This is a genomic window from Candidatus Methylacidiphilales bacterium (assembly GCA_033875315.1).
In the GTDB taxonomy this organism is placed as follows: domain Bacteria; phylum Verrucomicrobiota; class Verrucomicrobiia; order Methylacidiphilales; family CAZTYG01; genus JANRJG01.
Genome location: JANRJG010000003.1, coordinates 1 through 57,671, shown reverse-complemented (window position 1 = coordinate 57,671; position 57,671 = coordinate 1). Strand labels below are relative to the sequence as shown.

General features: G+C 60.7%; 23 protein-coding genes (1 of these 23 running past the window's edge). 20 read left to right on the top strand and 3 right to left on the bottom strand.

Going from position 1 to position 57,671, the window contains the following annotated elements:
• From SFU85_00360 to SFU85_00350, 3 genes are all read right to left on the bottom strand, one after another.
• A protein-coding gene (locus tag SFU85_00360; GenBank protein MDX6765221.1) for an MFS transporter crosses the window boundary here: on the bottom strand, positions 1–122 show its start. 1,375 nt of this gene lie to the left of the window's left edge; the window shows 122 of its 1,497 coding nt (coding positions 1–122); the start codon lies at positions 120–122; its stop codon lies beyond the left edge, outside the window.
• Positions 123–506: 384 nt separating this feature from the next.
• Positions 507–2,114: a helix-turn-helix transcriptional regulator gene (locus SFU85_00355; GenBank protein MDX6765220.1), complete on the bottom strand. Its 1,608-nt coding sequence runs from the start codon at positions 2,112–2,114 to the stop codon at positions 507–509.
• A gap of 32 nt (positions 2,115–2,146) precedes the next feature.
• Positions 2,147–3,211: a LacI family DNA-binding transcriptional regulator gene (locus SFU85_00350; GenBank protein ID MDX6765219.1), complete on the bottom strand. Its 1,065-nt coding sequence runs from the start codon at positions 3,209–3,211 to the stop codon at positions 2,147–2,149.
• A 103-nt stretch (positions 3,212–3,314) separates the two neighbouring features.
• Here SFU85_00350 and SFU85_00345 point away from each other — a divergent pair, with 103 nt between their 5' ends.
• The 20 genes from SFU85_00345 to SFU85_00250 form a co-directional block, all read left to right on the top strand.
• Positions 3,315–5,144, top strand: coding sequence for a PEP-CTERM sorting domain-containing protein (locus SFU85_00345; protein MDX6765218.1), 1,830 nt, complete (start codon positions 3,315–3,317; stop codon positions 5,142–5,144).
• A 497-nt stretch (positions 5,145–5,641) separates the two neighbouring features.
• Positions 5,642–10,072, top strand: coding sequence for an autotransporter-associated beta strand repeat-containing protein (locus tag SFU85_00340; GenBank protein ID MDX6765217.1), 4,431 nt, complete (start codon positions 5,642–5,644; stop codon positions 10,070–10,072).
• A 236-nt stretch (positions 10,073–10,308) separates the two neighbouring features.
• The gene (locus tag SFU85_00335) at positions 10,309–13,986 is read left to right on the top strand and encodes an autotransporter-associated beta strand repeat-containing protein (protein ID MDX6765216.1); all 3,678 of its coding nucleotides are present in this window, start codon (positions 10,309–10,311) and stop codon (positions 13,984–13,986) included.
• Positions 13,987–14,285: 299 nt separating this feature from the next.
• Positions 14,286–16,547 carry a hypothetical protein gene (locus SFU85_00330; protein MDX6765215.1) on the top strand — a complete coding sequence of 754 codons (2,262 nt, stop codon included), beginning with the start codon at positions 14,286–14,288 and terminating at the stop codon, positions 16,545–16,547.
• A 14-nt stretch (positions 16,548–16,561) separates the two neighbouring features.
• Positions 16,562–23,218, top strand: a complete 6,657-nt coding sequence (locus SFU85_00325; protein MDX6765214.1) for a discoidin domain-containing protein — start codon at positions 16,562–16,564, stop codon at positions 23,216–23,218.
• Positions 23,215–27,111 carry an MBG domain-containing protein gene (locus tag SFU85_00320; GenBank protein MDX6765213.1) on the top strand — a complete coding sequence of 1,299 codons (3,897 nt, stop codon included), beginning with the start codon at positions 23,215–23,217 and terminating at the stop codon, positions 27,109–27,111. The genes SFU85_00325 and SFU85_00320 overlap by 4 nt, the downstream gene beginning before the upstream one ends.
• A 22-nt stretch (positions 27,112–27,133) precedes the next feature.
• Positions 27,134–30,400: a hypothetical protein gene (locus tag SFU85_00315; protein MDX6765212.1), complete on the top strand. Its 3,267-nt coding sequence runs from the start codon at positions 27,134–27,136 to the stop codon at positions 30,398–30,400.
• A gap of 130 nt (positions 30,401–30,530) precedes the next feature.
• Positions 30,531–33,317: a hypothetical protein gene (locus tag SFU85_00310; protein MDX6765211.1), complete on the top strand. Its 2,787-nt coding sequence runs from the start codon at positions 30,531–30,533 to the stop codon at positions 33,315–33,317.
• A gap of 55 nt (positions 33,318–33,372) precedes the next feature.
• Positions 33,373–34,917, top strand: a complete 1,545-nt coding sequence (locus tag SFU85_00305) for a glycoside hydrolase family 43 protein (protein ID MDX6765210.1) — start codon at positions 33,373–33,375, stop codon at positions 34,915–34,917.
• Between the two features lie 155 nt (positions 34,918–35,072).
• A complete protein-coding gene (locus SFU85_00300; GenBank protein ID MDX6765209.1) occupies positions 35,073–38,255 on the top strand; it encodes a LamG-like jellyroll fold domain-containing protein in 3,183 nt (1,060 codons plus the stop codon).
• A gap of 20 nt (positions 38,256–38,275) precedes the next feature.
• A complete protein-coding gene (locus SFU85_00295; GenBank protein MDX6765208.1) occupies positions 38,276–40,609 on the top strand; it encodes a hypothetical protein in 2,334 nt (777 codons plus the stop codon).
• Positions 40,610–40,658: 49 nt separating this feature from the next.
• Positions 40,659–43,172 (top strand): hypothetical protein, encoded by a 2,514-nt coding sequence (locus SFU85_00290; GenBank protein MDX6765207.1) that lies wholly within the window; start codon positions 40,659–40,661, stop codon positions 43,170–43,172.
• A 56-nt stretch (positions 43,173–43,228) separates the two neighbouring features.
• Entirely contained in the window at positions 43,229–45,496 is a 2,268-nt protein-coding gene (locus tag SFU85_00285; protein ID MDX6765206.1) for a DUF5703 domain-containing protein, read from the top strand.
• Between the two features lie 34 nt (positions 45,497–45,530).
• On the top strand, positions 45,531–47,696 hold the full coding sequence (locus tag SFU85_00280; protein ID MDX6765205.1) for a right-handed parallel beta-helix repeat-containing protein: 2,166 nt from the start codon (positions 45,531–45,533) through the stop codon (positions 47,694–47,696).
• A gap of 41 nt (positions 47,697–47,737) precedes the next feature.
• Positions 47,738–48,781, top strand: coding sequence for an SGNH/GDSL hydrolase family protein (locus SFU85_00275; GenBank protein ID MDX6765204.1), 1,044 nt, complete (start codon positions 47,738–47,740; stop codon positions 48,779–48,781).
• Positions 48,778–51,603: a beta-galactosidase GalA gene (gene galA / locus SFU85_00270; GenBank protein ID MDX6765203.1), complete on the top strand. Its 2,826-nt coding sequence runs from the start codon at positions 48,778–48,780 to the stop codon at positions 51,601–51,603. Before SFU85_00275 ends, galA begins: the two co-directional genes overlap by 4 nt.
• 95 nt (positions 51,604–51,698) lie before the next feature.
• Positions 51,699–53,153 (top strand): SGNH/GDSL hydrolase family protein, encoded by a 1,455-nt coding sequence (locus SFU85_00265; GenBank protein MDX6765202.1) that lies wholly within the window; start codon positions 51,699–51,701, stop codon positions 53,151–53,153.
• Between the two features lie 18 nt (positions 53,154–53,171).
• On the top strand, positions 53,172–55,706 hold the full coding sequence (locus SFU85_00260) for a hypothetical protein (protein ID MDX6765201.1): 2,535 nt from the start codon (positions 53,172–53,174) through the stop codon (positions 55,704–55,706).
• Positions 55,707–55,751: 45 nt separating this feature from the next.
• Positions 55,752–57,383, top strand: coding sequence for a hypothetical protein (locus SFU85_00255; GenBank protein ID MDX6765200.1), 1,632 nt, complete (start codon positions 55,752–55,754; stop codon positions 57,381–57,383).
• Positions 57,384–57,403: 20 nt separating this feature from the next.
• Positions 57,404–57,671, top strand: a 268-nt coding sequence (locus SFU85_00250) for an alpha-L-fucosidase (GenBank protein ID MDX6765199.1), incomplete at its 3' end; no start/stop codon positions are given.

Sequence of the window (57,671 nt, the reverse complement as noted above, 5' to 3'; positions counted from 1 at the left end):
GTGAGGGGTTTGGAAACGGAGGAATGTTCAGGAGTTTTCAGGACCGGGCCTGCAGCAGGGGACTCCGGGGTAATGGCGGGGGAACTCGAAACGAGAGGCGTAACCCGGACGGGATCTTTCATGTTCAGAGGGTGTGGAGGCGGGTTGGGAGATCGTTCACGAAGCCATTATTGAACTGCTATGCCAATTTATCTTTGCGAGGCCTGCCGGAATAAGAAAGGGATAAAACGGACGAATATGCAGACAAAACGGCCATGGCGCCAGTGCAACAGGCTTTTTCCGGATAAGCTTTAGCCGTAAAAATGCAGATCAACGACAGCCCCGCTATTCAGCGGGGTGCAGGACACAGAGAACTCAGAGGAAAAATGCGTGGGCATAGCAGAAGAGGCCGATCACCGTTCGGTGTATCCCTTTTCGTCACCTATCCGTTTCTTTTCTTCTCGGCGATACTGCGCGAAATCAACTGCCGCGTTCCGGCTTAGATTCTATTTGGATAGGCCCTTATTTCACACAGTGGCGACTTGTCCGGAAAGGGCCAACAGGACGTAACAGGCTCCAGAGATCCCGCAGGGGCGCAGGGTCATTTTCTTGAGGGGCACATTCGGCTGTGGATTTTGCCATTCCCAAAGAAAGGCCCGGCGGATGTTGAAAAGGGGAGAATCCGGATTCACGATCAAGACAGGTTTGGAGGAGGCATTGGCCTGCCCAAGATACAGGGGCCACCAATCGGAGAGAAGGGGATCCTCGGGCCGGCTTCTGGTGGGGGATGCCTGGGTTCCTTCGGAAGCCAGATGAATCGCGAACGAGACCCTGCCGCCGTTGGCTGGGTGTAGTCCGATCCGTGCCACGGGGCCGCTGCCCAGGCCGGCATAGGCGCAGGCATGGAGCAGGGCCAGGCGGGTGTATTTTTTTCCTTTGAGGTCGATGTCGACCCCGTCCACGGAGACTTCATCCGGAGCGGAATTGCTGGGAAACACCACGGCAGAGGGACGCTCGGGAGTCTCTTCCGGGAGCCAGAACGGGACGCCGAAAAAATCTAGGCGGCCGCTGCGCAAGTTTTCCCACAGCAGGCCGCTCTTCAACCAGCATCGGTTGGGCGTGCGCAGACAGGCGCGGCGGGCGCGGCCCGGCTCCAGCGGAGTCCACTGGCCTGTGACGCGCGGACCCTGTTGCTTTTTAAGCAGTTGCATGAGGCCCTTTTCCATCTCCGCCGCCGTTGTGCTGCCGGACAGGTCAACATCCCGGATGCCAAATTGTACAAATGTGTTGGGCTCTAAAGCGGTCAGGCCGGGGATGGGCATGCGGTCGATGGCAATGGCGGGGTTGGCACGGAAGGCGGCAGGGGACATGCCGTAGGCGCTGCGGAAATGTCGGGCCAAATGCCCCTGGTCGGAAAATCCCGTGGTGGCAGCGATATCTGCCAGGCTGCGGGCGGAATCGCGGATCATCTGGGCTGCCTGCCGCACCCGGATTCGGCCTAGGCAATCCCGGGGTCTCAGGCCAAGTGTTTGCAGGAAGATTCGCCTCAGGGTCCGGGGACTGACCCCGGCGCGCTGGGCCAGATGTTGCAGATTGTTTGACCTTCCCCCCGTTCGGTCCACGTGCGCATGCATCAACATCAGTGCCCGCGTGATGACTGGTGGCAGCGGTGGAGGGGACGGACGGCCCAGGAGACCGGCCGAGGCCTCCCCGCAAAGGAGAAAGTCCAGCAACAGTCCCGCCACACGCCGGGCCATTTTGGCGTCCGTGGGGTTGCGGATTCGCATCAGGTCCAGTATCCACTCCATGAGAGCCTGAACCCGCTGGCGCCCGGGCGCATCGAGTTCAAGCATTCCCCCGCCGGCCAGCGATGTGGCGGCCCTGGGTGGTTGACACCGGACGCTCACAGTGAGAAAGCGGGGGAAGGGTGGCCCTACCGGTTCGCACACCACCTTCACCCCATGGTCGCGCACCATGAATAAGCCTTCGCGTGCTGCGCGCAGAGTTTGGCCGGCGTGGGAAAACTTCAATCCCGCCCCTGTGTCGATCAGGAGGCTGAAATGCAGATCCTCTGGAACACCGTCGGTTTCCCAGACTTCGCGCGACGAAACCACCCCCCGTCTGGCTGAGAGCACTTGGGTTACTTGAATAATGGGAAGCAGGGGTTTCACGCTTTTTTGGAGGTCGTCCGTGTCGTCTGCCCCAAGTGAAGGGCGGCGGGGAGGAGGATGGAACGCGTCGGTTCGTTGCCATGCATGATGCGGTTGGTCAGTCGGCGGATGGCCGTGGCCCCCAGGTCGATATCCGATACTTCCGTGGTGGTGATATCCGGTAGGTCCGGCCAGATGTTGAACTTCCCACGGTGGTATCCGGCAACGGCCACATCCGCAGGGAGGTGGAATCCCTTTTCGAGCAGAAAGCGACAGAGCGTGTTGGCCGTGCCACTGCTGCTGCAGACCCAGGCATTGGTTCCTTTGCGGACCCGCTCCAGGACTTTTTTTTCCCATTCGCCTACCCGGAATTCGTTCATGGCCAGGGCCAGGTCGATCTCCACTGGGATCACATCGCGGGGTTCGTAGGGCAGGTCGCACAGGACCAGGGCTTCAAACCAAGCGGAGAGGCGACTGCAGGCCCAGCTCATCTCACGGCAGAAGCCAAAAAAACCGATCTGACGATGCCCTCCGGCGTGCAGGTGTTCGACCAGGGCCAGCATGCCTTGGCGGTCGTCGATGCCCACATGTTCCATTGGAACGCCGGGGTAGTGATGCACGATGGATACGGCGGGCCATTTTTCCGCGAGGTGCCGGGCCACTTCGGCAGGCCAGCGGTGGATCAACACCAAACCGTCCACCAGACCCGAGCGCATGGCTTTGGGTTGGAAGGACGGATCAAGCAATTGGCTGCACGCGCCCGCCTCCACTTGGTGGGTGAGGATGTTGAGGTTGTAGCTCAAGGAGGCCCGGTTCATCCCGGTGATAAAATCCTGTGCCGGGTTGGAGGACATCAAATGGGTCAGGGCCAGAACCAAGTGGTCCCGGCTTTTCAATGCCACCCCGTCGGCCCGGGCGGGACTTTCGTAGCCCAGTTCCGCCGCGAGTTGAAGGGCCCGGGCACGTGTTTCGGGGTGAATGCCTGGAGCGTTGCGCATGGCCCGCCAGACTGTGGGCACGGAGACCCCCAGCCTGCGGGCCATCATGGAAAGGTTGGGACGTGGGGAGGCGGTGCGGGGCATGGAATGTCCTGTAGAGATCGAGCATATATTAAATTACGAAATATTACAATACATTACGTAAAAAATAATTGCCCCCATTGGGCATGTCGCATAAATTTCTAACATGAAGACCGCCATTCTTTTCTCAGCCCGTCTTGTGATGCCGTGCTTGTTGCTTTTTTTCGCCTACGCGATGCTGGAGACGGTCTCTGCGCAAACTGTCACAAAGGGAAACAACACCACTTCTCTGAATTTTGGTGCAAGTTATGTGGGTGGCGTGGCACCTACGGCCAGTGACACGATCATCATTGACAATACCCTGACCGCAACCAGCATCACCGCGGGAGTAGCTGCGGACATATCCGTCTTGGGAATCACCATGAATGCTGCTCCCGTAAGCGGGGCAGCCCGGGCGTTCAACATCTCCGGAGGCAATGGGGTGATCACGATTGGTGCCGGTGGCGTGACCAAGGCGGCCAACACCTCCGCATTGACGTTCAGCAATACGTTTGCTCTGGGAGCCAACCAAACTTGGACGATTAATGCCTCAAGCGGAACTGGGACGGGCAACCTCGTTTTGAACGCCCCGTCCATCACGGACAATGGATTCTTCCTGAACATCACCGGCGCCGGTCGGCTTGATATCACCCGGGCCGGTACGGTGGATCTGACCAACAACGTCAATCTGAATACGGCCCAAGTGGTCATCAACTCGGCTACCACTGTCGTGAACCTCGGCAACGCCAGTCAGACGGACAACTTCCAAATCATCAAGGGTCGCGCCATCGGTTCGTCCCTGGGCAATTTCGGAGACGCCAGCAGTTTCGGCGACGGCGGCACCAACACGGCCATCACCATGGGTGGGGGGACCGTGGGTGACAACGGATTTTTCGAATACTCAGGTGGAAATGCCACCTCCAATCGCACATTCAATTTCGACCGGCGCACCACCGGCTCGGAAATCCGCAACACGAACGCGGATTCCACACTCACGCTCACAGGCAACATTCTGAACAACCAAGGCACCGGAACTGCAGACTCGGCCTACAGCTTTGGAGGTTCCGGGAACATCACCCTTTCCGGCAACGAGCAACTCAAAGACAATACGAATGCTGGACAGCGCACGACGCTGAACAAGAACGGTATCGGTACGCTGATCATTTCCGGTAGCAACAGCAACACCTCGGACACGACGGGCACCTACGGGGGCATGACCAACGTCAACGGTGGGACCCTCTTGGTCAGTGGCACCGGTTCCATCAACAGCACCTCCAACATCACCGTCAACACGAGCGGGACCTTCCGTTACGACAGCTCGACCGCGCTTTCACGCAATGTCACCGTCTCGGGCGGCCGTTTTGCCTACAACTCGGCATCCAACTTCACCGGCACCCTGACTTTCAACTCCGGTACCGTCGCCGGATCCAACCTGGCCGGTGTCGCCCTCTCCATCGGTGCCAACCAATCCCTCGCCCCCGGCAACAGCACGGGCAACATGACCACGGGGGCCGTCACCTGGGCCAATGCGGGTACTTTCCAGTTTGAAGTCAATGATGCCACCGGTGCCGCCGGCTCGACCACCGCGGGTTGGGACTTGCTCAACGCCGCCAGCCTCAACATCACTGCGGGCACCGGCCAGTTCACCATCGAAATCGTCAGTTTGGATGCGCTCCAGGCCGCTGGTTTGGCCCAGAACTTTGTCGATACAAACTCCTACCAATGGCTCTTTGTCGATGCGGCGGCGGATATCACCGGCTTCAGTGCGGACAAGTTTGTCTTTTCCGACAGTTTCTTGAACTCCACCACCGGAACCTTTTCGGTCACCCAGGGTGGTATCGGGAATCTGGACAAGCTTTACATCAATTACACCGCCATCCCCGAACCCTCCACCTTCGCCCTTCTGGGCCTTGGTCTGGCAGGCCTGATCGCCTTGCGCCGCAAGCATCGCTCCTAGGGTTTCCCCGCTCCACCAAAGGCATCCAAGGCGGAACGCGATCTTCCGCCGTCTCCGGGCCTAGGCGAGACAAGCCGAGCGCCTTTGTCATCTATATCGCTTAATCCATTCAACTTGGACTAAGCGATAACTTCGTTCACCAATCGGAGTTGGGTTATCACTTAAAGCCCTCAATGCCAAGAGTTTCTGCTTCAATCTCTTCGCGCATTTGCTAGTTAACTGCGTTGATGTGGTTGACACGCACTCCCTGCGCTTCATTCAAGTGGCTCGTGGATAAAGCATGGATGCAGTGCCAAGTGGGTTTTTGTGCGGATTCCGTATCGCGCTCAAACTTTCAGCAATCCTCCAACAATGCTGCGAATGATTCTGGCGTGCCAAAATATTGCATTTTAATACTAAAAATAGATTGCTAAAGAAATGGATACAGAACTAAGCTATCTCCTAGGCAGTAAATGCGTTGATTGTACTTACTGCGATTACAAAACTGGGGTCTAATCATGAAAAACACCATCAAGTTATTCGCCGCCTTTGCTTCTTTTTCGTGGATCTGTGCGATGGGGCATGCGGCCAACATCACCTTTTCGTCAGGCAATTACACCAACAACGCTTTCACCACCGGTTCCAACTGGGTCGGTGGGGTGGCTCCCGGAGGGGCTGATGTGGCGGTGTTCAACACGACGGGTGACCAGTTCGTTTCGGTGACCACGGGCACGCCATCCGGTGGATTCCTTTTCAGCAGCACCACAAATGTGACTAATAGCTATGCCATTCAACCCGGCGCGTTGGGGGTTATCTTGAACAACGGGTCTTCCATCGAACTGGATTCCACCTACCGGGGGATTGCCAGCTTTGGCATCGGCACCGGCGGCGGGGACCAGGCGCTATCCCTCAACGGTACCGTCACACTTAATTCCAGCGGGGTCTTCGGTTCTGGAATCATCGTCAACCGTCTCAACACCCGCGATAACACCGGGGCGGTCACGCTCAACTTGGACGGGACCAACAGTGGCTTCCGCGCCCAGTATGGGAATATTCTGACCGGTGTCATATCTCAAAACGCCACGGTCTCCACCCTTTCAGTGGTCAAGAATGGTTCGGGCACATGGGTTTTGAACAATGCCAACACCTACACGGGAGGCACCACCCTCAATGCCGGTACGCTCGTGGTCAACAACGCCACCGCTCTTGGCACCGCGGGAGTCATCACCATCGGTGGTAACGCCACGCTCGTGACGGCTGCGGGTTTGTCCGATCCGTCCTCCCGCATCACCATCAATGATGGGGCCACGTTCACAGTGGACACGGCGGGCAACAGCCAAACCTGGAGCACTGTTCTTGGTAACTCTGGGGGCAGCAATACCGCGGGTCTGACCAAAACCGGTCTGGGCCAACTCACCATGGCATTTGCCGCAGGTCAAAAGCAAACCTACAAAGGCGACACCACGATCAACGCCGGCCTGCTCTTTGTCGATGGTAGCCTGCATACTGGGAACTTCACCAACCTCATCGATTCTTCCTCCGATCTCATACTCGGCGGCGGTTCGCTTTATTTCCGTGGCAACTCCAGCCTCACGAGTTCCCAAACCTTTGCCAGCACCACGCTCAAACCGGGGGTTTCCGAATTCCGGGCCGCTGCAGGATCGGGAACAAACACCATCGACTTCGCCTCCATCACACGTGACCCCGGAGCACTTCTTTCCATCACCACGGTGGGTGGCTTTTCCTACAAGGCCACCGGCACCGCCAACGATGCGGGTGGATTGGTCAAGGGTGTGGTCATCGGCAACGATTTCGCCACCAACAACGGCTCCAATTTGGTTGCCACCACTTACACCACGCAAAACAATTCAACCCTCTGGACCAGTCCCACGGCCAACTACACCACCGGCGCTGCGGTCACCGGCACGGTTGGCAATGCCACCATCAATTCGCTCCGTTTTGCCAATGCCTCGAACCAGAATGTCACCATCACCGGCACGTTGGCCGTCAATGACGGGATTCTCTTCACGTCGACTGTCGGCGCCAACAACTCCCAGATCAGCGGCGGCAATCTGACCGGCCCCTCCGGCGGGGGCGATCTCATCATCGTCAACAACAACAACCGCAATCAACTTGGACACAGCACGATCGCCTCGAACATTGTCGACAATGGGGGAGTCACCGGCTTGGTCCTGCTCAACAGCGGAACCAACAGCAATACCCTTTACCTCACCGGTGCCAACAGCTACACGGGCAACACCACCATCGGTGGCGGCACCAATGCCAGCACGGGCACGCACGTTGTTCTCGTCGGCGGTGCCTCGGGAGCCAGCATCGGAAGCTCCGGCGCCACGGTCCTCGTCAATGGCGGCTCCGGTGGTCTCAGCAACGTCCTCCGCGTTGGTAACAACGATGCCACGGGCAACGTCCTCGGAACCCTCAATCTGCAGAACGGCCGTCTTTCTCTCAATCGCAACGACACGTTCACCCTCGGTGCCACGGTGGGTAGCGCCAGCGGGATGGGATCCATCACCCTTGACAGCACGGGCAACGCCACCGTCAACCTGGCCTCCGGGGTCAACAACTTCGCCACCCTCAGTGCCTCAGCCGGCGGTACGCTCAACCTCTCGGGCGCTGGTATCTACAACTTCAACTCGGCTTGGACGGGTTTCAATGGCACCTCGACCGTCAACTACAACAGCGGGAAGTTCTTTTTCAATGCCACCAGCAACGCCGCCAATGTCGTCGGCAATCAAATCATCAACGGTGCCGATGTTACGCTGGCCGGTGGTCGTTACTTCGGCAGCGGGGGCGGCAATCTGACCCTCAATTCCGGCAGCTTCAAGATCAACGGCACCTCCATGAACATGGAAAACAACGGGGTCAACAACTTCGTCATCAATGTCAATGGGGGCACCTTCATCGCCACCCCCAACACCAACAGCGGCAGTTTGTCGGCACTCGCGCTGGGGGGAGGCACCGCCTCATCAACTGGTAACGCCACGTTCAACCAGACAGGCGGGCAGGTGAACATCGGAGCACCCGATAACAATCTGGTGGCCGCGAACAACATCAACTCCGGATTGGCCATCGGGGCCGGGAACAGCACCGTGATCCAGGGTCATACTTCCTCCTACAACCTCTCAGGTGGCACGCTGCGCGTCTTCGGGGCCGTCTCCGGAGCGGGCAACAACACCACCACCAACGGCACTTCCAATTTCAATTGGACCGGTGGCACGCTCACGGCCGGCTCCTACTTGGGGGGGAATCTCCTCAGCAGCGGCAGCAACAATACGCTGGTGCAGGACGGAGCGACCACGGTCATGGCCCCCGGGGATACTTACCAGGGCACCCTCTACTCCGGACGCACCGCCATCACCGGTGGCTACCAGATCAACAGCGGCACCCTGGCCTTGGGCATCGGTGGAACCACCGCCGCCAGTTCCTACCATGAAACCTCCACCAATAGATATGACAACGTCTCGGTCTCCGGAGCCACCACTCTGGGTGGACGTCTGGCCCTGACCTTGAACAATGGTTACACTCCTCCCTCCGATACGACCACGCTTTACAACATCGTGACCGGCAGTGCCAGTGGCGTCACGGGCTCATTCACCAATGGCCAGGTGGCTTCTGGTGGAAATACCCGCGTGGTCTTGGCCGATGGTCTATCTTCGATGCTGGTCGCCGTCAACAACACCGGGTCCACCGCCAACGTGGGTGGATTGACGAATGTCGGTTCCTACCGCGCCTCTGTGGGCGGTTACGAATCCACCAACACCTACAACGCAGCCAGTGACAGCAGTTGGGATGCGGCCTCTGCGGGATCTTGGACGGTCTTCGATGCGGGTTCCACCGCCAGCCCCTCCACACAGGCCTCTGGGGCCATCGCGCAATTTGCCGATGGGGCGGGCACGGGCGTCGGGGCCAACACCGTCAACTTGAGTGCCACGCGCAACATCCAGGGCGTCCAGTTTGCCAGCGCCGTGGCCGGTCACAACTACACCATTGCCAACGGCGGCAGTGGGGCCCTGATTTTGGACAACACCGGCAACAACGCCGCGGCCACCCTCAGCGACACCAGTGCCTCGGGCAACACCAACACCATCGCCGTGCCCCTGACCCTCAACAGCAACCTCAACGTGAATGTGGCCAATGCCGCCAACACCCTGGCGGTCAACGGGGGCATCAGCGGCACGGGACGTGCGCTCAGCAAAACGGGCAACGGAACCCTCTCTCTGTCGGGAAACATCAACCACACCGGCGCCACCACGGTCAACGGTGGCACGCTCCTCTTGGCCTCCACCGGCAACCTGAGTGGCACCTCGGGAGTGGTCATCAATGCCGGTGGCACCTTCCGCAACAACTCGTCCATCGCGGTCACGGCCCCCGTCACGCTCAATGGGGGCACCATCGCCGGCACGGGCACGATCAACAGCGATCTGGCCCTCAACAGCCTCAGCGACGTGCTTTCCCCTGGCAACAGCCCGGGAACATTGAATTTGGGAGCCGGCCAGAACTGGTCCTCCTACACCTACGATTGGGAAACCAACAACTTCATTGGCACGACTGCCGGAACGGACTACGACCGGGTCGCCATCAACGGCAGCCTGACCCTGACCGGGGCCTCGACGGGTGTTTATGAACTCAATGTGCTTTCGCTGACCGCGGGCAACCTGGCCGGATTGGCCCCGAACTTCTCGGAAGTCAACCAGAGCTGGACCATCCTGAGCACCACCGGCGGTATCACCGGTTTCAACAGTTCCTTCTGGACCATCGACACCGCTGGCTTCACCAATCTGGAAAGCGGCACATGGGCCGTGGCACAAAGCGGAAATGATCTCGTGCTGAGCTACACCGCCATTCCCGAGCCCTCCACCTACGCCCTTCTCGGTATCGGTCTTGCGGCACTCATGGTCCTACGCCGCCGCTCGGCGCGTCCTCTTTGAGGTCGGATTTCGAAATGGCCAACAGGTTCGATGGCGGCAATGCCACCGCACCAACTTCAGCACTTCACGTCAAAGATTGGGGGAGGAGGTGGAACTCACCTCAATGACCTCGCGATGGCGAAGAGACATGCCATTAATACCATTAAATTGCACGTAATTTGTTGCAAACTAAGGACTGGTATTGCATTCGATTGTTACTCAGGCTACAAATTTACGACCACCTACCGGATAAAACTATGTTAAAGCGTTCCATCGCCCGCCTCAATTCTTACCTCCAGCCTTCGGCCCTCCTTTTGGCCGGTCTCGCCACACTCTGGAGCAACCAATCGCACGCGGCCAATGCCACGTGGAGCGGTGGTTCGGGTCTCTGGACCGACACGGTGAACTGGAGTGCCACTCCGGTCCCTGGCTCCGGCGATAGCGCCACCTTCACCAACGCCAACGACGCCAGCGTCTTCCTCGGGGGCAACCGTTCTCTCCTTGGCTTCACCTTCAGCGGCACCGGGGCGACCACCCTCCTCGGGGGAAACAGCACCAGCCCGGCCGATCAGGTCATTTCGCTCGCCGGCTCTGGTTCCAACATCACCATCACTGCGGGTGCCGGGATCGTGACCTTCGGCGCTGTCGGCTCCGGCGCGAAGGTGGAATTCAGTGCCAACCCCACCACCATCACCAACAACGGCAACCTCGTCTTCAACAGCGCGGTCTCGGCCAACTCCGGCAACGCCTCCAAGTCCCTCACCCTCGCAGGTTCGGGCAACACCTATTTCAACGGCGGGTTGAACAACAACACCGGCCCTGCCATCACCGGTCTCAACCTCAACAACACCGGCCTGACCTATTTCAATGCTGCCAACACCTTGAGCGGCAACATCAGCTATGGTGGCAGCAGCAGCACCGCTGTCAGCCTCATCCTCGGCAACGCCGCCGCCCTCCAGAGTGTTTCAACCATCAACTTCAGCAACTTCAGCTTTATGGGACGGCTGCGGTATGCCGCCGGCGGTTCGATGACCTACTCTGGCATCGCTCCAGTGCTCAGTCTGAATGGTAACTCCGCCAGTCCGACTCTCGACCTGAGCCTCGACGGTTTCGACCAGCAGTTTTCTTCTGCTCTTCTCAACCAGAAGGCTCAGCTCGTGGTCTCGACCACGGGCGGTCCCGCCAAGGTCTCGGTGACCGGCGCCACCACCTTCGGGGTCAACAACGGCGCTCAGAGCGCGGTCCTCAACCCCCTCGGCTCCGCCAGCCTTTCGATGAATGGCGTTTCCACCCTCGCCGGGGATGCCACCTTCCGCACCCAGACGCTCGTGCTCGGCGGTTCCTCCACCGGCAGCGAGATCACCGGAACGATGGCGGGGGGCACCAACAGCACCATGAGCCTCAACAAGGCTGGGTCCGGCACATGGACCCTGCGCGGCGCCAACACCTTCAGCGGCTCCACTGCCACCACCAGCGTCTCAGGAGGCCGCCTCGTCCTCGACTACGGCACCAGCAACAACAACAGCAAGCTGGCTGACGACGCCACTCTCTCCCTGCTTGGCGGTACCCTCGACCTCAGTGGGGGCAACCATACCGAGGCGGTCCTCAACACCACCGTCAACACCGGAGGCAGCCAAGTCACGCGTTCCAGCGGCAACTCCACCATCGCCCTCGGGACCATCACCTTCACCGGTGGTTCGCTCAACGTTGGCGCCGACAACATCGCCACCACCAACACGGGCAACACCAATGGACGCCTCGGCACCGGCGCCGCCCGCGCCACCGTCGGCGGCACCACTTGGGCGAAAAATGACGGCTCCACCAACATCGTCGGCTTGGCCGATGGCGATTACACGGCCACTGTGACTTCGGGCGGGGGCAACAGCACCATGTACAGCCACACCGGCAACCTGACCACATCTTCCACCACCCTCGGCTCCCTGCGTATCCGTACGAACGGCGTTGGCCAGACCATGATCATCAATGGCGGTACGGGTATGATACTGGGCAACGGAACCGTCTCAGGTTCCGGCGGTCTCCTCTTCACGGGTGCCGACGACTACACCATTCAGGTCAATGCCAGCAACATCCGCTCGGCCAGCGGCCCGCTGATCTTCCAAACCTGGGGCAGCGGCACGCTCACCATCAACGGCACGGCCACCAACCTTCTCGGCAGCAACATTGAGAAATACGGCACCGGCCGCCTCGTGTTGCGGGGCACCAACGGCAGCACCTCCGGCACCGCCACCCTCATCGCCGGGGGCACCCTCTCGATCAACAGCAACGGCTCGCTTGGTAGCAACTCGACCACCGGCGTCGCCGTCACCCTCAACGGCGGCACCCTCGAAGCAGACACCACCGGCGGTTCCTTTGCCCTCAACAGCGCCGGGGCCAACCACCGCAACATCACCATCGGCCTCGCCGGGGGCGCGCTCGATGTCATCGGCGGCAACAACTTCACCGTCTCTGGTAACATCAGTTCGACCACGACCGGCACCGGCAACACCTACTCGGCCCCGCTCACGCTCGGCAGCGCCTCCACCAACGGCACCTTCACCCTCAACGGCACCAACACCTACACCGGCGGCACCATCCTCCGGGGCGGTACCGTCGAGGTCCAGAGCGCGGCCGCCTTCGGCAATACCACCGCCGCTTCCAACAACTTCGTCCAGTTCACCGGGGGTTCCCTCCGCTTCGGCAGTGGCGTCACCACCGACTACTCCCAGCGCATCCGCTACAGCAACTCGACCGTCAGCCTCGACACCAACGGCAACAACGTGACCTTCGCCAACGGAATTGATTACACGAACACCGCCGGCCTGTCCAAATCCGGAGGCGGCACGCTGACCATCAATGGCACCAGCACCTACGGCGGGGCCACTTCCATCACCGGTGGCACCCTGGCTCTCGGCTCAGCCGGCTCGCTGACCAGCACCACCGCCCTGACCAACAACGCCGCCTTCGACGTCTCCGCCATCAATGGTCCCTCCACGACCATCGGCTCACTGGCTGGTAATGGTACGACGAACCTCGGGGCCAAGAACCTGATTGTCGGTGGCAACAATGGCTCCACTACCTTTTCCGGAGCGATCAATGGCACCGGTGGTTCACTGACCAAGAATGGCACGGGCACCATGACCCTGAGTGGAACCAATGGCTACACCGGATCGACTTCTGTCAATGGCGGCACGCTCTTGATCAGCAGCACGGGATCCATCAACAGCACCAGCGGCATCACGGTGAATGCCGGCGGAACCTTCCGTTACAACAGCAGCACGGCACTGGCAGCCGGGCTGACCAACAATGGCGGTTCCATCGCCGGCTCGGGTAACTTGGGCAGCCTCGTATTGGCCGGCAACGGCTCGATCGACCCGGGCAACAGCCCCGGTATCATGACGGCGGCTGGTACAAATCCCACCGGTGGATTGGATTACAACTTTGAATTCACCGCCGCCGGGGCTCCTGACTGGAGCAACGCCTCGGCCAGCGTCAACGACGTCCTTCGCCTGACTGGTGCTACACCGTTCACCGCCGATCTGGGTGCCGCCAATGCCGTCAACGTCTATCTGGCTGTGTCCTCGCTCAGCCCGGGTTTGACCTTCCAAGGGGGCTTCTTCACCGACAACGACCTGACCTTCCTGGCCAACATCCAAAACGGCTCCTACAACTTCTTCGTGCTCGGCGATGGGTCGGGCGCCAACAGCTATAACGGGACGTCCTACTACACCTTGGCCCAATACAATGCCTTGGTCAGTGGCAGCTACACGGTCAACCTGAGCACCGTAGCGGTTTCAACGGCCAACTTCGCGGGCGGCACGGTCGACGGCTTCGTCAGCCAGTTCAACGTGGTCCCGGAACCCTCCACCGGTCTCCTCCTGGGCATCGGATTGGCTGGACTCATTGCCTTGCGTCGCAAAGCTCGCATCCAAGGCTGAAGCACCCCCGCCCCGCGCGAATACCGCCAGTTCAGTCCGGCTCTTCGAAGAGCTGATCACATACACCCCGGTTGCAAAACCGGGGTGTATTTTTTTCTGCCAGACGGACAAAAATTGCATGCGTTGCATTTACAATCTGCAAAGAAAATGCAAAAGTATGGTTGCCCTCCAATAAGTAAACTTGGATCGAATCACCTGATGTCTATTCGATTTTCCATTCTTTCGTTGAGGATCCATCTCCTGTGCTCAGGCCTGTACATTTCATGAAAGCCGTCTCTTACCCGTTTCTTTTGCCAATCTTGTCACTCGTTTGGATCAACGGGGCAATCACCTCTCCCGTCAGCGATCTTTCGCAGAAAATCCAATCCCTCCCAGAGCAAACACCGGCGGAGAAGCTCAAAAAAGTCGTGCTCATGGTCGCTTGCGAACGGTTGGGTTCCTGTCCGGCGAATGACAATCGTGCGTCCGTCATGGCCACGGAAATCGATGCCGCACTTGCGATGCCCGCTGAACCATTCGGCACGCCTGCTTCATCGGCCCGCAACCTCAGCGTCCTGCGTCCTCCATTGACACCCGTCAACAACCCCTACCTGGATCGTCTGATGGCCGGAGCCCGGTCCTCCCTGGCCCAACCGGATGTCGCCTGGCCGGTGGCGGACACGGAACCCCTCTTTGGATCGGCCACCTCCCAGGGCGAATACAACCCGCGCGATACCGCCGCAAAAATGGAAGCGTTTTTCTGGCTCTTCGCCAATCCCGCCAGCCCGATGAAAGGTGACCCGGAAATCCTGGACCGCCTGCTTCAGCGACTTCTGGCCTATGCCGATGCGCTGGCCAACTTTTCAGAAATCAAAGGGGGCCAGTCGGTCTACGACGATTTTGCCATCAGCCAGGCGGCCATCACCCTGCGTGAATTCACCCGGCTTTATCCCGGGCTGCTGCTCCCTTCCCAGAAGGCCCTCATCGACCAGGCCATGCGCACGGCGGGAGACAAAGTGATGGTTTACAGCGCCGGGCACCGCGAATTCCACACCAAGGGCTATGCCAATATCCATCTGGCCATGTCCTTGGAACTGCTCAACTTCGGCCTCTACCTCGAGGACGCAGCCATGCTGGAGGCCTCCCGCCAGCTGCTGTATGCCCAGGAAAAGGCCATCCTGCCCGACGGTGGTACCCATTACATTTGGAGCCAGAACGAATCCTGTGGTTACCACGATGTCATCGCCCAGTTTTTCGCGCAAATCCATGAAATCAGTGGCGACCCGCAGCCACTCGCTTGGCTCAAACGCCTGGAGTGGTACGGCCCGGTCAGCATCGGACGCATGGCCGAATATTGGACTGCCCCATCATGGAAACACACTTGGAACAGTGCGCTCAAAGGGATTGCCGGCGGGGAGCACGTGGCCGGGGCCACCGGGAATCCCTACGTACGCGGCATTTTGGGCGAGCCCGATCCGAAACCAAAGGATCTCCGCCGCTGGGAACAGGCCCGTATTCCGGTTGCTTGGTACCGGAGAGATGTCAAACCACTTCCCTTGCCGGATGCGGTCACTTATCCCGACCGCAACATCGACGGGCCCCGCGCTTGGTATGGCCGCTTCAGTTACGCCGCCACCCTGCGTGATATTCCGGAAGACGAGCCCGGCCACGCCACTCTTTTGGGAGCCCTCATCGCCCAGCCGGATTTTTCCCTGCAAACCTTCCTCATGGGCGTCGGCCCGCGGGTGCGCGTCGGTGCCAAAGCCGACGACCCGCGTTCCTGGGCCGGCCTGACATCCGGCATGCGCTCCAGTCGGATCATCGGCAGGTCGTTCAGTGCCTTCACCGCCACGTATGAAATGGCCACATTCGGCAGTTCGCAAAAGGGCAAACTTTCGGGTTGGAACGGAAGGCAGTTATGGCTCACCCTGCCTGACCGCCTGATCGGCTGGATGGCCGTCGATCCGATCAAAGCCGATGCCCCGCCTGCGGATCTCCAGGCCGTCATCCGTCTTGGCACCGGTGGAACCGTCAACGGACCGAAACAAACCATCAAATCACTCGGCCCCAATGAGTGGAGCTACGGCGATTTTGTGGTGCGGGTCCTCGAGCAAAACTTTGCCAAAGTTGAACCGAAATTGGTGCCCTTCCGCCTGCCTGCATTCCCCACAACCGAAGTCACCTGCGAAGTGGCATCAGCCAAATATGCCTGGTGTCTGGTCGAAGTGAAACCCGCCTGGGCGCAGGAGCGGGCCGAGGTGCGCCACCTCCTCCAGCCTCAGGAAGCTGCGGGATTCAGCGTCTCTCTGGCTGGCAAACGCTACTGGGTTGCGGGGAATCCCGGAGCCTCTGAAGTCACGGTCCAGCCGCCCCGGACTGCGGGCAAAGCTGCGTTGTTTCTCTCCAGCCAATCCGCCCCCGCGGTTCCCGGTCCGAACGGCGAGCCCCTCAAGCTCGCTGCCCACGCCACCGCGGTCTTGGTGGAAAATCCCTCCCCCGATGAGCAACTTCCCGGTTGGGAGAATTTCCAGCAGATACTTGCGCAAAAAAAACCAGCCTCCTCCGGCACTTCCAAACCCTGACTCCCCAATCTTGCATGATCCGGCGTCCCCATTGGATGATCGTTATTGCGCTGCTCGCGCTGACCCCTTTTACGGCGCGGGCCCAGACGACCTACACCAAGGCCGACAACACCGCCCCGCTTGACCAGGCAGCCAGTTGGAATCCCGCCTCCCTGCCCACGTCGGCGGATAACATCACTTGGAACGGGACCTATGCCAATGGGACCGTGTCCACGGGCAACGGGACCGGACTGGCCATCCGCCAAGTACAGATCCTCAATCCTTCCCAACCCATCACCATCAGCACCGGGGGCAATCTGACGGTCGGCTCCGGCGGGGTCGACCTCTCCCAGGCGCAACAAAATCTCACCATCGAGGCCCCGGTGGTGCTTTCGGCCGCCCAGCTTTGGGCAGTGGGCCCCGGACGCACTCTTCTTGTCACTGGCAACTTGACTGGAAACAACAGCAATACAATCACCGTCAATGGGGGCAATGCCACCGGCCATGTGGTTCTGAGCCCTGCGACGGGTCAAAGTGTCAACCTCTCCGGAAACAGCACAAGTGCCTTTCTCGTTGTCGCCCGCAGCGGTGGTTTGTTGGTCCTCGGCGGCGACGGTTCCAATGCCCCGGCCACGACCAGCAACAATACGCTCATCACCAGCTCCGGCTATGGGGCCCTGACCGTGACTGGGAACGGGACGGTGCGGGTGAATTCCGGCACGTGGAATTTTGGCGACCTCGCCCGCAATGGCTCCGCCGACTTCTTTTCCGGAAGACTCGACGTCCGCGGCGGCACCCTCGCATTCAACGGGGCGCGCTTCCTGGGCGCCGGCAACATCACGGTCAGCGGCGGCACCTTGAAGGTCACCAACGTCGGTTCCATTTACTCCAACGGCGGCAAGTTCGCCCTTGGCTCGGTGGGCAGCAATGGCACCGCCACCCTCCAGATTTCGGGTGGCTTGGTCGACTTGGCTCAAGCGAATGGCTCGGTCAATGGCGGGAACTCCCTCGGCGTGGCCATCAGCACGCACCTGGCCCAGACCGGCGGCACTTTCCAGAATGGGATCACGGTGGGCGGCGGCACCAACGGTGGAAACACCACCACGCTGACCATCGGTCATAGTGGACTGACCAGCAGTGGCAGCGGGGCCAACATCACATACACTCCGGTATCCAACATCCTCGCGTCCTACACCCTCTCCGGCGGCACCCTCCTCAGCGCGGGGGCCATCCAGGGCACGACCCCCGCCAGCCCCGGTACCAACGGATCGTCCGGTTCCCCCCCCAACGCAGTCGTCAACCCCGGCACCGGCAATATCCGTAACTTCAATTTCCTTGGCGGCACTTTGGCGGTCGGGGCCTTCAACGCCACGGCTCTCGGCTACGCTTCCGCCAACGGCACCGCCGGCGGCCCGCCCCATTCCGATCCCGCCGCCAATTCGGTGGGCATCGGCACTCTTTACAACCATGGCGGATGCCTTTCCCCGGGGGGCAATGGTACCGCCGGCCGCACCACCCTCACCGGCAATTACGTCGCAACCGGTGGATCTCTGGCCATCGATATCGGGGGCACCACGCAGGCCACCGGATTCCAAAACGGCCAGTACGACTGCCTGTCCGTTTCCGGCTCGGCCACCCTCGGCGGCAATTTGATCCTCTCCCGGCTCTCCTCATTCACTCCGGCCGCCAACGCCACCTTCACCATCCTCACCAGCACGGCCAACCTCACGGGCTCGTTCGCCAATGCCCCCTCCGGCAGCCGCATCCTCACTTCCGACGGGCTCGGCTCGTTCGTCATCACCCAATCCGGGGGCAACCTCACCCTTGGCCAATACCTCGCTGTCACCGCGCCCGCCGTCACCTCCAGTTCGGCCCCCGCCACAGTTTTGGAAGAGGAGACGGTCACCTTTTCGGTGGCCGTGCAAAGCCTGGCCCCGGTCACCTACCAGTGGCGCAAAAATGGCGTGGCCATCGATGGGGCCACCTCATCCAGTTTCGTCATCCCGTCGGCCGCCAGTGCCGACTCCGGCACCTACGATGTTGTACTCACCAACTCCGTTGGCACCACCACCAGTTCCGCCTTCACACTGACCGTCGCTCTTCCCCGCACCACCCGCAGCGTGGTTGTTCCCGCCGGCTCCTCGCATACTTTCCAGGCCAGTGCCGGAGCCCTCGCCTACCAGTGGCTTATGAATGGGGCGGCCACGGGCAACGGCACATCTTCCTTCACTTACCAACCCGACGTGAATGCCGTTGGCACCCATTGGCTCCAGGTCCGGGAAACCTATTCGGACAATTCCACGTACACCCGCCAATGGGGGGTGCGTGTCAGCATCGACCAGCCCACTCCCGCCATCACGCTTTACGTCGCTCCCAACGGCTCCGACTCCAATGACGGCTCCATCGGTGCCCCCTTCCTCACACTGGAAAAAGCCCGCAACACCCTCCGTGCCCTCCCGCGTCCGCTGCCCGCGGGCGGGGCCATGGTCTACCTCCGCGGAGGTACCTACACCCGCACCAGCACCTTCACCCTCAACGCCACCGACTCGGGCAGCAGTGGTGCCCCAGTTGTCTATGCCGGATACCCCGGTGAAACCGCCATCATATCCGGGGGCAAATCCCTCCTTTCCTCGCAATTCACCCCATTGGCTTCAAGCGAACTCTCCCGTGTGGCCCCAGGAGTTGATGCCTCCCGCATCTGGGAAGTGGACCTGGCCTCCCTCGGTGTGGTGCACAAGGGGCCCTTCCCGAATACGTTCAACGAATGGCAGATCCGCAACGTCATGGCCGGCGGCAGCGCCGGTCTTCTCGAAGTTTTTTACAACGGCGAGCGCAAAATCCTCTCCCGCTACCCGAACCGCAACCTGGCTGACGATTCCCTGACCGCCAATCTCAAGATGAACGGCGTGGCCACCGGGGCCGACACCGCCGGCACCGGTTACCTCAATGTCGGTGGCAATTACACCACCAGCAATGGCACGGTCATTCCTGTCGGCGGGGCCTTCCATTACAACACGGCGGACGAGCCCAATATCCTCCGATGGCAGTCCGCCCTGGCCAAGGGGGGTGTCTGGGTCGTCGGGTACTGGCGTGTCCCCTGGCAGATCAACGGAGCCAAGGTCGGGTTCCTCGACACCGGCACCAAGAAAGCCATCGCCCTGGCCAACGGGGTCAGTATCAGCAACGGCATCGGCAACAAGTATTCCCGCCCGGCCGGCAGCAAGACCGAACCCTACTGGGTCGTCAATCTCCTCGAAGAAATGGACCAGCCCGGCGAGTGGTGTGTCGACTTCAGCCGCAACCGGCTCTACTTCCTTATGGACTCCGCCGCCCAACCCGCCGACAACAGCATCGTCCTCTCCGACCTCGGCTCCGCCTTGGTCCAGATCTCGGGGAATCACACCACCTTCCAGTCCATCCGTTTCGAGTATGGCCTGGGACAGGGGGTGCAGATCCTCGGTGGCTCCCGTAATCTCGTCACCGGTTGCACCTTCCGCAACATGGGCGGCTATCCGGTCGATATGAACAATTTTTCCGGCGGCACCTACAATGGGGTCGTCAGCTGTAACATGGAGGAACTCGCCTCCGGTGGTGTCCTCGTCCGCGGTGGAAACAACACCGCCAGCCCCCGCGTGCCCCATAACAATTTTGTCGTCAATAACCGCGTCAACAACTACGCCCGGGTCGTCCGCGTCTATGCCGCCGCCGTCGACGCCGGATACCAATACGGCAAGCCCTCCGTCGGCGCCCGCATCGCCCACAACACCACCAGCGGCAGCCCGCACGTAGGCATGTTGTGGAGGGATTATGACCACCAGATTGAATACAATGACATCAGCAACTACTGCTACTTCTCCAATGACATGGGAGGCATCTATGCTTACGCCTCGAATTACCTCAGCAACAGCACCATCCGCTACAATTACGTCCACGACAGCAAGCACGGGGAGGGGATCTACTTTGACTCCGACCACATCAATGCCACTGTCTACGGGAATACGGTCAACCTCCGCACCGACCCGAACGAGACCCGCGGCACCGGATTTTATGACCAGACGCCAGGTGGCACGCCCACGGCCGGGGTGCCCCTGACCGATACCTACATCAACAATGTAGCGGTCAACTGTCGCTTCGGTTTCAAGATTTACTCAGCCCCCGGGGGCACCATCGAGCGAAACCTGACCTACGACAACTACACCTCCGGCATCGTCTGGAACCGCGTCACGGCCAACGCCACCGCTTACACGTCCTCTTCATCCAACGCCACCGTCCTCGCTTCGGGTCCGAACAAGGAATACACGACAGACCCGGGTTTCGTCGACTTTGCCGCCGATGATTTCCGTTTCCGTCCCGATTCACGGGCCTTCACCGACCTGCCCGGATTCCAGGCGGTCCCCCTCGAAATGGCCGGACTCTACAACGATGAGTACCGCTCCGATGCGAAAGTTTACCCTCCATTCATCACGACCGACCGGGCTTCGAACCTTGGGTCCAACGTGGCCACATTCAATGGCACTCTCGTTTATCCCCAGTTCGATGCCAACGCCACGGTCTATCTCTACTGGGGGACCACCGACGGCGGTACTACTGCGGCTTCCTGGGATCATGCTGAAAACCTCGGCACGCCGGGCTCCGGCACACTGTCCCGGACACTGTCCTCGCTCACCCCGGGCACGCAATACTACTTCCGCTTCTACGCGGTCAATTCCGCCGGGGAAATGTGGGCCGAGCAATCCAACGCCTGCACCACGTACCCTTCCGAACCCGTGGCCACCGGGGGTACTCCCTCGGCCTCCAGCGAGGGCACTGCCGCAGCCTTGGCCCTTGATGGTAATGCTTCCACTGCCTGGCAAACATCGGGCAACGCCAACACCGGCTGGATTCAATACCGGTTCGCAGGGGCGACCACCCGGCAGGTCACGCAGTACCAGGTGACCAGCGCCGCCGACAATCCCGCCCGCGATCCCCGCGATTGGCGCTTCCTCGGGTCGAATGACGGCTTGAATTGGGCGGTGCTGGATACCCGCAGCGGCGAGGTTTTCACGAGCCGGGGCCAGACTAAAACCTATGGCTTCACCAACAATCTGGCTTTTGCCTATTACCGATTGGAGATCACGGCCAACAACGGGGACCCGTCCTCGCTCCACCTGGCTGATTGGCAGTTGTTTTCGCCCATCGTTTCACCGGATACAACCGGCCCGGTCATCACGACGCCCGGAAACATCACGGTTGCCGCCGGTTCATCCAGCGGTGCCGTGGTGGATTTCGAGGTCACGGCCGTCGATGCTGTGACCGGTATCGCCACCCCCACGGTCACTCCGCCATCCGGCTCGCTTTTTGCCATCGGCACAACCACGGTCAACATCACCGCCACCGATGCGGTCGGCAATACTTCCTTGGCCAACTTCACCGTCACCGTCACCGCCCCCGGACTGCCCAATCCCTGGAGCGTGCGCAATGTGGGTTCTTACAATTTCCTCGGAACAGCCACCCACAACGGCACCAGCGGCAACTTCACGGTCAATGCCACCGGGGGAACCACCGGCATCACCGGCGATATCTGGACCGGCAACAACGACAACTTCACTTACGTCTCACAACCTTGGACCGGTGACGGCATCTTTACCGCGCGCCTGGCTTCCTTCACCAGCACCGACAGCTCGGCCAAGGCCGGCATCATGTTCCGGGAAACCACTTCGGTGGGATCGAAGTACAGTTTCATGTATCTGCTGCGCAAAGGGGATGCCTGGGCCCAACACAAGACCGCTACCAGTGGAGCCACGTCGGGAACCAATTTCTTCACCAACTCCGTCACCGGCCGCGGCGTTCCGGAGTGGATACGCCTGGTCCGTTCTGGCAACACCTTCAGTTGCTTCTATTCCTCGAATGGCACGTCCTGGACCGCCCTTGGCGCCAACCGTACCATCACCCTCAATGGAAATGCCCTCACTGTCGGTTTTGCCGTTGGTCCGCGCACCGCCAATGGCACCGCCACCGCGGTATTTGACAACGTTTCCTTCCTCGGCAAACCCGCCGCACCCGCCGGCCTGACCTCCACCCCCGGTTCGGGACAGGTCGCCCTTGCCTGGAGTCCGGTCGCCAACGCCGATTCCTATTCCGTCTACCGCGCCGCGACTCTCGACGACCCGTTCGAGATGGTGGCCACCGGGCTCACGACCCCTTCTTATTCCGATACCGGTCTCAGTCCGGGCAGCAGTGCCTACTACCAGATCACAGCGACAAATGTCGTGGGTGAAGGTTCTGCTTCGTCCATGCTCAACACCGGTCCGCTTGACGCTCTTTCCACCTGGCGTCTGGCCAATCTCGGCTCCAGTAGCAACAACGGCACCGCTTCCAATGACGCCGATCCCGACCGTGACGGTTTATCCAACCTCATGGAATACGCCCTCGGTACTTCGCCGCAGTCTGCAAACCCCGGCGTCGCCCACTCGCTTGGGGCATCGCGCGACCGCTTGCGCCTGGTCTTCAACGTCATTGCCGATCCCTGGATCACCTACCGGGTCGAGGCCACCGGTAATCTCCTTCCGGCCACCTGGACGACCGTATCGGAATTCCGTGGCGGAGCTGGCGTCGCGGGGACGGTCGAGATTGCCGACATTGTCGCCGTCGGTGCATCCAATCCCGACCGACGCTTCATGCGGCTCGTCGTCACGCATTCACCGCCGCCATGAATTGCCCGGAATTGATGTGTCGTCTGATTCTTGCCATCGGCTGCGGCCATTTTGCGGTCCTGCCCCTGGTCCTGCACGCTTCCACCCCGCAATTCAGCCTCCCGTTGGGCATCAACCCGGATCAATCCATCACCTATTATCCCTACCCCAACGGTGACCGCATTCCCGATTTTTCGACCGTGGGTTTCCAATACGGCAACACCCCCGTCCCCGGCGAGCCCGGTGGCTACGATGTGCCCGTGCTCGTAACCCTGCAGCCCGGCACGGGCGACCAGACGGACCGCATCCAGGCCGCCATTGACTTCATCGCCACACGCCCTTTGGTGAACGGCTTCCGTGGCGCCGTGCTTCTCAAGGCTGGACGTTGGGAAATTCATTCCGTCAACCGAATCCGTGTCACCGCCTCCGGCGTCGTCATCCGCGGTGAGGGGGACCACCCGCTCACCGGCACCCGTCTTTATGCGGTCGGCACAACGAATGAGAACCAAAGTGGCAACACCCGCAATTCAAGGCTCATCGCCTTCGACGGAGGCGGCATCACCGCAGGAACCACCCGAACGCTGGTGGACAATGTTTACATTCCGGGCGGGACGAATGTGATCCCCATCTCCGGCCATCCGTTCACCGTCGGCCAGCGTGTCCAGGTTCGCTGGCCCGGTTCGATCGCGTGGCAAAAGGCGAGCTACTACAACACGGCGGCCACCGTGGACAAGGATCCTGCCATCACGTTCAATCGCATTGTCACCGCCGTCACCCCCAACTCCATCACCCTCGACGCGCCCATCACCTCGCCACTCGACCCGGCATGGGGCCGCGGTTACGTCGTGCCGGTCACCGCCTTCAGCTACATCACCAACGTCGGTGTCTCCGATATCTACTTCGAGAGCACCTATGCATCGGACACCGATGAGAACCACGTCTGGAACGCGCTCGATTTCACCGAGGTCGAGGACGGCTTCGTGAACGGGTGCACCGCCCGCCACTTTGCCTACTCCATCGCCTACGTGAACACCTCGACACGTAAGATCACCATCAACCGCTCCCAGTGCCACGATGGCATTTCCATCCTGCAGGGTGGCCGCCGATACAGCTTCGTCCTCACCGGTGAAATGGGTCTCGTCAGCAACAATATCGGACGCAACGGTCGTCACACGTTCATCATCAACTGGCCCGCCGCTCCGGGGCCCAATGTCTTTGTTGACGGCGTCTCCAGCCGCTCTTTCAACGAATCCGGCTCACATGCCGAATGGAACAACGGTGGGCTCTGGGACAATATTTCCGAGTTGAGCGCCACCGTCGGGCTCCAGGTGAAGCTCGAGCGACCTTCCGCCTTCTGCGTCGCATGGAATGTCGTCACCAACACCCTCACGTTTGAGAACATGCCGCTCTCGCCGAACTGGTCGTTCGGCACCACCGCCGTCAATGGCGGCCCCGCCGCGTGGCGCAACTCCGGTGGTGTCCCTGCCGGCCTGCTGGGCAAGGCCGAGGCTTGGTACAATGGAACTCGCATGCCGGTCCGTTCGCTTTATGCCAACCAGCTCGAAACCCGCCTGCGTGCGGCCAGGAATCCGCACACCCATCAGGCGAATCTGCCTGTTCGTATCAACCTGCCGCCTACCATCCGCACGCCCGCCCAACTCGTCGTTCTCTCGGGTGCCGCGTGGTCCTATCAGTTGCCCGTGTCGAATGTTGTCGCCGCCATCACGACCCCCAACTACTCGGCAACCGGCCTGCCCGCAGGGCTCTCGATCAATGCCACCACCGGCCTGATCTCAGGCACCCTTCCCACCGTCACCACCGAGACCAGTTACAACCTCACGCTCTCGGCCCGCAATCAGGATGGCACCACAACCAAACCGATGACGCTCACGGTCCGTCCAGCCGGGGCCCCTAAAATCCCCCTCACCATGGCCCTCGAGGTCGACATGCAGCGCACCACACCCCTGCTGATCAGCGGTGTCCGCTCGGAGGTCACGTCGCCGATTCCGGTTCCCATGGTCCCCGCCTCCCGTCTGCTCGCTCCAATGATTGTGAGGAAATCCTACACGTCCGACATCAACGGCACTGCCTACACACTGGCCGACATTCCCGTCCCGGTCCGTGGTGTGCTCCCCATTGAAGGCCTAACATCATCCATCACCATCACCTACAACGGTTCCACCACGCTGCCAACGCTCCCGGGATACTACGACATCGTGGCCACCCTCGACGATCCAATCTACGAGGCGAGCACCACCGGACGACTCCTCATCACCACGGGCACGGCTGTCACGGTCACGCTTGCCAACACATCGGCCCCTACTGCCTCCGCCCCTGTTACAGCGACTTCCACCCAGTCTTCGATCACCCCGGTCATCACCTACGACGGGTCACCGACTTTTCCTGCGAGCCCCGGCCAATACACCGCCAAAGCCATCGTGGCCAACGCGGACTTTTTTGGAACACGCGCCGCGCTCATCAGCGTTCAGCGCCCGGCCGCCACGCTCACCATCGGTAATTCCTCCCTTCCTTACACGGGCGCTGTGGGTTCGCCGGTCGTCACGACCAATCCCCCCGGCCTCGCCACCCGGGTTTCGATCGTTGGCCAGGGAGTCTTCCCCGGCACCTATCCCATCACGGCGTGGATCAACGATCCCAATTACAGCCATACACCGGTCGCGGGCAACATGACCATCACGGGCCTCGTCATTTCCACACCGGACAATCTGACCATCAGCGGCAGTCCAAGTGGGGCGTTGGTCAACTTTGAGGTGAGCGCGGGCGATGGCTTCACGGCCACCACCACGGCATACGCCAATCCTCCTTCCGGTTCACTCTTCCCCGTGGGCTCCACCACGGTCAACGTTACTGCCAACAATGGAAGCACCACGGCCAATGCATCTTTCACAGTGACCGTTTTCCCGGGTCCGGGGAATCTCCAACAGATCAATCCCTCAGCCGGTGTCGCCCCCGGGACAGTGGAGATTTTGGCGGCCGACTCCATCCGTATTGTCGGTGCGGGGGGCGCCACCAGTGGTGGAGTCACCGCCGATCTTTGGACCGGCACAAACGACTCCAACACCTACCTTTCCATGCCTTGGCAGGGAGACGGGGTGTTCACGGCGCGGCTTGTCTCGTTCTCTTCGACGGACGCTTCTGCCAAGGCCGGAATCATCTTCCGGGAAACCACCAGCGCCGGCTCCCGCTACAGCACCATCCACATGCTCAGAAGCGGATCCGTGAATTTTCAGCACAAGACCGCCACCAATGGTTCCGCCACCGGCACCAACTTTTTCAGCGGCTCTGCCAGCAGCACAAGCGGTTTTCCTGAGTGGCTACGAATGACCCGCCAGGGCGGCACCTTCACACTGGCATTCTCCGACAATGGGACCACGTGGACCACACTATCCACCCAGGCCAACACCATGAACGGATCAACCCTGAGTGTCGGCTTTGTCGTCGCCCCCCGCACCGGCAACACAACCGCCACGGCAGTCTTCGACAATATCCGTTTCTTTTCCCCTCTGCAGTCCTGGCGACAGCAATACTTCGGCGCCAGCGTTGCCACTGGCGCGGGGGCCGACAATGCCGACCCGGATCGTGACGGTGCGGACAATTTGGTGGAGTATGCCACGGGCAATCATCCCACGCAGGGGGGAGTGGTTTTGTCATCATCGCTGGGAGTGTCCGCAGACCGCCTCCGCGCACTTTTCAGTATCATCTCCGATCCCTCCCTGGTCTACCGGATTGAGGCCACCGATAACTTGGTGTCCGGTCCTTGGCAGACTGTTTCCGAGTTCCGTGGCGGAGAAATCCCCGCCGGTCCGGTCGAAGTTCAGGATTTTTTGACCGTCTCCGAAGCCGCCCGACGCTTCATGCGTTTGATTGTCACCCATTCCCCACTCGCCAACTAATCCCATAACACCACTACGCAACATGAAAATCACCCGCATCTTTCACACACTCGGCATTCTCGGCTTTGTCCTGCTATCTGCTCTACAGGCCCAGTCACCCACACCCATTCCGCCCCCCCCGGAACCACCGCCCCAGGATCAGGGTCTTCCTTACACCCGTTCGGCGGATGCATCCGCGCTTGAAATCATCCGTGGCGGAATAGCCGTGTTCCCCGGAAGCCGCTATGCCTATGTCCGGGGACACCGGGTACGCCTGAGTGAAAAGAACCTGCTGCGGGCCGAGGCTGTGTGGAAAGAAGGAAAGCTCTTCGTGCCTGCATCCTTCATTCCCGTGCTCTCTGTCAAGGATCCCAAACCAAACCCTGTGCCTGCCGATCTGGCCATGATTGCCGACCGATGGGTCTACGCGCCCTCTGAAATCGTTCCTGCCTCGGTGCTTTCAAAGCTGGTTACTTTGCTGCCGGGCTCCAGGGATGGAGGAATTCCCCAGGGCTCTGCCTCCCTCACGGTGCGTGGTGAAAGCTACGTGGCGCTGGAGGAAGTTGCACGGGCAGCGGGTCTTGGTGTCTTCTCGCACCCATCGGGCCTGGTTTTCCTCGGTGCCTCGGCTCCCGTCTGGCCGGACTCTGGAAGCCCGCGCATGGACGCGGTGATCGCGCTCTTCGATACCCCCGAGAAATTCGCCGATCCTTCCATTGCCGAAAAGTTCATCCCGAACGGAGCCCGCCAAAAACCGTGGACCGCCCATGTCAAGGTCACCCCGGAGCAGATGGCGCTGCTCAATGGACCGGAAACCGAATGGGAACCGGTTCCTATTTCGGCCTATGACGACAAAGGAATGGACAAGACACTCCTCGGATCCGAAGTGCCCGCCCCGGGGGTCTATCCACGGCTCTTTTTCAGTCCGAAGGACCTGCCCGAACTTCGCCGCCGCATCAAAAACACCATCAGCGGTCAGAAATCCCTCATCGAGATGGAGGTCCTATTCAAGAAAAGCTGGCTCGATCCCAAGACCAGTGACGGAGCTATTTTCGAAAAACTCGCCGCCGGAAATCTGGAAGGCCTGGAATGGGATGTGCCGGCCGGCAAGGCGGATTTCATGGCGGGCCACACGTTCAAGGGGCAGAAACCAGGCATCTACAACTCCCACATTGCTTATGTGCCCGAATGCCTCAGCGCGCTCGCCCTTTACGCGCTTCTGAACGATGATGATGAACTCGGGCGGCGCACCGCCACGGCTGTCGCAAATTACTACAAGCTGCGCGAACCCCTCCTCGACGCTTTTCTTAAAATCAGCGATTCCGAGTTCGGTTCCTCCCTGCGCAATCCTGACGGGACATTGCTGGAATTGAACGCCTACGGTGCCCGCACCCACTGGCGGAACATTCATGGATTGGTCGCACACATGAATCTCGGCCCGGCCCTTGATTTCTCGGGGAAATGGATGACACCCGAACAAAAGGACCTTATGCGGCGCTTCATCGCCAAGGCCACCTATGGACGCCGCTCGCACGGGCAGGATGGCCCGGTCCGTTTCCGCGACGTCAATTGGATGGCCTGGGACCTGCCTCATTTCATTGCCGTGGCGGCCATAGAGGGCTTGCCGGGCTTTGATGCCGAGGCCTACGCTTCCGGTCTGGAAAGCGCACGGGCCTTCTGCCAGTGGGGCATCGACCCTTCCGGGGTCGTCTTTGAAAGCAACGGCAAGAATCCGGGGGCATTCCAATTCCAGCTGCTCTCCATGGTCATCGCCGCCCGGCGAGGGGAAAACCTCCTGGCCCATCCTCATTGGCGCAAGCTCCTCGAGGGCCAGGCCCTCATGACCTCGCCCGACGGACGGGTCATAGTCAACAGCGGCACGCAGTATTCGCCCCACAGCCGCCAGAAGCTGTCCATGTCGTTGGTCAACCAGTTCAAGGGCTTGTATCCTGACAATCGACTGGCTGATTATTTGATCTCCACCGATATCCCCCTTCGGACCCAACCCGCCGATACCGTGGGTTTCGTGCTGCCGGAAAGCAAATTCGATCCTGTTGCCTATCGGGCCCTGGTGGAGAAAACCCCGCGCCTCCGGCTGCCCAGCCCGACCTATCCCGGTTTCACGCGCAACATCCTCTTTGATGGGGACGCGGTGTTTACCGAACGGTCCTCCCTCGGTTTGCCGTTGGATTTCAATGCCCCGGTTCATGGGGTGTTTTCCGCCTACTCATCCCCTGAAAAGGACGCCGCTTGGATGAATATGATGGTGCGCCCCAACCACTACCTCGGGGCGGGCCACCATCACGCCGATGCCGGCATGTTCCACTTCTCCGCCCTTGGCGTGAACTGGATCACCGAGTCGCCCTTCACCCAGTGGTATACCGGCAATGTCCACAATCTGGTCCAAGTGGATGGCCAGTCCCAGGCCGAAGGTATTGATGGTGTGGTCAATGGTTACAACGCCGCCGCTACTTACCTGGGTTCGCTGGTTTGTGGACAAGCCGCCATGGCTTCCGCGGATCTGACTTACGCCTACTCCTGGAGGTGGAATACGCAACCACCCCAGGTCTGGCCGGAAGCCACGCGTGCCCTGGGCTGGGAATTCGACCCCAGCCCGCAGATCGCACGCATCTTCGCCGGCACGGCCCGCTACAAACTCCGTCCATGGTGGTCGAACTACACTTACGGCAATTACATCGCCACCAGCCGTGCTCCGTTTAATCCCATGCAGCACGTCTTCCGATCCGTCGGTCTCGTACGCGGGGACCATCCCTATGGATTTGTGGTTGATGACTTGAAAAAGGACGAGAAAGTCCGCCACTACCAGTGGACGGCCATGCTCAACGGTGGCGTCTGGCAGGCCAAGGTGGAGGGACTTCCAGCCAACGCCATTGCTCTGGCCACCACCGGCCAGGACACCGACTTGAAGGCTCCCCCGGGCAAGCCCGTGCTTGAGCCCAAGACGGGGGACCCCATGGTGCTCGTATATGCCCTCGGCATGACACAACCTGAGAAGTCCATGCCGCTTTTGGCCACGGAGACCGTCGAGGGCCAGAAAGACCGCAAGGGTGCTACGCAATACATGGACCGCTTGGTCATCCACCACAAGGCCGCCCAAGCCTCCTTCCGCGTCCTCCTCCTGCCGGTCCGTGTTGGCGGACCACTGCCCAAAGTCGACTACGATCCCGCCAAGGGTCTGGCCAGGGTGAACTGGGAAGGTCAGGTGGACGAACTGGCATTCACACAAGGTGACGACCCGCGCACCCGGCTGATCATCCGCCGGGGCGGCAAAACCATTCTCGGACCCTGATCGGCTGACATCCTTGGCACGGTGAGCTTGAACAGAATGATCGGAAACCTCGCATGAATGCTGCGGTCCGGCGGAATCTATCCCCGGCCCGGGGCCGTCTGTTGGTGCTTCCGATTTCATGGATACCCGTATGACTCCTGACATCCCGCAAAAAAGTGATCGGACGGCAAGCCTGCCCGCCAGCACGGCAGGAACATTCCCGCCGTCCACCCGCTTTGTTCATCTCACCTTGGTCGCCCTCTTCTTGTACGCGGCCTCGCCATTTGCCGCAGAAGCCCAGCCCGCAAAATCTTCCCGGTTGGACACTCCCGCCACCCTCGCCGATCCCGAAGCCTTGCGGCAGTCCATCCCCGCGCTGCGCGAACAGCGACATTGGACCGAGTTCGCCACCCCCGCGCAGATCAAACTCTACCAAGGCCCGGAAACGGTCTACCCGGATATCCCTCCATCGGCCCATGACCTCACGGGCTTCGACCCCACCCTGCTCGGATCTGCCGTCCCTGCGCCCGGTGTCCATCCACGCATTCTCTTCAGTCCGGGCGACATACCCCTGATCAAGCGCCGCCTTGAACAAAGCAAAACGGGTCAGAAGGCCCTGATTGAAACCCGCTTCCTGCTGGAACAAACTCTGTATAACCCCGCTTCCGACGAAGGAAAAATCTACGCCAAACTCATGGCGGGGGACACGGCCGACTTGAAGTTTTTGACCCCGGAGCCGCCGAAGGAAGTCAGCTCCATCACCCTCGTCATCCCGCCCCGCCATTGGTTCGTTGGCTACAAGCAGGCGCTCCCCGACACCCTTCACACCGCCTACCTGCCTAACTTGCTCGCCGCCTCGGCATTCCAGGCCCTTCTCGATGGCGACACCAAGCGTGGACGCCAGACGGCCACCGCGATCGCCAACTACTACCGCCTTCGCAATCCGTTCATCGACGCCTACGCCACCGAGCAGCATCAACGTCAGCTCGCCCCCCGTGACTATTGGCGGGCCATCTTCGGTGTCGCCGGGGGCAACAACCTGGCTTTCTGCTACGACCTCGCCGCGCCTTGGATGAACGAGGAACAACGGGACATCCTCCGTCACGCCGTGGCCTCGGCCACCTCCGGTCGTCTCGCCTACGGAATGAACGGCCCCGCCCGTTGGGCTGAAACCAACTGGACCGGCTGGGACCTCGAACACTATCTCACGGCCCTGGCGATTGAAGGCGAGAAGGGCTACGACCCGGACATTCAACCGGCCGCACTGCGCACGCTCAAGGGCTACCTGCAATGGGGCATCAGCCCCCAAGGCACGATCTTTGAAAGCAACGGCAAGATTGGCGCCGGATTTCATTACGCCATGCTCACCGCCATCGCCCTCGCCCGCCGGGGGGAGAACCAGTTCGGTCATCCCCACCTTCGCCAGCTTCCCCTCGCACAGGCCCAGCGCGTGGTCCCGTCGGGCGAATACAACGTCAACAACGGAACATGGGGTAATGCCAACTTCGCCTACGGCCACTTCTTCACCGCCTTTTATCCCGGCGGCAAAATCGCCGCGGCGGGGAACTTCCTCATGCGCCAGGATCGGCCCGGCCTCGCCAACTTCAATCCCGGTGATTACCAGCAGTCCCTTGAAGCGGCGTTATCGAAATCCGCCGGCAAAAATGCGGCCAACATCAACTGGCGCAAACTGACTCCTCTCACCCCCGCCCACACCATGGGCCCGACTCCATACGACTGCGCGGATTGGAGCGGAGCGGGTGACCTGGCGAAGGCGCGCGCGTCCATCCAACTTCCCCTCGATTTCGCAGATCCCGTCCACGGTCTTCTTGTCACCCGTTCCGGTCCTGGCACCGACGCGCTTTTCCTCATGTTCGAAGTCCGAGCCAATCTCAGCACCATCGGCCACCAACACCATGATGCCGGTCATTTTTACCTCGCCTCCGATGGTGAGATGTGGGCGGTTGAGGCCGGGGCAAAATCCGGTTTCTCCTATGACCACTCCAACGTCCGCATCGGCGGCCGTGGTCTCGCGGACGTGGCCTACCCGCCGCGGGTCAAATTCCTTGGCTCCCTTCTGGCCGAATCCGGCGCTGTGGCCTCGGCCGACATCTCCGCCGCCTACAACCACGGCTGGGTGGGTCCGACCCAATTCCAGTGGACCATCCCCGACGCCAAAGACTGGAAGATCACCCCGGAGACCGACCCCGAAGTGGTCGCCTTTTTCCGTGGAACACAGAATTACAAAATGCGCATCTGGGGCGACCATTACTTCAAACAAAACTGGGGGCCCACGATGCGCGTGGCTTCCGCCAACCCCGTGAAGTCCGCCTGCCGCACCGCCGCCCTCGTTCGCGGCCCGCGTCCTTATGTCCTCATCCTCGACGATGTTGACAAGGGGGACGGCCGGGATCACGACTTCGACTGGGTCATGCAGGTCCCCAACAGCGTGCGCCTCGCCGATATCGAATTTCCCGCCGGCAATCCCGCCTCCGCGGTTCTGGTCAAGGCCGAAGGCGGGGATCAGTGGCGATTGACCGAGGTTCAAAAATCTCCCAACGGCACGCCCGCCCTGCTGGTGGTCCTGCTTGACGTTCCTGTAACCGCGGCACCCCAGTTGTGGAATTTCTCCAGGGCGACCGAGCAACCCATCCGTCTCGACGTGCGGAGCTACACCGCGGACAAAGCCACCCAGATCATCACCCGCACCCGACTATACGTCAGCCGGCGCGGGACCGCCCTCAACTCCCGCATCGCGCTGATCCCCTTCAGGATCGGAGAGCCCCTCCCGAAAATCAGCTGGGATGCCACCAAAGCCACCACCACGATCCAGTGGCCCAACCAGACAGACACACTCGCTTTTTCCACCACCGATCCTGCCGGAAGGACCCGCTTCACCGTGCAGCGGGGAGGCTCCCAAATCCTTGCTTCAGACTGATGAAGCCGGCCACTCCTATCCACTGTTTTAAACCGTTAAGGGAAACGTGCGATCGATGAATGAAGCCACTTTCAAAAACCCGGTGCTTCCGGGTTTCTATCCCGATCCCAGTATTTGCCGCGTCGGAGGGGACTTCTATCTGGTGAACAGTTCGTTTGAATTTTTCCCCGCCCTGCCCCTGCACCACAGCACCAACTTGGTGGATTGGCGGCCCATCGGCCATGCCCTTGACCGGGGCAGCCAGATCGATCTCAGCCGCACGCCCACTTCGCAGGGGCTGTTTGCCCCCACGATCCGGTTCCACGGCGGCCGCTTTTATTTGGTGTGCACCGACGTGTCTGGCATTGGCAATTTCATCATACAAGCCGAAAGGGCGGAGGGGCCATGGTCCGATCCCCTGCCCATTGCGATTGAAGGGATAGATCCTTCCCTCTTCTTCTATCGGGGTGAGGCATGGTTAACGGTTTCCGCGCCCGACCAACAGGGTATCTGGTTGGCACGTTTGGATGTCGAAAGCGGTTGCCTGCTGGATGCCCCGTCCCTTGTTTGGAAAGGAACCGGAGGGAAATATCCCGAAGGTCCGCACCTCTTTCTGCGCGATGGCTGGTTCTACCTGTTGATTTCGGAAGGGGGCACGGAATACGGCCATATGATCACGGTGGCACGCAGCCGGGATATCCTGGGACCTTATGAACCTTGTTCGCGGAACCCGATTGGGTCCCACCGCAGTTTGGATCACCCCTTGCAGGCCACCGGGCATGCGGACTGGGTGGAATTGGAATCGGGCGATTGGTGGATGGTATTCCTGGCGATCCGCCCGCTTGGCTATCCGCCCATGCATCACCTAGGACGCGAGACCTGCCTCGCACCCGTGCATTGGGATGGCGATGGCTGGCCCGTCGTTCCACTACCCCTACCGATGAGGCTTCCAGTTCCCTTTGCTCATTCAACTACTGCGGTGGTCGAGGGAATCCGCTTCCGTGATGAATTTGATGAACCGTTCCCGGATCCCGGGTGGATCCATCGCCGCACACCGCGGCAGGATGCCTGGTCTCTGGTCCGCACACCGGGTAGCCTTTCCTTGCGCTGCGCGCCTCCCTGCCTGGATGATCCCGAGCCGCTGGCTTTTCTTGGGCGCAGAATCCGGGACCACTCGTTTCGTGCTGCGACTTTGCTTGATTTCAAGCCTGCCGACACCGGCGATCGCGCGGGTTTGGTAGTTCATTATAATGAACGCCACTGGTCCGCCCTGGAAATGGGCATAGGCGCAGCGGGGAGGGGAGTGCGCTTTGCGCGACGCTGCGGTTCGCTGCGTGCAGAATCGGAATGGCATGCGTTGCCCGAAGGCCCGGTTGAACTGGCGGTCTCCGCAGGATGGGACGGGTCGGACAAGGCATATTGGCGGTTTGAGGTCCGTCTGCCCGAAGGTTGGAAGGAACTGGGTGCCTCCGAGGTCCGCCACCAGTCCACGGAGCTAGCCGGGGGTTTCATCGGAAACCTCACGGCCCTTTATGCTACCGGCTCTGGCCGGGATTCCTCCACTTGGGCGGAATTCGCATGGTTTGAAGAGATTGCAAATCCTACTATTGAAACCCTATGATTGAGTCCCAATTCGCTCGGCTCTGCCGCTGTTCCTGCTGCATCCTTTTACTAGCCCTAGCGTCCTGTCAGCCACCACCTGCGAACACGACGCCGGCCACCCCTGCCGCGCAAGATCCATCCACCACCCCGCCCTCCGCTGCTTTGGGACCCGAGGTGTCGACCCCTGCGCCTTCAGTCTCCGCCTCCGGCCTCGATCCCTTGTTGGAGGCCTCTGCCTACCGGGATAAGCAGGTCTGGTCCTATCATTCCAAAGATCCTCTGCCATGGACGCAGTTCAAGCCTCGGGACTACGGTTCCTCCCGGGTGAAGTTCAGCAGCGAGGGAGTGCGCCCGGTCGGACGCGTGCCAGCGCCGGGGGTGCATCCGCGCATCTTTTTCTCCCCGGAAGACCTCCCCGCGCTCCGCAAGCGCCTCAAGGAGGATCGTGCTGGACAAGAGGCGTGGAAAAACATCCTCGCCTGGTCCCACGCGCTCAAACTGACTTACGACGAGAAGGCTGATTATGCCCAGCCAGACTGGGCAAATGGCGGCTTCCATGTGCGGGGCCGGTTCGTGGACTTACACAGGATTGGTGGCTACAATCCCAAACGGGAGGATTACTACAGCATACTGGCTTCAGGCGGGCGTCCGCAGACCTATGAAAAAAACTCTCCCGCATTGTTTTTCAAGCCGGGTGCCGCCGAGGCCTTTCGTTGCTTGATTGAGGAGGACAAGGCCGCCGCGGAGGTGTTGGCCAAGGCCACCATCACCGCGATCAAACTGGAACAGGAACGCCGTGCGGCCAACGATAAACCAGTCAAGGAAGGCGAGCCGCCCAAACCCTCCACCGGTCGCACCGACGCCTGTGCCCTGGGATTCATTTATGATTTCATTTATAACTACTTAACCCCCGAGCAGAAAAAAATCATCCACGAAGAGCTCGTTCTGCTCTCCGCCTGGGCCGACAACTACGGCTCTTTCAACAACGCCGAGGCCAGCCGAAGCAACTGGGCCACGTTCTCGTATTGGGTCTATGACCTGATGGCCATCGAAGGGGAGCCGGGCTTTAACGATCTCAAATATCTCGCCCTCTACCGTGGCTGGCGTAACTTTTACACCTACTCCTTCTTTGACAGCGGAGCCGCTTATGAAGGCGAGGGTAAGCTGCTCTTCGGACTTGATGCTGCTGTGGTGATGGATCGTGTGGCGCATAAATACAGATTGGAACCGCTGACCCAGCATCCATTGGTTCGCGCTTACTACGGCAAGTTCTCTGCTTATGCCATGTTGCCCACCCGGGATAACTTCGCCGTCTTTGACATTCTTGGTTCTATCAAGGGGGGATTCACTACTCCGCACGATCTCGTGGTGGCTCGTTATCTCTATCCCAACGACAAGACCACGGACTTCGTCTATCGCGCCATGGTGCAGGACGATTACAAAGAACTGCCGCATGGTCTGCATTCGCTGGCGCATCAGGCGATCACCTCGGCCATCTTTGCCACGGCCTATACGCCGGAGGTGCAACCGGAGAAGCTCAACATCGGGAACACTTTTTTCTGCGGCCAGCGCGCACTTCTCATGACGCGCTCATCGTGGGATCGTGAGGCCACCTTCCTCACCATGCATACCCGCGGGGCGAGCGGAGGTCACCCCTATCCGGACCGCAACGGAATCATGCTCACGGGCAAGGGCCGTCCCTGGATCACCATTCCCTCCAAGGACCAGGGCCCCTGGGCGTGCAGCACGGTGATCATCGATGAGGCCGGGCAGGACACCAGCACACCGGCCCGCGTGGTGGACTTCGCGGACCAGCCTCTCGCCACCTTTATGACCGGCGACGCGAAATATTGTTGGGACTGGGTCTGGAGCAGCGCCTCGAAGACCACCGATGGCCGCGACATCCGGAGAGAGGATGTGGAAAAGGACATGGTCGAACGCGGAATGAGCTGGGAGCTGGTGAACCAGTCGTTCAACGATTTTGCTTGGACCCAAGTGGACCAGCCTGTTTACCGACAGCCACTGAAGTTCCGCAACAGTTGGATCGCGCCGGATGGCGTCCTCACGCCCTACCTGCGGCAGGTGAACACCCCGGTGCTCCGATCCTTCCGCACGGCGGGCTTGGTGCGCGGACCCCGGCCCTACGTGCTGGTGATCGACGATGTGGAACGTGACGGACTTCCGGCACGTTATGACTGGAACCTAACCTTGATGCCCGATGTGGTCGAGGCCCGGGGTGGCACCGGCGAGCTTCAGCCGGGGGACATTGTCCTGGCGGGTAATGCCAGCCTCGATCCGTCGGGCGCGCTCAAGACGGGGGAACCGGGCCTGTTGATCCGTGTCCTGAATGCTGAGGGAACGCGAGCACCCCACCGGATCGAGCTGCGGGAGAAGGTCAATCTGCTGACTCTCAGCACCCGTGCGGCCGCCCCCGGATTCAAGGTGCTTCTCCACCCGTTCCGGGGAGGCGAGGCGTTGCCGCAGACAGAATGGAATGCGGACCGGGCCTCGCTGCAAGTCAGCTTTGTCGATCAGAAGGACGTCCTCACCTTCGCGCCGTCGCCTGAAGGCAGGACGGTCCTAGGTATCCAACGTGACGGCAAGATGGTGCTGGATATGAAGAAGACCGTACCCGCTTTGGAAGACCCCGGTTCCACCGCCATCACTGAGGAGCTGCGCAGAATTCCCGCGTTGCTCGAGGTCCTCAAGAAGGAGGGTTACGATCCCCTGCGGCTGCCCGGCTTCATCGCAGGCTGGGAGTTTGATCGGGCGGTGGACGGGGCATTCTCTCCCTTGCCGGGAAGCGTGGCGGCCGCAATTCCAATTCCCCTCGGCGAGCGCACATTCACCGCCGGAATGAACGGACGGCAGGCCGTCGTGGTGGGTCCCGAGGGGATCGGCGGTCCGCTCGGCTTTGCCACCGAGATGAAGGGACAGCCGTTCACGGTCTCCTGCTGGTTGAAGACCCGCAGCGGTCCGTTCATGGGATCCTACTTGAATGTGGATGGGGTGATCGGTTCTGAATTCATACAGGGAACGATGCGCCACCAGTTCCTCCGCACACTCAAGGACGGCTGGCCCTCGTCCATGCTCTCCAGTTGGACGCATGTCGTCTTCAGCAGCGATGGGTCCACGCTCTCCAGTTACCGCAACGGGCGGCGCATGGCTGCGGTTCCCCTGGATTCGGCTGCCAGGTGGTCGTGGGGCAAGACCTTTGTCCTGGGTGGCAAGAGCCAATATGGTGACGCCGAGGTGGCCGCCCAGTCGGTCCACTTCTATAATACCGCCATGGATGCCGCCGCTGTTGAGCGGCTTTACGTCTGGCAAAAATTCTCCACGGTACCCGTCGCCCACTGACTTTTTGGACACCAACGATCATGAAGCACGTCCTGTTCATTCAAAGTTTGGCAGTGCAAACTCTGACGGTGACCCTCGCAGTTCTGGCTCCCGGTTATATGCATGCGGCGGTCGATTGGCCGAAGTTTATGGAGCGGCAGGACATGGTCTGGGAGCAGTTGCCCCGCCAGTGGAACGAAGGGGCTTTTGTCGGGAATGGCATGTTGGGTATGGTGGTATATGCCACGCTCAATGACAACCGGCTGGATTTCCACCTGGGCCGTGCCGACGTGACCGACCATCGCAAGGCACCGGACCGCAAGTCGTCCATGGGGGTTTCCGGGGCGTCGGTTTTTTTTGATTATCCCCGTTTGGACATCGGACGCATGGCCCTGCGTCCGGCCGGGAAAATCACGGGAGGGACCTTGCGGCAGGATTTGTGGAATGCGGAGATCACCGGGACGGTGGTCACCGATCTGGGGGAGTTGCGCTTCCGCGCGCTCAGTCTCCGGCAGGAAATGGTCCAGGTGGTCGAAGTGACCTCAACGGAAAAAAACGCCACGGGCCGGCCTGTCCCATGGCAGTGGGAATTCCGGCCGGGCAATCCCGCATCGCCCCGGGCCCAGGTCAAACCCGATCAGGCGGCCAAGGAAAAATACCAGACCAATCCCGATCCGGTTTCCTCCAAGGACGGGGATGTTTCGGTTTGCCTGCAGAAACTTCTGGCAGGGGGTGACTACGCCACCGCATGGCGGGAGGTCCGTTCTGGGGGTGGAGTCAGCTCGGTGCTGTATGTCAGCACGGCCAATGAGGTTCCCCAACTGGACAAATCGGCCCCGCTGGCCGTGGCGGATGTCCGGCGTGTTTCCTCCTCGCCTCTGGCCGGGTGGGTCACAAGCCACCGGAACTGGTGGCATGATTTTTACCCGCGCACATTCCTCAGCGTGCCGGACACGCGATTGGAAGCCTTCTACTGGCTGCAAATGCACAAACTGGCCGCCGCATGGAGGGAGGACGCCCCCGCCATCGATCTTTTCGGACCCTGGTTCCGGGTCAGCCAATGGCCGGGTATCTGGTGGAACCTCAACATCCAGCTCACGTATTGGCCGGTCTATGCCGGCAATCGTTTGGAAATCGGCCAGAACTACCTGGACCTCGTCGATCAACACTTCGAGTCCATTTTCATTCCCGCCGCCAAGGGGCGCACATTGGGGGATTTTGCCTGGGCACTGCACAACTACTGGTGGCATCTGCGCTTTGCCGGGGATTGGCCCGGCATCCAGCAGCGCTGGATGCCCAAGGCGAAGCGGATGGCGGATGCCTACATCGCCCGCTTGCAGAAACGGCCCGATGGCCGGCTCGGCCTTCCCCAGATGGGTTCACCCGAATTCCATGGATTCGCCCCCTTCGATGACACCAATTACAACCTGGGGCTTCTCCGTTGGCTCCTCAACGCCCTCATCGAAGCGCGCGAGCATGCCGGCGGGCCGGCCCCGGCGGAGGAGGCGGAGTGGCGCCGCGTGCTGGCCGGATTGGTGGATTATCCCGTGGATGCCAATGGCCTGATGATCGGCAGCAACCAGCCCCTGGATGAATCCCACCGTCATTTTTCCCACCTGCTGCCGCTTTATCCGCTCTATCAAATGAATCCCGATGATCCGCGTGAACGCGAGCTCCTCATCCGATCGGTGCGGCACTGGCACGGGATCGGAGGCGGCAAAGGGCTTGCGGGATATTCCTTCACCGGAGGTGCGGCCATTTACGCCTCCCTCGGACTCGGCGATGAAGCCCTCGGCATGTTGAATGACTTTCTCGACAACGTGCGCGGGGGAGGGAAGGTCCTGCCCAACACCCTCTATGTCGAAACGGGAGGACGCAATCCCTGCATCGAAACGCCGCTCAGCGCCGCCTCCTCCACCATGGATTTGCTCCTGCAGAGCTGGCGGGGAACGATCCGTGTCTTTCCCGCCGTCCCCACCACTTGGAAGGATGCTTGTTTCGAGAACCTTCGTGCCATGGACGGATTCATCGTTTCAGCCGCGCGACGCGATGGCCGGACCACCTGGGTCCGTTTGCGCAGCGAGTCGGGTGCCCCCTGCCGCCTCCGGGTGCCTGACTGGAAAGGGCCTTTGCGGGCCACCGCCCCGCGGACTTTGGCCGTTGTGGAAGAGGCTCCCGGTGAGTACCGCATCGATCTGCAGAGACAAGAAGAAGTCCTTCTCCAGCCAGCCACCGCCCCGGCTTCGGAGGCCACGATCCAAGTTGTTTCCAGCGGCCCGGCCAACCCATTCGGTGTCAAAAAGGGCAGGGAGATCACCTCGGAACAATTCTGGCCGGAAGTGGCCATCCCATGGACCCCGCCACAGACCCCATGAATTTCCTATCGCTTCCCCTCCTTTCCACCTCCAAACTGCTCGTTCATCCATGAGATCCCTTCCGACCTTGTCCGCCTGGTGGCTTTTGACGGTGCTCACGGGCTGGTCTCTGTACGCGGAACCAGCTCCACTCCACCTGCCCGGTGAGTTGTCCGCCGATCAAATTCTCAACGGGGAATACCCCTTCCCTGCTTCGCCAGCGGTGGAAGTCCAGCAACGCGAAGACGGCTTGGCCCGTGACCGCCTATCACCGGTGCCCGAACCCGGCGTCCACCCCCGTCTCCTCATCAGCCCGGAAGACCTGCCCGGTCTGCGCCGTCGTTTGAAGGAAACCAGCGTCGGCAAGGCGCTCTACAGCACACTCCAGCAACGGCTCGACTCCAGCATCCGCGATCCCAAGAACTGGGGCAGCGAATTTTATCAGAAACTGGCCAAGGGCGATGCCGATGCCGTCAACGCCCTCGTGCGCGAAAAAAAGGGCATGCCCCCCGGTGTCGGGCACTATCAGCCCTTTTTATACGCCATCGTCCTCGAGGCCTTCGATGCCCTCATCACCGAGGATCTGAACCGTGGCAAAAAGGCCGCCACGGCCATTGCCACTTACGCCGAGATGATCCGTCCCGGTATTGAAAAGGCCTCGACCCTGCCCATGGGCGACGACTCTTGGCGGGCCAAAACCTCCGGTCCCAAGACGGGCACCGAACTTTCCGACCAGGGTTTGCGTGATGGAGTCGGGGGCCACCTGCTCGGCTACGCCTACGACTTCTCCCACCCGTTCATGACCGAGGCGCAGCGCGCATCCGTCCGCAAGACCATTGCCGCCGCCACCTACGGAAAACTTTGGATGGGCGCGCGCCTGCCCCACCACTTCCGCAATTGGAATTGGTGTGCCGTCGGCCTCCAACAACCGCTCCTGGCCTTGAGCATCGAGGGAGAAGAAGGTTACGACCCGCGTGTTTACAAGATGGGGGTTGACATCGCACGAGACTACCTCACCTACGGGATTTCACCCGCCGGCATGTCCACCGAGGCCGTGGGCTACACCCAGTTCGGACTTGTCTGGGCCAACCCGTTCATCGTGGCCGCCCAGCGACGTGGTGCTCCGCTGCTGACCCACGGGCATTTCCGTTCCATGGTCGACTGGTATCTCCATACCACCGTGCCCTCGCGCGACCAGTGGTTGAGTTACGGGGACGGCGGCGATGCCGGCCCCTCCATCGGCACGCTCTCTCTTTGGCGCTACTTCTTTCCCACCGACCCGAAAATCCAGGCGGTCTGGCGCAGTTTCCGCCAGGCCAATGGGGAAAAGTCATTCCAGGGCGGGTTTCACATCATCGAGCCCATCTTGTGGGTCGATGAGGAACCGGTGGTCAAATCCAATTCGGATGGACCGGCCCGGGACCTCGTCGTCCTTGACGCGCCGCGGACCCTTTTCGATTCCGTCCGCAGTTCCCTCAGCACGCGCAGCTCCTGGGAGGCCGATGCCGCGCACTTGCAATTTGAATGCCGCACGGATTCCGTTGGCGCCAGCCACGAACACAGTGATCGCGGCCATTTCACCTTCGCCGCCCTCGGACGGGTCTGGGCCAAGGATAACTTCCGATCCGTTGAAGCCCGCCACCACAACGGGATCCTCATTGACGGCAAAGGCCAGGGTTACTGGCCCGGACCCGGTGTCTGGTTGGGGCTTGAGGAGAAGGGGGACAACCTCATCGCCTCCTGCGATGCCAAGCCCGCCTACGATTGGTTCTGGCCGAAACAAATCCTGACGGAAAACCCGGAGACGTTTGTGCGTTTCCAGTTTCCCCGTTGGGAAAGCTACCGCGCGGAGGCCGCCGACTTTCAGAAGAAAATGGCCGGCATCCGTGGCGAAAAGGACAACCGTCCCTCAGTGGTGCAATTTTGGAAGGGGTTTGAAAAGGGTGATGTGCGGCTCTGGGATGAGGACGCCTGGCCCATCCGCTATCCCTTCAATCCCGTCCAACGGGCCTTCCGGACGGTGGCTTTCCACAGGGGCAAGTTTCCCTACCTGATCGTTACCGACGACATCCAGAAGGACCAGCAGGAACGGCTCTACGAATGGTTGATGCAGACGGGGCCCAACACGGAAGTCGTCTCCTACAAGGACAATGACCTGGTGCTCGGCGATGCCACCCTCAAGCGAGATGAAAACGGCCAGCCCAAGCCGGTGCGCGGCGACCGCCTCCTCCTGGTCCGGATCTTGAACATGAATGAACCGCAGTTGGCGCGGGATTACCAGACCCGTCCTTCGGTCCGATTGGAAACCTTCGAACGTCGTGACACGCTCACTCCAACCGTGGTCCAAGGCAGCCTCAGTGGTGGAAGGTCTTTTGGTTTGGACAAGCGCCTCGTCATTGCCAGTCGTTCCGTTTCCCCCAACTTCCGTATTCTCCTCTTCCCCTACCGACATGGGGAAGAAAACCCGCTGACCGTTTGGAACGAAGACCGGACCCAGTTGGAGTTCACCCTGCGGGGCCGCACACAGAAGTGGAACTTCAAGACTGATCCTCACGGAAGAACCCTGGTCTCGGCCGACAAATAATCCCCATCACTATGACTATCCCAACTATGTCTACTTCGTGCCATAAATTGCCATTCATGTTCCGGAATCTTTTAGGCAAGATGCTTCATGGTCTGTTTGTTCTGTCCTGGTTCAACACCGGGACATCCGCCTCTGCCCTGCCGGAGTCTAAACCCCCAGCTCTGGAAGATCTCAGCCGCTACAACGAAACGTGGACCACACTGGGCAAAAGTTCGGCCGACTCGATGCCCCTCGGCAACGGCGATATCGGGATCAATGTCTGGACCGAGGCGAACGGCGACATTCTTTTCTACCTGTCCAAGACCGATGCCTGGACGGAAGCGCCCAACCGGACATTGGGTCTGGCCAAGGTGGGTCGCGTGCGATTGAGTCTTTCGCCGAATCCATTCCTGGGCAAGGGCTTCCGGCACACGCTCAAGCTGAGGGAAGGGGAGATCGAGATCAGGGGAGGGGAGGGGGACCAGGCGACTACGGTCCGGATTTGGGTCGATGCCCACCATCCGGTGGTGAGGGTGGAAACCGAATCCGCCCCATCCATCTCGGCCACGGTTCGGCTTGATCCCTGGCGGACAGCGGCCGAGGGCTTTGGCCAACCGCAGCCCAAAGATCCGACCCTGACTGAAAGCTATGTCTGGCAAAACGACGGGCGCGAACAGATCAGTCCCGATGTGGTCTTGCCGCTGGAGAAAGGACGCCTCACTTGGTATCACCACAATGAAAAGACCTCAGAGGCCGCGGTCAGGAATCTGACTTTCGGGGGCACGATTGTGGCCGAGGGGTGGATGGCCCATCCCGACGGGGGAAACGCGCTCCAGACCCCGCAACCCGCGAACAAATTCCAATTCAACGTGGTGCTGCTGTCATCGATCACGGAAACGGTGGACACATGGGTCGGGCAATTGAACAAAACGGCTAGTGAGATCGCGGCCCTCGACCGCGAAACCAGCCGTGCGGCCCACTTGGCGTGGTGGAAAGCGTTCTGGTCCCGCAGTTGGATCTATCTCGAAGGAGATCCCGACGCACAAAAAGTCACCCGCGGGTACATCCTGCAACGCTTCGTCACCGCCTGTGCCGGTCGTGGCGCCTATCCGATCAAATTCAACGGCAGCATCTTCACTGTCGACAACCCACGCCTCAGCAAGGGCAAAGACAAGGCCACCGGAATCGAAACCTTCGCGCCGGTGACAGCGGATTACCGGGCCTGGGGCGGCCAGTATTGGTTCCAGAACACCCGCCCGATGTACTGGCCTCGCCTGATGTCCGGTGATTACGATCTGATGCAACCGCTTTTCCGGATGTATGCCCAGGTGGTGAAGAACAATGCCGCATCGGTCAGGCAATTCTATCAACACGACGGCAGCTACATGGCCGAAACCGCACCGTTCTGGGGGGGGATCCCGAACATCAAACCGAATGAGGCGGGCAGCTACACCAAGCACTACTTCACGCCGGTACTCGAACTCGGCGCCATGATGCTGGATTATTATGCCTACACCGGCGATGAAAAGTTCGTCAGGGAAACCCTCCTGCCGATGGTCAATGCGGGTCTGACATTCTTTTCCCAACACTTTCCCCGCGATGCAAGGGGAACTCTGCTCTTGGAGCCGAACAACTCCATCGAGATGTACTGGGCCGTGCGCAACCCCCTTCCGGACATCGCCGGACTGCACTGGGTGCTGGCACGGCTGCGGGAATTGCCGGAGGAATTGACCGACGCGGACATGCGTGCGGCCTGGAAAAAACTGGCTTCCGAATTGCCGCCCATTCCCGTGGGAGAAAAGGCTGGGAAAAAAATGCTGCTCCCCGCCGAAGAAGGACAGGAACTCAAGCCCCACAATTCCGAGAATCCCGAGCTCTACGCGGTCTATCCCTTCCGCCACTACGGACTGGGCAAGCCGGATCTGGACCTCGCCTTGAATGCATTCGATGTCCGGCTCCACAAGCGCAGTGGATGCTGGCACCAGGACCCGGTCCAGTCGGCTTACCTCGGCCTGACCGATGTCGCCAAAGCCGGCGTCACCAAATGCCTGACCAGCGGGGACAAGCGCCTGCGCTTCCCCGCCTTCTGGGAAAAAGGCCACGACTACGAACCCGACCAGGACAATGGCGGGAATGGAGAACATGGCCTCCAGCTCATGCTGATGCAATGCGAGGGCAAGACCATCCGGCTTCTGCCCTCCTGGCCCAAAACCTGGAATGCCCGTTTCAAGCTGCGGGCCCCGCTCGATACCACGGTCGAGGGCGATGTGCGTGACGGACAACTGGTGGCCCTCAAGGTTTCGCCCCCCTCCCGTTCCGCCGATGTCATTCTGCCAAAGAACTAAAAAAAGAACCCTCATCCGTACGAAGCCAAATCCCATGAACCCCAGACTCCCCGTTTTCATCATCGCACTGGCCGTTGCCGCATTTTTGCCCGCCGCCGCCCGCGCGGACTTCAAGATATATGTTTCGGAAAAGGGCGGCGACGACCGTGATGGCAAAACCGAGGCGACCGCCTTCCGCACGCCCGAACGCGCCCGTGATGAGTTGCGCGCGCTCCGGAAAACATCGGCCCTGCCGCCAGGTCCCGTTGTGGTGGAATTCCTGCCCGGCCATTATCCCCGCACCCAATCGCTCGAGTTCAGTGCCGAGGATTCCGGCACCCCGGCATCTCCTGTCATCTACCGGGCACAAAAACCGGGCACGGCGGTGTTTTCCGGGGCCCGTGACTTTCCGTTGTCACAATTCCGGAAAGTGGAAGATCCCGCTCTGGTTCGCCGGCTCGACCCGGCGGCCCGCGGCCAGGTTCTGGCCTTGTCGGTCAAGGACGCCGGACTCACAAGCACGGGTCCCTATCCCGACCGATTCGATGACCAAGGGGGCATCTTCGAGTTGTTTGATGCCCAGGGTCGCCTGCCCCGTTCCCGTTGGCCCAACAAAGGCTACACCACCATGAAGAGTGTTCTCACCGTCGGGGACAAAAACATTCCGGGTGTCTTCGAATACCGCGACGACCGTCCCTCCCGCTGGACGGAGAACAAAAATTTCTGGCTCAAGGGCCAGTGGCGGGTTGGCTGGGAAGACCCGGCCCTCAAAGTGGCGGCGGTCGACACCACCGCCCGGACCATCACATTTGCCACCGGTCTGGTCAACGGCATCGGTTCCAAATACAAACGCCCGCAGGGAAGCGGCGAGGAGCCCTGGTGTGCCATCAACATGCTGGAAGAAATCGACCAACCCGGCGAGTGGGCACTCGATTTCACGACTGGAGTACTCTACGTCTGGCCCCGGGAAACTGGCCCGGGAAGTGTGATCTCGATCACCCAGCTCACCCAGCCCCTTGTTTCCGTCCAGGAGGCGCGCCACCTCGACTTCAGCGGCCTGACCCTGGCCCACTCCCTGGGGGATGGCATGGTCATGGAACAGGTTGAAAACTGCCGTGTCCTTGGTTCACGTCTGTTCAATCTGGCCGGTAGGGGTGTTGTCATCCATGGGATCCGTTCGGGCGTGCAGAGCTGCGACATCCATGACATCGGGGCCGGTTGTGTTTACATCAGCGGCGGTGACCGGAAAGCCCTCACCCTTTCGGAAAACTTCGTCCTCAACAACCATTTGCACCATTACGGCGTGCTGAAAAGCCAGTATTCCGCCGGCGTGCACGTCGGTGTGCTGGGCAACCCCGCCGGTGGCAACGCCATCCGGGATGCCTTGGGCATCCGCATCGCCCACAATTGTCTCCACCATGCCCCCCGTGATGCCTTCTTATACTCCGGCAACGACAACCTCTATGAATACAATGAGGTCTATTACTGTGCGTTCGACACCAAGGACACCGGGGCCTGGTACTCCTGGCTCGACTGGACCATGCGTGGCAATGTCATCCGTTACAATTACATCCACGACACGGTCGGCGGGATCAATCCGGACGACGGGGCCTCGGGCAACGAGGCCTACGGCAACATCTTCAAGGGGCCCCGCACCGGTGTCTGGATCGCCTCCGGTCCTGACAACAACATCCACCACAACATCTTCATCAAGGAATCCGGATCGGTCTTCGGCATGGACGACCGCGGGGTCGGACGCAAATACGCCACCAACGCCCGCCTGATCAACCGCGTCAAGGAACTCAACCCCGATCAGGAACCGTGGAAGTCCGCCCACCCGGAATTGGCCACCATGCTCGACAACCGGCCCGAACTTCCCTGGCGGACAAGATTCGTCGGCAACCTCATTGTCTCCCAGAATCCCGCCCCCTCGGAACTGAAAATGAATGCCCAGTTCAAGAACAACCCGGACATCATTCTGGAGCAGGACAATCTCACCATGGCAGAAGACCCTGGCTTCATCGATGCCGCCGCAGGCAACTTCGGTCTCAAACCGGACTCGGCTGTTTTCCAAAAGATTCCCGGTTTCGAACCGATCCCGTTCGATAAAATCGGATTGCAGGTGGACGAATTCCGCCCGGTGTTGCCGGATGAATCCGAACTCAAGCGCGGGCCGGAACACTCCCCCTATCAGGATAAGGATCTCAATTATGGAACATAAGCTTCTGCATTTGTCCGTTGAACCATGAGGCAGGTTCCAGTATGTCGCTGATCCACGACCAAGTTCTTTTCCACAATGTGGAGGAACTCAAATCCCACCCGGCTTCGGGAGGTCTGCAGTTGCTGCGGTTTCCTACGGCTCTGGCCAACCGTCTGGGTTTTAAAAACCATTCGCGCGGACGATTTTTTTCCCAGAGGGCGGCTGGCTGTGAAATCCGCTTCATCACGCGCGGCCCCTTTGTGAGGATTTATCTCTCGGTCCTCGAACAGGAGACCTCCTTGATCGTTTACCGGGGGGACCACGCGCATTCGCACCATGTGCTCAGGCCGGGATCCGTCACATCCTTGTTCCTGGAGGATCCGCCCTTTTTTGGCCAAGTGGAGCCTGACATCTTTCCTCGCCGCCGTTTCGCCCCCCGGGTCTGGCGCATCCTGTTCCACCACGATGCGCTGGCCTGCTACCACGGTGTGGAATCATTCGGCCACGACCTCCGTCCGCCGCGGGCGGAGGAAGTCCCGTCAACCACCCTGCTGGCCTACGGATCTTCCATCAGCTACGGGGCCAATGCCTTCCACCCTTCCAATGCCTACCTCCAACAGGCAGCACGCGCCACAGGAATGGATCTGCTCTGCAAGGCCATTCCAGGCTCCTGCATGTGCGAACCGGAAATGGTGGATTTCTTGGCGTCACTGCAGGATTGGGATGCCGCCTTTCTGGAGTTGGGAGTCAACATGACCGGTTGGGCCACGCCGGAGGAATTTGAGTCGCGTGCCCGTCACTTGGTCACCACCCTCCACCAAGCCCATCCCGGCAAACCGGTCTACGTCACCCCTATCTTTCTCAACCGGGCATTCCACTCCCGGGCACAGAACGATGACACCCTCCGCACGCCTCTTTTCAATGCCATCGTCCCCCGCCTGGTGGCCACCATCAATCATCCACAGGTGCGGTTCATGGACGGCACGGCCCTTTTGCCGGACGCGGACGGATTGGAGTGCGATCTTGTCCATCCCTCGGATGAGGGGCATATTCTCATGGGGGCCGCGCTGGCCCGACTGCTGGCCTCCGCACACTCTTGCCAATGAAATATCTGATCCACACACTCCTCGTCATGAACATTGCCTCCGCCTCCGTGCTCCATGCCGCTGACACGGCGCGCCAACGGCTTTCCCTTGATGGAGACTGGCGCTTCTACTTGGGCGACATCCCCATGCCCGTCATCACCGGCCATGGCCCGAGCTATGAAAATGCCAAAGCAGGCAAAGCCTGGGGTGCGGCCGCCCCGGGTTATGACGACAGCGACTGGCGCCGCCTGGATCTCCCCCATGACTGGGCCGTGGAAGGCCCTTTCGATCCCCAAGCCAACATCTCCCAGGGCTACCGCCCGCGCGGCGTCGCTTGGTACCGCCGCTACCTCCGACTGGACCCCGCGGACAAGGGCAGGCATCTCGAATTGCAGTTCGAGGGCATCGCCACCCACGCCACCGTCTGGGTCAATGGCCTCCTCGTCCACCGCAACTTCTGCGGTTACACTCCGTTCCAGATCGACCTCACTCCCATCGCCACCTACGGCGACCAACTCAACACCATCGTGGTGCGTGTCGATGCCAATCCCATGGAGGGTTGGTGGTATGAGGGGGCGGGCCTCTACCGCCACACCTGGCTGGTCAAACGCAGCCCGGTGCACATCGCCACCTACGGACTTTATGCCAATCCGGTCCGTGATCCCAAGGGCCGGTGGTCGGTTCCCGTGGAGGTCACCCTGTCGAATATCGAAACCCAGGGTGCGGCGGTGGAAGTCAGTGCCGAGTTGTTCGACCCTACGGGCAAGCCGGTCCTCCGGGAATCATCCAGCGTCACCGTCCCGGCGCTCGGGCAGACCACCGTCTCCTTACCACTTACGCCCAGCGGAACCCCCAAACTCTGGTCCGTGGACGATCCGGTTCTTTACACCGTCAAAGCTACTGTCAAACGTAATCAGGGCACGGCCGATTCGACTTCGACCCGGTGCGGGTTCCGCACGCTGCGCTTCGACGCCAAAGAGGGATTTTTCCTCAATGACAAACCGCTCAAACTCCAAGGCACCTGCAACCATCAGGACCACGCCGGGGTGGGGGTGGCCGTACCCGACTCCCTCTGGGACTTCCGCGTCCGTAAGCTCAAGGAATTGGGCAGCAATGCCTACCGTTCCGCCCACAACCCGCCCGCCCCAGAATTCCTCGAGGCCTGTGACCGCCTCGGCATGCTTGTCATGGACGAAAACCGCAACTTCAACCACACCCCGGAGTACCTCGGCCAGTTGCGCACCATGCTGCTCCGCGACCGCAACCACCCCAGCGTCTTCCTTTGGTCGGTCTTCAACGAGGAACCGATGCAGGGCACCGAGCAGGGCCGTGAAATGGTTCGCCGCATGGCTGCCGAGGTCCGCAAGCTCGACGCCACCCGCCCGGTCACCGCCGCCATGAACGGGGGTATGATGAACGAACACGGCGTCTTCGAGGCCGTCGATGTCATGGGCTTCAATTACGTCGATATTTCCTACGATGATTTCCATGAGAAGCACCCGGACCTCCCCATCACCAGTTCCGAGGACACCTCGGCCTTCATGACCCGCGGCGAGTACGAAACCGACAAAAAGCGCAACGTCATCGCTTCTTATGACGAGGAGCATGCCGCCTGGGGCAAATCCCACCGCGCCGCCTGGAAGGCCATCGCCGAGCGTCCCTTCCTCGCGGGCGGCTTTGTCTGGACGGGTTTCGACTACCGCGGTGAGCCGCAGCGTCTCTCCTGGCCATCGGTCTCTTCCGTCTTCGGCATCTTCGATCTCTGCGGATTCCCCAAGACGGCCTATCACATTCATCGTTCCAATTGGATCAAGGACCGTCCCGTGCTCGCTCTGGCCCCCCATTGGAACTGGGCAGGGCGCGAGGGGCAGCCCATCCGGGTCATCGCCATGACCAACGCGGAGAAGGTCGCGTTATCGCTCAATGGCCGCCCGCTCGGCGAAAAACCCCGCCCGCCCTACGATTACGTCGAGTGGGAGGTGCCCTATGAACCCGGCACCCTCGAGGCCGTGGGCACCACCGCGGGCAAAGAAGTCATCCGGACCAAGGTGGAAACCACCGGCCCGGCCACCGCCCTGAGGCTTGAGCCCGATCGGGATTTCCTTCTCGGCGATGGGCGCGATACCCTGCCCATCACCGTTTCGGGTGTCGATGACGCCGGCCGCGTGGTCCCCGGTGCCGATGCCCCGGTGACCTTTTCGGTGGAAGGACCCGGACGGAACATCGGCCACGGGAACGGAGACCACAACTGCCATGACCCGGAAAAGGGTCCGATGCGGAAACTGTTCCATGGTCTGGCCCAGCTCCTCGTGCAATCCGCCCCGGACAGTTCCGGGCTAGTCGTGGTGAGCGCCTCCGCCCCGGGCCTGAAGTCCGCAGAGATCCGCCTCGAGGTCAGGAACACCGACCCCTTCCCGTCCGTTCCGCACACCGAGCCCCTGTTCAACATGTCCGGCTGGCGCATGTCGCCTCCTTCTGCGGAGCGCCCGGACCCCCTGCAGACCATGTCCGATGCGGATATGAATTCATGGTCCCGCGTCACTCCGGGCAACGCGCAAAAACTCCCCGAAGGACAATGGGCTTTGTACCGCTCGTCCTTCACTCCTTGGAAAGCCCTCCAGGGCAGGGGAGGTCGGGCGCTGCTCAGGAAGGTCTCCGGCCGGGCCGAGGTCTTTCTCGATGGCCAAAGGGTAGCCCAAAAAGATCAACCCGCCGCTGACGATCTGAGCTTTGCCGTTCCCCCTTCGAGCCAGCGCCGAACCCTGACCGTCCTGCTTCAGGCCGGATCAGAAGGTAGAACCGGTCTCCTGGGACCCACCACCCTTCAACTCGATTCACCCTGAATACGGCCGATTACGGCAAATAATGCAAAAATTGCAAGGACAGCCATTGACTTCTAAATAGTTGCATCCAGCATTTTGGGAAGATCCCCGTCTCCATGATGGCACGGCGGTTCCAAGGTCAGACCACGATGCGCTACTTCCTTGTTCTCTCCTGTTTGATTGTCGGCCCCCTTTGTGGTTGGTCGCAAAGCCCCCCGGCGAATTCTCCATCTCCCAGCACGGAAATCATCGGGCACGAAAAGGATTACACGGCGGCCAACGCCGAAGCCGCCAAGGCCAAGTCGCCCACCGAACCCATGCCTGCGGCCGAACTCCATGCCCGCGGCGGGTTGCCCCGTCTCTTTGCCAAAATCAACCGCGGCGAAACGGTCATCCTCGGCTACTACGGAGGCAGCATCACGGCCGCCCCCGGCTGGCGCACCATGACCATGGATTGGTTCAGCAAAACCTTTCCCAAGGCCAAGTTCGAACTGGTCAACGCGAGCGTCGGCGGCTCCGGTTCCCTAGTCGGGGTCTTCCGCGCGGACGATGACCTCGTCGCCAAAAAACCCGATGTGGTCTTCATCGAGTTTTCCCTCAACGACGGCAGCGATGTGCGGGACCGCCCGGAGGAAGTCACGGGTGCGTTGGAAGGAATCATTCGCAAGCTCCGCACGGCCAACCCTGACGTCGACATCTGCTTTGCCTACACGGTGACCGCCGAAATGCTGCAAAAAGCCCAACAGGGTATTTGCTCCAATTCCATTTCTCTGCACGATCGTGTGGCGGCCCATTACAACCTGCCCTCGATCAATATGGGCATGGAAGCCGCCAAACTCTTCGCCGAGGGCAAGCTCATCCACCAGGCCCCCAAGACCCCCGACGGACTGACTGCCGACGGCAAAATCATCTTCAGCAACGACGGCAGCCACCCCAGCGAGAAGGGCCATGTCATGAACGGCGAGGCCGCCATCCGCGGTCTCCAACAGTTGTCCCAGATCCCACCGGGCGAAACCGGCCCGCGTCCGCTGCCGGAGCCACTGTCCCCATTGCCCTGGGATAAAGCCAAGACCATCGCCGCCGACGGAAGGGCCGAATTCAAGGGCGACTGGGCCAAGCTCACCGCCGCCAACGGCCCCTCCTGCCGCCGCTTCGGGAAAAACTTCTACAACTGGTTCCCTTTCCTCTACCGCACCATCCAGCCGGGAGCCTCGATGACCGTGCGATTCCGTGGAACCCACATCGGATTCAAGGGCATGGAAGGTCCCGACTCCGGTGTCATCACGGTCAGCGTGGACGGGGGCGCCCCGGTCAAAAAAGTCCTCTTCACGGTTTACGCCAATGCCCATGTTTACGTCGGCGCCCCGCTGCCCGCCGTTCCCATGGGTGACCACACCGCCGTCTGGACACTCACCGACGAAGTCCCCCCCAAGGAAGAACTGCTCAAGAAAAAGAACACCGACGCCGATTTCCGCAACAATCCGGACAAATACAAAGAAAACAGTTTTTCTGTCGGCCAGATCATCGTTCTCGGCGATCTGCTCGACGCCTGGGGTCAGCCCCTTCCTTGAACCGGACGGGACAACCCCATGAAAGATGGATTGATCTTCCTCCCTCTCTTTGTCGGTTTTTCCCTGCTGGCCGCACCCGCTGGGGCCGAGTTGCCCGCGGGAACCTATCCCGGGATCCGCGACTCCCAGGGGAACCTGATTCCCTCGGCCGCCGCATCCCTCGGCAAGGATGTGCGCGTGGTTGAGCGCCAGTTGGATCCGGAATTGCTCAAACGGCGCAACAACTTCGGTTACACCGAAGACGAAATCCGCACCTATTTCAGCAAACCGGTGCGGATGGTTCTGGACGAAACCGGACTGGATAAGCGCTTCGTCAAGCCCCCGCCACCCGCCGGCGTCCACCCCCGTGTGATTTTCAATGCCGACGACCTGCCCGATCTGCGCAAGCGCCTCACTGAAACCAACGCCGGTCGGGCGGCCATCGCCGGTATCCGCGCGCATTTGGAGAAAACGATCACCGGTCCGAAGGCCCAGTTCGCTCAGTCGTACCAGTCCCTCGTCGCCGGCCAGGAAGTGGAAAAACTCGACAGCAATGTCGCCTATTGTCTGATGTATGAGGCTTTCCGCTGCCTCATCGACGACGACCAGGAAGGGGGCAGAAAGGTCGCCTCCGCCATCACCACATTTTCCAAAATCGCCGAGAAGGAACTGGAGGCCAACCTGGCCAATCCGCGCAACGCCTCCAGCCTCAAGGATGCCCGGGTGATTTCCCAGGGGCCGACCCGCGAGTTCACCCTCGGTCTCGATTACGACTTCGCCTACAACTACATGACCCACGCGCAACGGGACCAGGTCCGCAAGGTCCTGGTTCGGGCGACCTCGGGCATGTCCGGCATCGGCTGCGAGACCCTGCAAGCGCTCCACGCCGGTCCGAGCAACTGGATTTCCTGGGGCTGCCGCGCCCTTTTTGCCATCTGTGCCATCGAAGGCGAGCCCGGCTACGACCCGGGTGCCTTCAAGCGCTTTGCCGACGCCCAGATCAACTTCATCAACGCCATCTATCCGACGGGCGAAGCCTTCGAGGGCTGGGGAAAGAATTTCATGTTCATCGAACACATGGTCATTCTGGCCAAACGCGGCAAAGACTTGAACGTACTCGGCCACAGCAGCGTCCGCTCGGCCTACCACAACTATTTCATCGCTGCCATGAGTCCCTGGGGCAATCACTTCACCTTCTGCGACTCCATGGCCAAATCCGGCAGTAAAATCGCCCGCAATGCCGATGTCCTCATGTATCACACCCTCTTCCCCGGCGATGCCGCGGGTAATTTCATCTACCGCAACCAGATTTCCAGCGACTACGAAAATGTCGCTTCCAAGACCATCAACACCCGCCATCCCTTCTCAACGATGGATGCCCTCTGTTGCGCCATCTTTGCCTCCGACATCGCCGACACCCCCGAGGCCGAGGAATACGCCCTCATCACCCGGGACCGGCCCCTGACCTACTTCAGTGAGGATACCTGCAATCTGTTCACCCGCTCCGCTTGGTCCAAGGATGCCGTCTACCTCAACTACCTCAACCGCGCCATTCCCGGTGGCCATCAATACTGTGACCGTTCCCATTTCAATTTTTATGGCCAGGGCCGTTTTTGGAGCATCTACCAGTCCTCGCGGCAGATCAAAGAACAATACATGCCCATCATGCGTTCCGTCCTCATGGTCGATGGCATGGGTCCCTCCACCGCCGAAGCCCGCTGTGTCGGATTCACGGACCATGCCCTGGCCACCTTTGAAGCCACCGACCTTTCCAATCCATGGAACTACCAAACCTCCGGCCTGGAAAAGCCCGCCGGCTCCGTTGCCCTGACTGCCAAAACCAAATCCTACAACTTCTTCCGCCTCACACCCTCGCCACTGCCCTGGATGGATTTGCCCATCGGTTCGTTGCCCGACTGGTATTCCTCGGAAAAACCGGGATCGGGAAATCATGGTTCCGGGGAGACCAACAAAGGGGATTGGTATCAGCGATTGAACGTCAAGAAGGCCTTCCGTACCGTCGGCCTCGTCCGCGGTCCGCGCCCATATGGTTTGATCGTCGATGATCTCCAGATCGATGACACCCCGCGTGAATACGTGTGGGGCATGACGATGCCACGGGATGTGGTTCTTGGTTCGACCGTCCTGACCTCCAATGACAAGAACACCGTAGCCGCCGACATCACTTTGCGCGAAAGCGACTCGCCTGATGTCTCCCTCGCCCTGCCCTCGGACAAACCCCGTTCGCTGCTGGTTCGTGTCCTCGATGTCGACAAGCTCGAGGAAACCGTGGCCAAAGTGGAGGATGTCGCTGTCAAGAATCCGCCCCAACCCGATATCACCCTCAACCGGCTCCATCTCACCAGCCGTTCCGCCAATCCCGGATTCAAGGTGCTTCTTTACCCCCACCGTGAAGGTGACCCGCTTCCCGAAACGGCTTGGAATCCGGAGCGCACCAAGTTGACCATCCAATGGCCCGATCAGAAAGACACCCTGGTCTTCAGTCCGGGTGAGGACGGTCGCAGCCGGATCAAGATTCAACGGACGGGCGGTGAGGCTGCGGAGATCCGCTGAATCAGCGTGATGTTCATGGAGCCCACACCAACACGCACCCTCTCCATGAGCACCCGCTTGCTTTGTTTTTTTGGGTTCTTGGCTTTGACCCAATCGCTTGGTCATACGGCGGAATGGCAGTTCTCCATATCGACAGTCGACGGCAAGGGACGCGCGTTCCTGTGGATTCCGCCCGGATGTGACCACGTCCGCGGCGTGGTGCTGAGTGGTCAGGTCATCCTAGAGAAAAATCTCATGGAGGATCCGGCCATCCGTTCCGCCGCCGCGCGGGCCGGATTGGCCCTCGTGCTCGATATGAAGAGCACCATCGGCATCGGGAGTGATCTGCGTGAGGGAGGGGATGGTAGAAATCGCCTCCAGGCGATCCTGGACGGTCTGGCCGGAGTCTCGGGTTACAGCGAGATCGCCCAGGCGCCGTTGTTGACCATCGGTCACAGCGGTGGTGCGATCTTCGCGTGGCATGCCGGTTATGCGATGCCCGAGCGCGTCTTTGGCGTCATTGGCCTGAAAGCCGCACCCATCGGTCCGCCCGAGGGCATCAAGCCGCAGTTCGGGGACGGCGGGGCGGTGTTGAACAACATTCCGGTGCTCGTCATCACCGGCCAGTATGAATCCTGGGGCAATCCGGTCCGCACGCCCGAATACCACTGGCGCTGGGTAAGGGGTGGTTTGCTCGATTTCCGTGCCCGCGGCCACAATGCCCTCATGAGCGCGCTCGTTGAGCCCGGCACCGGCCACTTCAGCTGGTATTCAGATCTCGCGAAGTATGTCGCCCTCTTCATCGAGAAGGCGGCGGGCAGCCGCATTCCGGAGAAGCATCCACCGCCGGGGGTGGCACCGAAGCTTCGTGACATCCCCCAGCAGGCAGGCTGGTTGGGGGATGTGACTTTCTTCGGACAGGCACGGCACGCGACCGCCGCCTTCAAGGATTACACCGGCGATGCTTCGATGGCGTTCTGGCACCTCGATGAAGAACTGGCCCGGGCGAACGATGCCTTTGGCGCAAAGCACAAGGGCAAGCAGCTCCAGCAGTTGACCTTTTTCGACGGTGACAAGCCCCTGCCTCCCGGCTGGATGATGGAGGTGCCGTTCCGTCCGCTGGAGGACGGACAATCCTTCCGCGTCAAAGCCGGCTTTCTCAGTGAAACCTCAACCGACTTCTCCAAACCTGCCCCGCGCCCGCTCACCCACGCTGCCGGCCCGGTTACGTATCGCCTGATCGGTGGTTGGAGCGGCGGAGGCCGCCAAACCGGACCCGATACCTTCCGCCCGGCAATGGACCGATTCTCCTGGGTCCGGCCCTCCGATGGCGTCATGGTCATGGCATCGCACCCCGGTGACCAGACCCATGCGCTCTACGAACAGCCGGCCGTGGTCAAGCATGGCGCCCGCCTGAAGGACGGAGCACCGCAGACAATCACCTTCCCGCCGATTGCCGATCTGAAAGAGGGGACCTCCGTCAAACTCGCCGCGCAATCCAGCGCGGGCCTGCCCGTGGATTTCTTTGTCATTGAGGGCCCCGCCGAGATCGAGGGCGACACGCTCCGTCTCACGAAAGTTCCGCCGCGCGCGAAGCGGCCGGTGAAAGTTACCGTCGGTGCTTGGAACTTCGGCCGCGCAATCGACCCCAGGGTGCAGTCTGCCGAACCGATCACGCAGTCCTTCCTCATTCACTGACAGGGCATGATTTCTGCGCAATGAATACAATCCGCCACTCCTCGGTGCACCGCCGCAGCCCCAGCGCCCGTGTGCTCATGGCCGCTATCTGCCTCGGCTTGCTGCCAGCATCCGCACAGCCCGCACCTTCGGCTGCGGACGCCGTCGTCGCCTCCTCGGCCCCCGCCGCCACACCACGCCCTGTTCCGGAGGAATCCGGCAAAACACGCATGCAATGGTGGCGCGAAGCCCGCTTCGGCATGTTCATCCACTGGGGTTTGTATGCCGTGCCCGCCGGTGAGTGGCGGG

Bases quoted from the DNA above. Each gene is read 5' to 3' on its own strand.
- SFU85_00350 (MDX6765219.1), bottom strand. From the start codon at position 3,211: ATGCCCCGCACCGCCTCCCCACGTCCCAACCTTTCCATGATGGCCCGC.
- SFU85_00265 (MDX6765202.1), top strand. From the start codon at position 51,699: ATGATGGCACGGCGGTTCCAAGGTCAGACCACGATGCGCTACTTCCTT.
- galA (MDX6765203.1), top strand. From the start codon at position 48,778: ATGAAATATCTGATCCACACACTCCTCGTCATGAACATTGCCTCCGCC.
- SFU85_00340 (MDX6765217.1), top strand. From the start codon at position 5,642: ATGAAAAACACCATCAAGTTATTCGCCGCCTTTGCTTCTTTTTCGTGG.
- SFU85_00255 (MDX6765200.1), top strand. From the start codon at position 55,752: ATGAGCACCCGCTTGCTTTGTTTTTTTGGGTTCTTGGCTTTGACCCAA.
- SFU85_00295 (MDX6765208.1), top strand. From the start codon at position 38,276: ATGAAGCACGTCCTGTTCATTCAAAGTTTGGCAGTGCAAACTCTGACG.
- SFU85_00320 (MDX6765213.1), top strand. From the start codon at position 23,215: ATGAATTGCCCGGAATTGATGTGTCGTCTGATTCTTGCCATCGGCTGC.
- SFU85_00275 (MDX6765204.1), top strand. From the start codon at position 47,738: ATGTCGCTGATCCACGACCAAGTTCTTTTCCACAATGTGGAGGAACTC.
- SFU85_00280 (MDX6765205.1), top strand. From the start codon at position 45,531: ATGAACCCCAGACTCCCCGTTTTCATCATCGCACTGGCCGTTGCCGCA.
- SFU85_00305 (MDX6765210.1), top strand. From the start codon at position 33,373: ATGAATGAAGCCACTTTCAAAAACCCGGTGCTTCCGGGTTTCTATCCC.
- SFU85_00345 (MDX6765218.1), top strand. From the start codon at position 3,315: ATGAAGACCGCCATTCTTTTCTCAGCCCGTCTTGTGATGCCGTGCTTG.
- SFU85_00290 (MDX6765207.1), top strand. From the start codon at position 40,659: ATGAGATCCCTTCCGACCTTGTCCGCCTGGTGGCTTTTGACGGTGCTC.
- SFU85_00325 (MDX6765214.1), top strand. From the start codon at position 16,562: ATGATCCGGCGTCCCCATTGGATGATCGTTATTGCGCTGCTCGCGCTG.
- SFU85_00310 (MDX6765211.1), top strand. From the start codon at position 30,531: ATGACTCCTGACATCCCGCAAAAAAGTGATCGGACGGCAAGCCTGCCC.
- SFU85_00315 (MDX6765212.1), top strand. From the start codon at position 27,134: ATGAAAATCACCCGCATCTTTCACACACTCGGCATTCTCGGCTTTGTC.
- SFU85_00335 (MDX6765216.1), top strand. From the start codon at position 10,309: ATGTTAAAGCGTTCCATCGCCCGCCTCAATTCTTACCTCCAGCCTTCG.
- SFU85_00285 (MDX6765206.1), top strand. From the start codon at position 43,229: ATGTTCCGGAATCTTTTAGGCAAGATGCTTCATGGTCTGTTTGTTCTG.
- SFU85_00260 (MDX6765201.1), top strand. From the start codon at position 53,172: ATGAAAGATGGATTGATCTTCCTCCCTCTCTTTGTCGGTTTTTCCCTG.